This is a genomic window from Parabacteroides sp. PF5-9 (assembly GCF_029893105.1).
Classification (GTDB): Bacteria; Bacteroidota; Bacteroidia; order Bacteroidales; family Tannerellaceae; genus JARXWG01.
In genome coordinates this window covers 1-50,825 of record NZ_JARXWG010000028.1, presented here as the reverse complement: position 1 = coordinate 50,825, position 50,825 = coordinate 1, and the positions used below count along the sequence as shown (strand labels likewise).

Annotated in this window: 63 protein-coding genes; 60 read left to right on the top strand and 3 right to left on the bottom strand. The window is 34.0% G+C overall.

All coding sequences use genetic code 11. The annotated features are described in order from the left end of the window. Positions 1–458 precede the first annotated feature (458 nt). Entirely contained in the window at positions 459–1,124 is a 666-nt protein-coding gene (locus tag M2135_RS13905) for a M23 family metallopeptidase (protein WP_280749128.1), read from the bottom strand. Between the two features lie 64 nt (positions 1,125–1,188). Between M2135_RS13905 and M2135_RS13900 the strand changes: the two genes are divergently transcribed. From M2135_RS13900 to M2135_RS13755, 30 genes are all read left to right on the top strand, one after another. Further along, the gene (locus M2135_RS13900) at positions 1,189–3,567 is read left to right on the top strand and encodes a DUF4099 domain-containing protein (protein ID WP_280749127.1); all 2,379 of its coding nucleotides are present in this window, start codon (positions 1,189–1,191) and stop codon (positions 3,565–3,567) included. Next, complete coding sequence (locus M2135_RS13895; RefSeq protein ID WP_280749126.1) at positions 3,567–4,868, top strand: DUF3991 and TOPRIM domain-containing protein; 1,302 nt, start codon at positions 3,567–3,569, stop codon at positions 4,866–4,868. Before M2135_RS13900 ends, M2135_RS13895 begins: the two co-directional genes overlap by 1 nt. Next, entirely contained in the window at positions 4,865–5,359 is a 495-nt protein-coding gene (locus M2135_RS13890; protein WP_280749125.1) for a PH domain-containing protein, read from the top strand. Before M2135_RS13895 ends, M2135_RS13890 begins: the two co-directional genes overlap by 4 nt. A gap of 4 nt (positions 5,360–5,363) precedes the next feature. Beyond that, positions 5,364–6,029: a plasmid transfer protein gene (locus tag M2135_RS13885; protein WP_280749124.1), complete on the top strand. Its 666-nt coding sequence runs from the start codon at positions 5,364–5,366 to the stop codon at positions 6,027–6,029. Continuing rightward, positions 6,014–6,820, top strand: coding sequence for a topoisomerase C-terminal repeat-containing protein (locus M2135_RS13880; protein ID WP_280749123.1), 807 nt, complete (start codon positions 6,014–6,016; stop codon positions 6,818–6,820). Before M2135_RS13885 ends, M2135_RS13880 begins: the two co-directional genes overlap by 16 nt. A 448-nt stretch (positions 6,821–7,268) precedes the next feature. Continuing rightward, positions 7,269–7,691, top strand: coding sequence for a hypothetical protein (locus tag M2135_RS13875; RefSeq protein ID WP_280749122.1), 423 nt, complete (start codon positions 7,269–7,271; stop codon positions 7,689–7,691). Between the two features lie 35 nt (positions 7,692–7,726). Then, the gene (locus M2135_RS13870) at positions 7,727–7,993 is read left to right on the top strand and encodes a hypothetical protein (protein ID WP_280749121.1); all 267 of its coding nucleotides are present in this window, start codon (positions 7,727–7,729) and stop codon (positions 7,991–7,993) included. Then, entirely contained in the window at positions 7,971–8,363 is a 393-nt protein-coding gene (locus M2135_RS13865) for a hypothetical protein (protein WP_280749120.1), read from the top strand. The genes M2135_RS13870 and M2135_RS13865 overlap by 23 nt, the downstream gene beginning before the upstream one ends. A gap of 313 nt (positions 8,364–8,676) precedes the next feature. Then, positions 8,677–9,123 (top strand): JAB domain-containing protein, encoded by a 447-nt coding sequence (locus tag M2135_RS13860; RefSeq protein ID WP_280749119.1) that lies wholly within the window; start codon positions 8,677–8,679, stop codon positions 9,121–9,123. Positions 9,124–9,179: 56 nt separating this feature from the next. Continuing rightward, entirely contained in the window at positions 9,180–9,614 is a 435-nt protein-coding gene (locus M2135_RS13855) for a hypothetical protein (RefSeq protein ID WP_280749118.1), read from the top strand. Further along, positions 9,605–9,943: a hypothetical protein gene (locus M2135_RS13850; RefSeq protein ID WP_280749117.1), complete on the top strand. Its 339-nt coding sequence runs from the start codon at positions 9,605–9,607 to the stop codon at positions 9,941–9,943. Before M2135_RS13855 ends, M2135_RS13850 begins: the two co-directional genes overlap by 10 nt. Beyond that, positions 9,894–10,793, top strand: a complete 900-nt coding sequence (locus M2135_RS13845; RefSeq protein ID WP_280749116.1) for a hypothetical protein — start codon at positions 9,894–9,896, stop codon at positions 10,791–10,793. The genes M2135_RS13850 and M2135_RS13845 overlap by 50 nt, the downstream gene beginning before the upstream one ends. A 32-nt stretch (positions 10,794–10,825) precedes the next feature. Continuing rightward, positions 10,826–11,059 carry a hypothetical protein gene (locus tag M2135_RS13840; RefSeq protein ID WP_280749115.1) on the top strand — a complete coding sequence of 78 codons (234 nt, stop codon included), beginning with the start codon at positions 10,826–10,828 and terminating at the stop codon, positions 11,057–11,059. Between the two features lie 46 nt (positions 11,060–11,105). Further along, positions 11,106–11,396, top strand: coding sequence for a hypothetical protein (locus tag M2135_RS13835; protein ID WP_280749114.1), 291 nt, complete (start codon positions 11,106–11,108; stop codon positions 11,394–11,396). Between the two features lie 42 nt (positions 11,397–11,438). Continuing rightward, on the top strand, positions 11,439–11,867 hold the full coding sequence (locus M2135_RS13830) for a hypothetical protein (protein ID WP_280749113.1): 429 nt from the start codon (positions 11,439–11,441) through the stop codon (positions 11,865–11,867). A gap of 7 nt (positions 11,868–11,874) precedes the next feature. Continuing rightward, entirely contained in the window at positions 11,875–12,144 is a 270-nt protein-coding gene (locus tag M2135_RS13825) for a hypothetical protein (RefSeq protein WP_280749112.1), read from the top strand. 275 nt (positions 12,145–12,419) lie between these two features. Beyond that, positions 12,420–12,869, top strand: a complete 450-nt coding sequence (locus tag M2135_RS13820) for a hypothetical protein (RefSeq protein WP_280749111.1) — start codon at positions 12,420–12,422, stop codon at positions 12,867–12,869. A gap of 20 nt (positions 12,870–12,889) precedes the next feature. After that, complete coding sequence (locus M2135_RS13815) at positions 12,890–13,297, top strand: hypothetical protein (protein ID WP_280749110.1); 408 nt, start codon at positions 12,890–12,892, stop codon at positions 13,295–13,297. Between the two features lie 458 nt (positions 13,298–13,755). Further along, complete coding sequence (locus M2135_RS13810) at positions 13,756–14,097, top strand: hypothetical protein (protein ID WP_280749109.1); 342 nt, start codon at positions 13,756–13,758, stop codon at positions 14,095–14,097. Beyond that, positions 14,081–14,524, top strand: a complete 444-nt coding sequence (locus M2135_RS13805; protein WP_280749108.1) for a S24 family peptidase — start codon at positions 14,081–14,083, stop codon at positions 14,522–14,524. The genes M2135_RS13810 and M2135_RS13805 overlap by 17 nt, the downstream gene beginning before the upstream one ends. Positions 14,525–14,526: 2 nt before the next feature. Continuing rightward, on the top strand, positions 14,527–15,786 hold the full coding sequence (locus M2135_RS13800; protein ID WP_280749107.1) for a Y-family DNA polymerase: 1,260 nt from the start codon (positions 14,527–14,529) through the stop codon (positions 15,784–15,786). Positions 15,787–15,800: 14 nt separating this feature from the next. Further along, complete coding sequence (locus M2135_RS13795) at positions 15,801–16,283, top strand: thermonuclease family protein (protein WP_280749106.1); 483 nt, start codon at positions 15,801–15,803, stop codon at positions 16,281–16,283. Positions 16,284–16,293: 10 nt separating this feature from the next. Further along, a complete protein-coding gene (locus M2135_RS13790) occupies positions 16,294–16,887 on the top strand; it encodes a hypothetical protein (RefSeq protein ID WP_280749105.1) in 594 nt (197 codons plus the stop codon). A gap of 652 nt (positions 16,888–17,539) precedes the next feature. Then, the gene (locus M2135_RS13785; protein WP_280749104.1) at positions 17,540–17,929 is read left to right on the top strand and encodes a hypothetical protein; all 390 of its coding nucleotides are present in this window, start codon (positions 17,540–17,542) and stop codon (positions 17,927–17,929) included. Positions 17,930–17,977: 48 nt separating this feature from the next. Beyond that, the gene (locus M2135_RS13780; RefSeq protein WP_280749103.1) at positions 17,978–18,241 is read left to right on the top strand and encodes a hypothetical protein; all 264 of its coding nucleotides are present in this window, start codon (positions 17,978–17,980) and stop codon (positions 18,239–18,241) included. A gap of 211 nt (positions 18,242–18,452) precedes the next feature. Next, complete coding sequence (locus M2135_RS13775) at positions 18,453–18,752, top strand: single-stranded DNA-binding protein (protein WP_280749102.1); 300 nt, start codon at positions 18,453–18,455, stop codon at positions 18,750–18,752. 118 nt (positions 18,753–18,870) lie between these two features. Beyond that, positions 18,871–19,233 carry a hypothetical protein gene (locus tag M2135_RS13770; protein WP_280749101.1) on the top strand — a complete coding sequence of 121 codons (363 nt, stop codon included), beginning with the start codon at positions 18,871–18,873 and terminating at the stop codon, positions 19,231–19,233. A 227-nt stretch (positions 19,234–19,460) separates the two neighbouring features. After that, entirely contained in the window at positions 19,461–19,709 is a 249-nt protein-coding gene (locus M2135_RS13765) for a hypothetical protein (RefSeq protein ID WP_280749100.1), read from the top strand. A 402-nt stretch (positions 19,710–20,111) separates the two neighbouring features. Continuing rightward, on the top strand, positions 20,112–20,351 hold the full coding sequence (locus M2135_RS13760) for a hypothetical protein (RefSeq protein WP_280749099.1): 240 nt from the start codon (positions 20,112–20,114) through the stop codon (positions 20,349–20,351). A gap of 3 nt (positions 20,352–20,354) precedes the next feature. Then, a complete protein-coding gene (locus M2135_RS13755) occupies positions 20,355–21,380 on the top strand; it encodes a replication initiation protein (protein WP_280749098.1) in 1,026 nt (341 codons plus the stop codon). 354 nt (positions 21,381–21,734) lie between these two features. Here M2135_RS13755 and M2135_RS13750 read toward each other — a convergent pair whose 3' ends face one another. Then, a complete protein-coding gene (locus M2135_RS13750; RefSeq protein ID WP_280749097.1) occupies positions 21,735–21,914 on the bottom strand; it encodes a hypothetical protein in 180 nt (59 codons plus the stop codon). 966 nt (positions 21,915–22,880) lie between these two features. On the opposite strand from M2135_RS13750, the gene mobC reads away from it, so the two are divergent. The 29 genes from mobC to M2135_RS13605 all read left to right on the top strand — a co-directional run bounded on the left by mobC (position 22,881) and on the right by M2135_RS13605 (position 44,460). Then, positions 22,881–23,240 carry a plasmid mobilization relaxosome protein MobC gene (gene mobC / locus M2135_RS13745; RefSeq protein WP_280749096.1) on the top strand — a complete coding sequence of 120 codons (360 nt, stop codon included), beginning with the start codon at positions 22,881–22,883 and terminating at the stop codon, positions 23,238–23,240. A 329-nt stretch (positions 23,241–23,569) separates the two neighbouring features. Further along, positions 23,570–25,129, top strand: a complete 1,560-nt coding sequence (locus tag M2135_RS13740) for a relaxase/mobilization nuclease domain-containing protein (protein ID WP_280749095.1) — start codon at positions 23,570–23,572, stop codon at positions 25,127–25,129. Positions 25,130–25,154: 25 nt separating this feature from the next. Next, entirely contained in the window at positions 25,155–25,787 is a 633-nt protein-coding gene (locus M2135_RS13735) for a ParA family protein (RefSeq protein ID WP_280749094.1), read from the top strand. A gap of 51 nt (positions 25,788–25,838) precedes the next feature. After that, positions 25,839–26,330: a hypothetical protein gene (locus tag M2135_RS13730; protein WP_280749093.1), complete on the top strand. Its 492-nt coding sequence runs from the start codon at positions 25,839–25,841 to the stop codon at positions 26,328–26,330. 24 nt (positions 26,331–26,354) lie between these two features. Further along, positions 26,355–26,711, top strand: a complete 357-nt coding sequence (locus tag M2135_RS13725) for a hypothetical protein (protein ID WP_280749092.1) — start codon at positions 26,355–26,357, stop codon at positions 26,709–26,711. A gap of 33 nt (positions 26,712–26,744) precedes the next feature. Further along, positions 26,745–27,062, top strand: coding sequence for a DUF4134 domain-containing protein (locus M2135_RS13720; protein WP_280749091.1), 318 nt, complete (start codon positions 26,745–26,747; stop codon positions 27,060–27,062). 1 nt (position 27,063) lies between these two features. Beyond that, a complete protein-coding gene (locus tag M2135_RS13715; protein ID WP_280749090.1) occupies positions 27,064–27,351 on the top strand; it encodes a DUF4133 domain-containing protein in 288 nt (95 codons plus the stop codon). Next, positions 27,341–30,085, top strand: a complete 2,745-nt coding sequence (locus M2135_RS13710; RefSeq protein ID WP_280749089.1) for a TraG family conjugative transposon ATPase — start codon at positions 27,341–27,343, stop codon at positions 30,083–30,085. The genes M2135_RS13715 and M2135_RS13710 overlap by 11 nt, the downstream gene beginning before the upstream one ends. After that, on the top strand, positions 30,082–30,762 hold the full coding sequence (locus M2135_RS13705; protein WP_280749088.1) for a plasmid transfer protein: 681 nt from the start codon (positions 30,082–30,084) through the stop codon (positions 30,760–30,762). The genes M2135_RS13710 and M2135_RS13705 overlap by 4 nt, the downstream gene beginning before the upstream one ends. Next, entirely contained in the window at positions 30,759–31,430 is a 672-nt protein-coding gene (locus M2135_RS13700) for a plasmid transfer protein (RefSeq protein WP_280749087.1), read from the top strand. The genes M2135_RS13705 and M2135_RS13700 overlap by 4 nt, the downstream gene beginning before the upstream one ends. Then, the gene (locus M2135_RS13695) at positions 31,427–32,062 is read left to right on the top strand and encodes a DUF5045 domain-containing protein (protein WP_280749086.1); all 636 of its coding nucleotides are present in this window, start codon (positions 31,427–31,429) and stop codon (positions 32,060–32,062) included. The genes M2135_RS13700 and M2135_RS13695 overlap by 4 nt, the downstream gene beginning before the upstream one ends. Further along, complete coding sequence (locus M2135_RS13690) at positions 32,055–33,104, top strand: plasmid transfer protein (RefSeq protein WP_280749085.1); 1,050 nt, start codon at positions 32,055–32,057, stop codon at positions 33,102–33,104. The genes M2135_RS13695 and M2135_RS13690 overlap by 8 nt, the downstream gene beginning before the upstream one ends. A gap of 5 nt (positions 33,105–33,109) precedes the next feature. Next, positions 33,110–33,730 carry a conjugative transposon protein TraK gene (gene traK, locus M2135_RS13685; protein WP_280749084.1) on the top strand — a complete coding sequence of 207 codons (621 nt, stop codon included), beginning with the start codon at positions 33,110–33,112 and terminating at the stop codon, positions 33,728–33,730. Then, the gene (locus tag M2135_RS13680; RefSeq protein WP_280749083.1) at positions 33,693–34,040 is read left to right on the top strand and encodes a hypothetical protein; all 348 of its coding nucleotides are present in this window, start codon (positions 33,693–33,695) and stop codon (positions 34,038–34,040) included. Before traK ends, M2135_RS13680 begins: the two co-directional genes overlap by 38 nt. Continuing rightward, positions 34,037–35,227 carry a conjugative transposon protein TraM gene (gene traM / locus M2135_RS13675; RefSeq protein ID WP_280749082.1) on the top strand — a complete coding sequence of 397 codons (1,191 nt, stop codon included), beginning with the start codon at positions 34,037–34,039 and terminating at the stop codon, positions 35,225–35,227. The genes M2135_RS13680 and traM overlap by 4 nt, the downstream gene beginning before the upstream one ends. A 16-nt stretch (positions 35,228–35,243) precedes the next feature. Beyond that, positions 35,244–36,086: a conjugative transposon protein TraN gene (gene traN / locus M2135_RS13670; protein WP_280749081.1), complete on the top strand. Its 843-nt coding sequence runs from the start codon at positions 35,244–35,246 to the stop codon at positions 36,084–36,086. 1 nt (position 36,087) lies between these two features. Further along, the gene (locus M2135_RS13665; protein ID WP_280749080.1) at positions 36,088–36,624 is read left to right on the top strand and encodes a hypothetical protein; all 537 of its coding nucleotides are present in this window, start codon (positions 36,088–36,090) and stop codon (positions 36,622–36,624) included. Between the two features lie 18 nt (positions 36,625–36,642). After that, entirely contained in the window at positions 36,643–37,053 is a 411-nt protein-coding gene (locus tag M2135_RS13660; RefSeq protein WP_280749079.1) for a hypothetical protein, read from the top strand. A 240-nt stretch (positions 37,054–37,293) separates the two neighbouring features. Continuing rightward, positions 37,294–39,276: a type IV secretory system conjugative DNA transfer family protein gene (locus M2135_RS13655; protein WP_280749078.1), complete on the top strand. Its 1,983-nt coding sequence runs from the start codon at positions 37,294–37,296 to the stop codon at positions 39,274–39,276. A gap of 9 nt (positions 39,277–39,285) precedes the next feature. After that, positions 39,286–39,648: a helix-turn-helix transcriptional regulator gene (locus M2135_RS13650; RefSeq protein WP_280749077.1), complete on the top strand. Its 363-nt coding sequence runs from the start codon at positions 39,286–39,288 to the stop codon at positions 39,646–39,648. A 94-nt stretch (positions 39,649–39,742) separates the two neighbouring features. Continuing rightward, positions 39,743–39,988, top strand: coding sequence for a toxin-antitoxin system protein (locus M2135_RS13645; protein WP_280749076.1), 246 nt, complete (start codon positions 39,743–39,745; stop codon positions 39,986–39,988). After that, positions 39,985–40,254, top strand: a complete 270-nt coding sequence (locus M2135_RS13640) for a type II toxin-antitoxin system YafQ family toxin (protein WP_280749075.1) — start codon at positions 39,985–39,987, stop codon at positions 40,252–40,254. The genes M2135_RS13645 and M2135_RS13640 overlap by 4 nt, the downstream gene beginning before the upstream one ends. A gap of 304 nt (positions 40,255–40,558) precedes the next feature. Next, entirely contained in the window at positions 40,559–40,924 is a 366-nt protein-coding gene (locus M2135_RS13635) for a hypothetical protein (RefSeq protein ID WP_280749074.1), read from the top strand. Then, a complete protein-coding gene (locus tag M2135_RS13630; RefSeq protein WP_280749073.1) occupies positions 40,921–41,898 on the top strand; it encodes a DNA-directed RNA polymerase subunit alpha C-terminal domain-containing protein in 978 nt (325 codons plus the stop codon). Before M2135_RS13635 ends, M2135_RS13630 begins: the two co-directional genes overlap by 4 nt. Beyond that, the gene (locus tag M2135_RS13625) at positions 41,895–42,221 is read left to right on the top strand and encodes a hypothetical protein (RefSeq protein ID WP_280749072.1); all 327 of its coding nucleotides are present in this window, start codon (positions 41,895–41,897) and stop codon (positions 42,219–42,221) included. Before M2135_RS13630 ends, M2135_RS13625 begins: the two co-directional genes overlap by 4 nt. A gap of 319 nt (positions 42,222–42,540) precedes the next feature. Then, on the top strand, positions 42,541–43,122 hold the full coding sequence (locus tag M2135_RS13620) for a recombinase family protein (RefSeq protein WP_280749071.1): 582 nt from the start codon (positions 42,541–42,543) through the stop codon (positions 43,120–43,122). A 9-nt stretch (positions 43,123–43,131) separates the two neighbouring features. Continuing rightward, complete coding sequence (locus tag M2135_RS13615) at positions 43,132–43,506, top strand: hypothetical protein (RefSeq protein WP_280749070.1); 375 nt, start codon at positions 43,132–43,134, stop codon at positions 43,504–43,506. A gap of 227 nt (positions 43,507–43,733) precedes the next feature. After that, positions 43,734–44,132 (top strand): DUF1896 family protein, encoded by a 399-nt coding sequence (locus M2135_RS13610; protein ID WP_280749069.1) that lies wholly within the window; start codon positions 43,734–43,736, stop codon positions 44,130–44,132. Positions 44,133–44,145: 13 nt separating this feature from the next. Next, entirely contained in the window at positions 44,146–44,460 is a 315-nt protein-coding gene (locus tag M2135_RS13605) for a Lin1244/Lin1753 domain-containing protein (RefSeq protein ID WP_280749068.1), read from the top strand. Positions 44,461–45,011: 551 nt separating this feature from the next. Here the strand turns inward: M2135_RS13605 and M2135_RS13600 are convergent. Then, positions 45,012–45,155, bottom strand: a complete 144-nt coding sequence (locus tag M2135_RS13600; protein ID WP_280749067.1) for a hypothetical protein — start codon at positions 45,153–45,155, stop codon at positions 45,012–45,014. Between the two features lie 142 nt (positions 45,156–45,297). On the opposite strand from M2135_RS13600, the gene M2135_RS13595 reads away from it, so the two are divergent. Continuing rightward, positions 45,298–50,247, top strand: coding sequence for an SNF2-related protein (locus M2135_RS13595; protein ID WP_280749066.1), 4,950 nt, complete (start codon positions 45,298–45,300; stop codon positions 50,245–50,247). The last annotated feature ends 578 nt before the right edge of the window (positions 50,248–50,825 follow it).

Genomic DNA, 50,825 nt, shown 5'->3' with positions numbered 1-50,825 from the left:
TTATGAGAAAGAAAAAATATTATTTGCTTATTTTGGAAAAAAACATCGACCATGAGTTCTATTGATTCCATAGTTTTATCGTTATCTTCGATGATTCCCTTTGTATATGGCCTAATAGTGATTCTTGAATTTTACAAACTAAAATATATACTAAATTCAAGTTTTTATATAGCTATGAATATAGGAATGGCGTTTTTTATACTAATCTACTGGTTAATATACCAAAACAATGGAATACCCTCTTTGTTATCTATTTTCTTTTTATATATATGTACTGGCATTACCGCCATAAATTTAGCCGGTTACAATGATAATCCGCGAAAAAATAGAATCTTATTAGTTTGCTTTTCAATGACTCTTCTCTGTTATTGCGTTGTACCACTATTATATTTACGAGAAGCTTTTGCTTAAACTTTTATCCCATTGGCTAACTTGTGTACGTCATGCGTACACTGCCTTTACTGTTTTGCCTTCTTAATTTCGGAAGTAATAATATCTGAAAACTCTCCTTTTGTCCAATCTGCAATTGACTGAATAAAATTTAAAATAGGTTTTGGGTCTATAGTTTGGCCATCAAAAAGCATTTGAAAATGTAAATGCTCTCCGGTACTTCTACCGGTACTCCCTGATATGCCTATTGGCTGTCCTGCTTCAACTGCCTGTTTTATATCTACAAGGTTTTGATATAAATGCCCGTATATCGTCTTAAAGTCTCCGTGTTCAATCTCAATGAAGTTCCCCAGTAACTTGTCTTTTCCTGCATTAATAACCTTTCCTGGCATTACAGAATAAACATAGTTATAATCAGTAGCCAGGTCTATACCTTTGTGAAATTTCTCTTTGCCTGTAAATGGGTCATTTCTCCATCCGTATGATGATGTAGTTATAATTGTATCTACGGGCAAAGCAAGGTATTTTCTTAACTTTAAAAGCTTAATTTTGGCGGTTTCATCTTTTGTGCTTTCCGGAATATGCGCTATTGAAACATTATTTGATGTGTTTTCGTTTGCCGCTACCGTAGGCTGTATTTGCTTTCTTGTTGTTTCAGGTCGAATAGTATTAAACTGAGAATACCCATGAACACTATAAAGAAATGCGAAAACAACAAATAATACCCTTTTCATATACAGATTATAATTAAAAAGATTAAATTTGCTCAAAAATAATAATAATTTAATTAGCAACAGCATGAATCGTACTATTTTTACTGAACCGGAATTGCCTTATAGTGAATTTGCGCAAATTGGGCTATCAAAAGAAGACGTTCTAAGAATGAACCGGACTAATTTAGAAAATCTTATGACCGGTGCAAGAACTAACGTATTCAACCTTAATATAGAAGATTCCAAAGGGGATAAAGTTCGAATTGAAGGAAAACTGTCGCTAAGACGAAATGAGGATAACACAGTTTCACTCATAGTTCATCCAGTAAGACAGGACATAAAGAATGATATAGGACTTACTAATGCTGAAATAGACAAATTAAAAGAAGGCCTATTGGTGCAAAAAGCTATTAAAAACGAAAAGTATGTTGTACAGCTTGACCCGAAAACGAATGAATTACTGAAAACTAAAGCCAAAGATATCTATATACCCGAAGAGATAAAAAAACAAGACAGGCAGAAGCTTTTGAATGGCCAAACTATTAGTTTAACCACACCTTCCGGAACTTACGATTTTAAATTAGACCTTTTAGAGTCAAAAGGCTATAAGGTTAATGCCAGGGAAGAGGAACAGCAGCGTTCATTATTAAATAACCAGTTCCAAGGTCAGCAACAATCACAGGATATGAGAAAAACAAATAATCTCAAACTTGCGTTTTGGTCCGCTTTATTAATTAATCCCCTTGTAGGCGTTTTTTTCCTTGCCAAAGATATTCTTACTAAAGATGCAGTTAAATTTGACCTTTCGGACGGAGATATAAAACGCTTGATAGATGGGAAAAAAACTGAAGTCAAAGACCTGTCAGATATAGCACAAGACCTGAAAGGAAAACTATCAATAGAACGAAATGCAGATAATACAGCCTCTTTTGTAGTTCATCCGGTAAGACAGGATATTAAGAATGAATTTGGCCTTTTAGATGCAGAACTCCAACATCTTAAAAATGCCGGTATTCTTACACGCAATTACGAAAATGTACCTCATGTTTTCCAACTGGATAATGAGACAAATGAAGTAAATAAAGCTAAAGTGTCTGAAATTATTCCCGAAGAGGTTAAAGGTGTTAAACTGACTGAAGAGAATAAAAAAGATTTACTTGAAGGAAAGGATATTAAATTAGTAACGACAGCTGGGGAAGATATATCACTTAAAATTGATTTGAACAACCATAACGGGCTATCTTTGAATGACGACCGGCAGAAGCTTATTACAATTTCAGAAATTGGAGCAAAGGGGATAGAAGAGATTTATCCCGACAAACAATTACGTGATGCATTTTTGGAACGTAATAACCTGACTGGCTTATATGCAGAATATCAATTGACACAGGCAAATCTATTAAACCATTCAAAAGAGGACTATCTTACATTAAGCCTACTATCTAAAGATGTAATAAAAGCAGAAGAAGCAATAAAAGGTCAAGCGGAAAGCGCTGTTTACCGTTTAGAGCGATTAAATGAACCACAAATGAAAGAGAATGAAAACAGGCTCAATCAATTAGCAAATAGTAAGGATGGCCTTAACGAACTCTATACAATGTTTAAGGGAAACGAAGAAGAAATAGCTAAATTTGTTCATCATAATAACCTGGCTCCTGAATTTAATAGAGCAGTAAACTCATATCAGGAAATATATAGCCAGGATGTATATTCAGAAAAAGCAGCTTTAACCAGTTATCACAATGATTATTTACTAAGACAGGCAGCAGCCGATTCGTTGCTTAAGCAACATATACCTGAATGGAAGAATGACCTTCAAATGTTTTCTCAAACAGAATCAATGGAAAATATGAAGGCACTCATTGAGAAATATCAGAACTATCCGAAAATTACAGAAGCACAGGCTTTGATACTTGAAAATAAATTTGCAAATAATAGGGTTCTTGATTTGGCGGAAAATGGTGTCATGCAGAAACTTGAATTTACAAAATATGGTGCAGAGAAAGGCGAAGCAGTACAACTTTTAAATGAAAGAGCAATATCTTCCAATATGACTATGGAAAGAGAAAAATTGCAGATAGAACTGGAAAAGGTAAGAGAAACAAAATCTGATAATAAAGTAGAATTAAACCAGGCTGAAGCTAAACTTATGACACAAATGTCTAATTTGGATAAAGACTTGAAACTTCATGTAACTGCCGGAGAACAATTATCACATAATTTAAGTAACCGGCTATTTGACCAGGAACAAAAAATTAACTTCGATAGGTATAACCCGGGTGTAGTGAGTTTTATACAAACAGATGCTAACAGAGCAGAATATACAGCACTTATAAATGAACGCTTTGAAGGTATGAAGGAAGATATTAAAGAGAAGAAAACTATATCTATAGAACCAACTGGCGGTTTTGGTTTTGGTTTGGGAGGAAATAAAGAAACACCAACACATACGCATAGGAGATAATGAGCGATTATATTTTCATACCTAAAACAATTTCAGGTGTTGAAGTTACTCCTGAAGTACGTGAACGTATAAAAAACGGTGAAGCTGTCTTTATGCAAGGACTGTTGAATAAATCTACAAATGAAATTTACAATTCTTACGTCTATTGGAATAAAGAAAAAAACAAACTGGCATTTTCTCGACAAAATCCTTTTGAAGTTAAAGCTAATCCGTTCGATGAGTTTAAACAAAAGGTTTCGGTTCATCAAGTGGCACAGAGTATAGGATATGAAGTTGATAAAAAATCTACATCCTTGCGGCTGATGCTTTCCGACCCCTCCGGTGATAAAATCCTTTTGTCGCGTACCGGTGCAAATATTCAATTATACCGGAATTTGAAGAACGATACCGATAGAGGCACAGTTATAGATTTTGTCAGTAATAGGCTTGATAGATTTAATGTTCCACATAATACAAAAATGGAAGGTGTTATTAAGGTGCTTTCAAGCTTTGTGGGGAAAGATTTTACAATAGATAGCCCAACCTTCAAATCGCAAACGAAACCTTTTAATATCGACAGCTATGCAGTTAAAGACTCTAATGTTGCCGCTTTGCATTATCTTACCCAGGCAAGGAATATTACTTCGGAAACCGTAAACAGGTTTCTTCCATTTATAAAATTAGTAGGTGTTGGCGACCAAAAATTTAAAAATGTAGGGTTCCCTTTTATCGTTCCTGGTAATGATGAGATACGTGGATTTGAATTGCGCAATTATGGGAAAGAAAACGGATTTAAAAGCTTTTCAACCGGAGGCGATAAAGTTAATGCTGTTTGGCTTGCTAATCTTGCAGGAAGTAAGGTAGAAACCCGGGATGTCTATTTTTTTGAGAGTTCAATAGATGCTCTAAGCTTCTACGATTTGTATAATACAAGACAAAACTTCAACAATGCTGCATTTGTAAGTACAGGAGGCTCTATTTCCATAAATCAAATGCTAAACGTATTTAAAGAATACCCTGATGCTAAAATTCATGCGTGTTTTGATAATGACCGTGCCGGCCAACTTATGGATATATCTCTGTCGGTTGCTTCTCAGAATAAGCATTTGTCAAAAGTTCTTACAAAAGATGGTGTTATCTTTGATATAGATGGGAAAAACTTTCTTTTGAAGAATGATGAAATTTCCATGAAAAACTTTGAAGCAAAAGCAGGCTTTAAATCTGATATTGAAGTTCACAAAGCAAGTATAGGAAAAGATTTTAACGAGGTGTTGCAAAAAAAAAATGATATGAACCCAGTAGTAAAACCACGATTCCTATGAGCGCTTTAAAAGATATTTTAGTAAGGCCAAATATAAAGTATTGGTTTCTAATCAGTTTTCCAAAAATATTCCTTATAATTATATGCTTTATATCGGAGAGGTTCATATCACAGTTACCAAATATAGGACATTATATGAGAGTGGGCTTAGGGGTTGTGGTGTTGATTTTGCTCGTAATGGCTTTTTGGGATTTGATGATTATAAAAAATACTCGATACATCATAAAAGCAGAACAAATCGTGATTTTAACCGGTGTATTTGTGAAAACAACTAACTACATAGAAATGTACAGGATATTTGATTATTCAAGAGTACAAAATATTGGAGAGGCACTACTATCATTAATGACAGTTAAGATTCTCTCCCGCGACCCTTCCCATCCATTACTAAGCATGAAAGGAATCCCTAACGATATATCCCTGGTGCAAACCATAAGAGATAGAGTAGAATTGCAAAAAACCATTAAAGGAGTTAGAGAAATAAATTATTAAGATTATGAAGAAGTTATTTGTTATTTTGGTGTTTATCATCCCCTTTGCCCCATTATTCGGACAAATTGTTTCAGACCCAGCGTTGATAGGTGCGTTGTCAGTCCAACATTTTAATGAGAATCAGATTTACTCTGATATTAAAGACAATCAGAGTAGAATACAAAACTATCAGATAGCGATTTCAGGGACGCTTGAAAAAATTCGAGCATTAGAAAAGAAAACACAAGATTATTTAATTCAAATAAACTCCGTAGTTCAAAATGCGAAGGATATTATGTATGCAACACAAATTGCCCAAGATATTGTAGAATATCAAACCAAGGCATTCAACATAGCTTCAGGTGACCCGGAGTTAGTTCTTATTGCTATGAAAGCAGAATTACAGCTTGTGTCAAAATCTTTAGAGGTTATACAGCAAATTTATCAAATGGCTTTAGTTGATGGAGAGAAAAACATGCTTGACAATAAACAACGGCTTGATATGATTAGAGGAATAGTTGATGAACTTCGGTTAATGCGTGGATATGCTTTTACAGTTTACCGGCAGTTAAGAAGCGCAAAGACAAGTGGATTGCTTCGAACTATGTTTCCCCAAGAATTTCGGTATATGGTAAATATGGAAAGTACTACTAATAGAATTTTACGTGATTTCAAATGGATAACAAAATAACTAATCCCTGTCCTGTTTGCAAGGTGGGACAAATGATAAAAACCGCCAACGGTTGGATTTGTAATAACTTTTCAGCTACGAAATTTTGTGGGTTTACCATTTATAAAGAATACTTCGGTCAGGAGATTTCCGATGAACTGGCCAACTGCTTAATTAGTGGGAAGGAAACAAAAGAATTGGAGTTTAATCATAAAGGAAAACAATTTATAGCTTCCCTCTATCTACATAATACCAAAATAAAGCTACGGTTCAAGGCTGACCAAGCAGCTATTATGAATGATGCTTGCCCTTTCTGTGGTGGAGAGGTATTAATAACGGAGAAAGCCTACATTTGCTCAAATTTTTTTAAACAAGAGTGCCATCTATATGTGCCCAGGAAGATGGCGAACCTTATTATTGATGAAAGCATATTACATGAATTATTAAAAAACCGGATAACTAAATCATATGATTTCTTCTTTCCCGAGAAAGGTAAGTTTAGCGGGAGATTGGTTTTCAGGAACAAAAAAGTAGAGATTGATAATTCTATTTGCCAATGCCCCAAATGTGGTGTAGGCGCAGTATATGAGGGGAAGAAAGCTTTCAATTGTACTAATTGGAATAGCGAGTTAAAATGTGACTTTACCATTTGGAAAGAAATAAAAGGAAAAACTATAACAGAAAGTATAGTGAGAGAATTGTGTGAAAACGGGGAAACGGAGCAAATGACCGGTTTTTTCTCTCTTAAAGGAGAAGATTTGCAGAAAAAACTTGTACTCACACATGATAATAAAAAAGTAATTGCTATTTAGTTATTATAATATGCTATCACTTTGGTTCCGGTTCTGCCGGCCATCGGCTTCCTGAAGCTAAGAATGTGATAGCAGATTTTGAAGCTCGAGCGCGAGCGCCGGTGAATTTGTGATAGCAAAAAATGAATCCGGATGTTCTTCAGGAAACAAATAATGATAGCAAATTTCATTCCGGGATTAACCGGCCAGGACCATTTTTGATAGCAAAACCACCCCGCAGACCTGGCGCAAAATACCTAACTATGCTATCACTCCCCTACTCTAACTCAATAACCCCCTTCGGGGAATTTTTCTAAGGGGATAAAAATCAACCTCACTACAAAAAAATCCTAATAAATATTGTCCAAATATTAACACTAATTAACCTACCAAATGGTAGATAAATTGAAAGTTATTACTATCTTTATATTATCAAAATAACAGTACTAACAAACAAATTTTAATACCCATGAATGTATACGGGCTTCAAATTAGCGATGCAGAAGAAAATAAAAGGGTTAGTTCATTACTTACCCTTGAAGATAAAGAACTTTATTCCCACCTTTGTAGGAAGCTTGAAAATGAACTACGATTGTTCAAAAGTGATGTTTCAATAGATTTGTTTTTCCCTTTTCAGGTATTCTCAGAAAAGCAGGTAAAACACAATCCAGGTACTTATGCCGGTCTTATTGATATTTGTATAGTTATCGGTTGGGACTATGTACAAAATTCAACTGACGGAAAAAAATATCCGCTTAGTTCTTGTACAATTCACTTTGATTTAGAGACAGAAAAAATATTTCGATTGATTGAACAGCCCGTTTTTCTAAATGATTATTTAGAAATAATTTTGCCAAAAATCAAGAAAGGCGAGTTTGACTATAACCAGTAAAAATTGAGAAAAAATAAAATTCAAAACATAAGAATATGAAAACAGTTAAGGTTCATTTTAGAACAGGCGGGACGGAAAGAAAGGTAGTAGGAGTTCCCGGAGATTCGTTAGTTATGCCTGAAACATGGAAGACAACAACTGAAACGGTTGAAGTAAATACACCGGAAGAACTTTTTGCAAAATACCCGCCGACGGTAAAGTCCGAAAAACTTGTTTTGGCGGTTGATGAAGCCTGGAATGGATTGCGTAAATCAGTTGTTTATAATTTTGGAAAAGGAAATGCAACATTCAATTTTGAATAAAATGATAAATTGTAGAGTAGTTGTAAAAAATGATTATGGTGTAGGCGAGGGAGAAAATGACCCTTATTATTTGGAAATTCAACTCCCCGCTCTACCTTTTATTGGAATGTATCTTTTTGTAGACCTTTCCCCCTTGGAAGAAATGGTAAGACAAAATTTAGAGGTAGCTACACGATTCTTTTCTAATGACATGGATGTTTGTTACTTCTATAATAGTTATAAGGATAATTTTGATAGAAGTTCGAAGCAAAGAGAAGATATAACAGAGGATGATTTGAAACATTTATCTTTTGGGGATGTAAATTGGGTTTCAAATATTTTCATGAAGGCTAATTGCAATTATGTTTATATTGAACTTTGTGCAAGGTAAGTTTAGTAGATAGCAAATTTCATTCCCGGATTAACCGGCCAGGAACATTTTTGATAGCAAAACCACCCCGCAGGCCTGGAACAAAATACCTAACTATGCTATCACTCCCCTACTCTAACTCAATAACCCCCTTCGGGGAATTTTCAAAGGGGATAAAAATCAACCTCACTAAAAAAATCAAATAAATAATATTTAAATATTAACAATAATTAACCTACCAAATGGTAGATATTACAAATAATATTACTATCTTTATGTTATCAAAATAACAGTACTAACAAACGGTGTGCTAACCATTAAACAGCAAAATATTATGTATAATTTACAACAAATAAAATTAGTTTATTCTTTATCAAAGACTATTTTAGAGCGTCCTACCCTTAGCCATTCCAAAAATGTCTATGATTTTCTTATAGAACACGCATTTGATTCAGAAACAATAGGTTTGAAAGAATCATTCAAAGCTGTTTTCGTATCTATCAATAACAAAGTATTAGGTATCTACCCGTTAGCTGAAGGTGGGTGTTCTCATTGTCCTATTGATACAAAATTGATAATGAGTGCTGCTATCCTTTCAAATGCACAGGGCATTATTCTTGCACATAATCATCCGTCAGGTAACATTACCCCCAGTAGTCTTGATAAAGCTATTACAGAAAAGATTAAACAAGCTTCTAATCTTTTAGACATAAGATTATTAGACCATATAATTGTTACCCCATTCGATTATTATTCATTCTCAGATAATGGAATTATATAAGTATTACACCTCCTTTGGGGGTGTAAACATAATTTAACATATTAATACATATAAGCATGAAAATTCAAATTAAAAATGTTGGCAATTCCGTATTTAGTAATTCAGCTATATCTGAATTAAGTAGAAGCGGGTTCCCTGAAGGAACGATAGTAGAGAATGTAACATTTACTCCATCTAATAATGCGTGTTACTGGTCAAATGGAGATGAAGACTGTGTAGCCTATGTTGGAGAAACTTGTATCATTATAGAAGATGAAAAACCAAAAAAACTCAAAGATACATCCGATAGCATTACTGTAGGAACAGCAGCTATGTCGCACCTTTCTGATGCTCAGATGGAAATTAAGTTCGATGCAGATATGGCTTATACACGATTAAACTTCGTAAAATCTCTACTAATCAAATACACCGATACAAGCCAATTTGTAAGTAGAAATGAATTAACCGAGTTGTGGAACGAAGTGATTGAAAGACAAAAAAAATGGAATTAAAAAATAAGAAAAAAGTTGAACGCGGGCAGTGGCATTTCCATGTGTATGTATCCAAAGATAGCCCTCAAAACACGTATAGAGGCTTTTGGGGAGAGAACAAACAAGATGGGGAATACTTCAGAGGGTATAGCGCACCAGGCGCTTATACGGAAAAAGAAGCGGCAATAAAGGCATTACGGTATTATGAATCAGGATATGTTTACAAAGTGAGACATTGCCGTCAACAAACGAAGGAATGGAGAGAAACCGTTTATGTTTGTGAATTGAATTATAAAAGCGATGATTACCGGTATTGTACTTATGCACCGTCTGGAAAAAAAGAAATTTGACATGACAACAGTTAATTCATTATCCGGAGGAAAAACATCTTCATACATCGCTGTACATTATCCGGCGGACATAGAACTGTTCTCCCTGTGTTGTATAGATTGCCACAATGCAGGGAGAGCCATCGACAAGAAGATGAAACAAAAGGTTAATGACCGGTTGCAAAAATACTGTGCTCATTACCCTGAGTTTGTCGCCACGTCCGAAGACCCAAAGGTATTGAAAGTGATGTTTGACCTTGAACAAATGATAGGGAGGGAAATAATTTGGCTAAGGGGAATGGGATGGGAAAATATGGTTCGCTTTAAAAAAGCAATTCCTAATATGCAGAAACGGTTTTGTACAACCATTCTTAAGATGCAACCGATTTTTGAATATCTTTTTAAATATACTCCTTTACCCGTCAATATGCGGATTGGCTACCGTTATGATGAAATGGAAAGAGCAAATCGTTTTGACGAGTTTTATAAGTTTCCTTATATGTGTCAGTGGCAAGATAAATCTGTTCGGTGGGTACAAAGGTGGAAAACTATACATTGGAGAACTGGGAGTTTCCCTCTTGTGGAAGATAAAATAACCCATTATCATATATCTGAATACTGGAAAGATAAAGAAATAGACTTCCCTTCTGATTCGAATTGCTTGAATTGTTTTTGGAAAGCACCTGAACAACTTAGAAAAAACTTTGATACAGATAATGCTATAATGCAATGGTCTAAGATTTTGGAAGATTTGAATGGCCATACGTTTAAAGAAAAACAAAGCCTGGCACAGATTGAAGACCTACCGGTGCAACTTGACTTTATCTATGGTACTGGTGCGGGATGCCAGGCGGGGTTTTGTACAAACTAAAAATATACATGATTTATTAATATATTTACAGAATGAAATGTCGAGAAGTAACAACACAGAGAGGAGAAGATTTTACTCTTACTATTGAAGAGGAAAAGTTTTTAAGAGCCTTAGAGCGGCTTTCAAAAATGAATCCAGGAAGATTGCGGCTGTTCGCTAATGGGTTATTAGATATCCGCATTAACGACTGTTGGGCAGATGATTCATTTTACAATCATAAGGTGATATTGTCTTGCGAAGGAGGTGACGGGGGCGATAATGTATAAGTATCCCCGTTAAGACGATAAAATTATAAATACAAATAGAACGAATATGAACACAGATTATTTGCTATTAATGGTTGGAGGCTTATTCCCTGCTATTATTCTTTGGATTTTGGTTTTTTATTTTCAATTCAAATACAACTGGGATAATGATAAGCATTTCCAAAAACTAAAAACCATGCAAAAAGCGGCGATAGGCATTTCTGCTATTGGATTACTTGTTTTTTTTGGTGGACTATGGATTGACGTTAAATGTGTCTACGTATGTGGATGGGTGGTGTTTTTTACTTTTGTAACGGCATATCTGATGATTTGGTATAAAATCAAGTATGGTAAATAATTTGACAATAAGAAATTAACTAAATTACTAAAGCTTAAAGAAATGAATACAATATTAATTAACCCAGTTGTTTTTTCTTCTATCATATTTAGTTTGATAGGCCTAAATATTTATAACGAGTTGAAAATACTGATTGTAAAAAGGATGTATAAAAAAAACACAAAGGTTGATGCGGAGATTCTTGATAATATTCATACGTATATTGGATATCGACCTTATTTTGTAATTGCATTTTGTATAATAAGTATTGGTGCTGCAATACTCTATTATTTATTTCCAAGTGATGTTAGTTTTATGACTGGTGTAAAGAAGTCCTGGTCTATGATGTTTTATTGCCTATGTTGTGGGTTTGTTGTTTCAGGATTATCTTGGAGAACATTAAACAGACACATTTCAAGCATCTTCTATAAAGTTGCTTTAGCTTTTGCTGTTGTAGCTTTCGTGGTGCTTAACGTTAGTATGATTATGTAAATAAAAGATGAGTACAAGAAAGGAAACAATAAAGGTGTACGACCGGTACGGTTTTGTGTATGAAGTTGTATTGGAGCATAAACCTCACTTTGGTTTTACTTCCGCACTTTACAATGATACTGTTATTGCTCAAGTAGAGAACGGAAAGATACATGAGCCTTTGTCCGATGATGATTTGGAATGGGAAAGATACGAAGATTTATATGCTGAGTGGACAGATGTAGTAAAGGCTAATATTAGTATAGAATGTGAAGTCTATTTCAATAATCATAATTAACAAGATATGAAAAAAATAATCGATTGCATAAGAGATTTCATTGTAAAAAGGATGAGACTTATTATAAGTTCCTTCTTTTCATTGCTGATTATAAATGTGATGATATTGTATACAGCTAACTCTGTGTTCCTGGATTTACCTTCTAATGATGATTTTGCGCTTCTTTCTTTGGCTATTAAAAAAAGTGTATTGATAATATCATTTATTTCTTCATTTGGGGCATTATTCTTTTTAGGTATGTTTTTACTATTATTCTCATCTAACAATAAAGATATATGAAGATAGAACATTTATATATACATGAAGATTCACCCTCTACAATGAAGTTTATAGAATCTAAAAGAAATTGGGATGTTAAGAATCAATGCTACAGACGTCCCGAAGCAGTAAATTGTAAAGCTCCATTATCAAACTGCAAAATTTATTGGAGAGGGGAATATCTTATTTTGGAGTATGATGATATTATTCATTTTTGGGAACATGACGGTGCATATTGCTATCTTAAACAAGCTGTTGAGTTAATGCAATTAGACAATCTTCCAAAATGGAAAACTCTGGATAAACTAATATCCCTACGTGAGGGTGTCCGTCAAACAGAAGTTAATTTATGCGGATATGTTGATGATATACTTATTGGCAAAAAAATGTCTTTGAGACTGTATCGAGAATTTATGAGACTTGCTCGACAACAAGATTTAGGACATCATGGGCAATATACTTTTTAATTATTCAAATTTAATGAAATATGAAATCTTGGAAACCTAAATATTATATCGTTTATCCGATGCTTTTAGTTGACCAGATAGAATGGCCGGAAGGCTGTGCATATCGATGTGCAGCAAATTTACCTTCGATGCTTAAACAGTTACTTAACACTAAATCGATTGGTGCGGAAATAAAATTGATATGGAATGACAATCATCGCAGAATTATAATGGAAAAAAATAACGTGACCTCTGAAGATATCGACAATTATGTGAGGGCAGATTGTTGCATGCTCTCATTTTTGTCCGAGCGTACAAGAAAAAGAGCCGCTAAACTCTTAACAGAATTGGGTGGAAAGGGCTTTATATACGTGAACTCATACGGGGATTTAATTCTTCAACAAGCATACCATTATAAAAACAAACGATTCAAGAATAACGAGATATGAATGGAAAATTTGTAATTGACCCGTTTATTTTTTGCCCTTTCATGTTTATTTTGTTTGGGATAATCATTTATAACGAGTTGAAAATACTGGTTGTAAAAAGAATGTATAGGAAAAGTGCAATGGATGATGCAGATATTATTAATGCAATCGTCACTTATAATGGTTATAGACTTCATTTTATAATTGCATTTTGTTTCCTGGTCATTGGGTTTGCAGTAGTGTCCTATTTGTTTCCAAGTGATTTGCCTCTTTCTACAATATTAGTAGCATGTTGGCCTCTAATACTTTTTTCTATTTCTGGTAGTTTTCTTGTTTCAGGATATGCTTGGAGAACATTAGACAGACACATTTCAATAATCTTCTATAGATTATCTTTAGGATTTGGTATTGTAATAATCATCCTTTTAGTTATTAGTTTAATTATTAATTATTTCCAATAGGTATAAACAATTGTAGTTATGAATTTAGATAAAATAGTGATAAGGTTGGAATTTAAGGGTATTGGGTGGACTTATCCTTATATTATTGATTGGAGTTTTCCAATCTTACCTCAAGTCGGAGATGATTTTTTCAGTCTTGGGGAGTTTTTATCCCCTGAGCAATTTAGGGATATTGTGGCCGAAGCGGAGTTCCCCGTAGAATATAGAGACGATGCTTTAAAATGTAGGGATAGAGAATCAATAATTAATTTTTTAGAGAATTTTACAATGAAAGTAGATTTTATTGAGTGGAATAGAAAAAATGGTTTGACTTATCCTATTGTATATATTAAGCATGTTTGGTATGGCGAAAGAGATTAATCCGGAACTTAATAATTTAATCCCTTTAGCCGAAGAACTGACTGTAGCAAAAGTTCCATTGTTTATCTCTCCGGTATCTGCTGGCTTTCCCTTTGAAGCATCAAACGAAGCTATGGGCGTCGATTTCAATAAAATGCTTATAAAACGGAAAGAAACTACATTTTGCTTACGTGTGGGTGGAGATTCTTTGCGTGGAGATGGTATCTTTCCTAATGATTTATTAGTAGTTGATAAGTTAGAAGAACCCTATAATAACGCTCTTTTGGTGTGTTCAATTGATGGTGAGTTTACAACAAAAAGGTTAGAGTATAGGGGAGATTCAGTGGCACTCATGCCGTCAAATCCGGATTTTCCTGTTATTATAGTCCACAAAGGACAAATTGTGCAAAGGTGGGGCGTAGTGCTTCATTGTATAAAATCATTCTAAATATGTTTGCTGTAGCTGATGGTAATAACTTTTTCTGTTCCTGTGAGCGGGTATTTAACTCGGCTCTTGAAGGGAAGCCGGTAATTGTTTTGAGCAATAATGACGGATGTGTTATTGCCCGTTCTAACGAAGCAAAGCAACTGGGTATTAAAATGGGGCAGAGTTTCTTTGATATAGAACGCTTTGTTAAAACACACCAAGTAGCCGTTTTTTCTTCAAATATGGATTTGTATGTTGATATGTCCTGGCGAATGCACAGCTTGTTTAACCGGTTTTGTCCTGATACCGAATGTTACAGTATTGATGAAAGCTTTCTCCACTTTCGAGGGTTTGACCAATTTGACCTTAAAGCGCATTGCCAGGCTCTTCGGCAAACGGTGTTACAAGGAATTGGCATCCCTGTAAGTGTTGGAATAGCCCATACAAAAACACTTTCAAAATGTGCTAATAAGTTTGCTAAAAAATATCAAGCTTATAATGGAGTATGTGTTATTGATAGTGAAGATAAAAGAATAAAAGCTTTACAGTTAACTGACATTTCGGATGTGTGGGGTGTTGGTCGTAAGTTTTCTTCTCGATTGCAAAAAATTGGTGTACAAAGTGCGTATGATTTTTCTTTACTCCCGCAGCAATGGGTACGACAAAATTTGAGTGTTGTAGGAGAAAGGACATGGCTTGAACTTAACGGAAAACCATGTTTAGAGGTTGTCTTAGAACAATCCGACCGAAAAAGCGTAACTGTCTCGCGAAGCTTTGGCCAAATGGTAGGTGACTTTCAGAGTGTAAAAGATGCACTCATTAACTACGCAGTAATGGGTGCAGCTAAACTTAGAAAAGAAAAACTATTTGCTAAAAAGATGGCTATTTTTATTGATACAAATAGATTCCGTGAAGATTTACCTCAGTGGGGACAATATTTAGTTTTAACCCTTCCGGTAGCAACCAATTTCAATACGGAAATTGTTCATTCCCTTTCTCAGGGATTTGAGCAGATATTTAGAACCGGCTATTTGTATAAACGTGCGGGAGTATGTTTCTTTGATTTGTATAAATCAAATGAAATCCAAGGTAATATTTGGGATTATGTTGATAGGCGTAAACATACTCAGATTATGAAAGTGTTAGATAGTGTAAATAGTAAATATGGTAGGAATACAATTAAAATCGCTTCCCAGGGAGAAGGTAATGAGACTAAAATCAAACAAGAACGTTTATCTCCACCCTATACAACGAATCCCGAATTTTTTCCGAAAGTATTTTGAAATTAGAAAGAATTATGAGTTTTAGAACAATAGTTTGGATAGTATTTCTTTTGTTTATAATTGTTTTACCAGTACCGGCAGAAACTATTGTTTCAGGAAAAGTAGTCAGGGTGTCAGATGGTGATACGTTTACAATACTAACAGAAGAAAAAAAACAAGTAAGGATTAGAATTTATGGAATTGATGCACCTGAAATAAAGCAACCTTTTAGTGAAAAATCAAGAGAGTTCCTGGCCGATATGATTGCGGGAAAAGAGGTAGCAGTTATTTATCAGGGTACTGATAACTATGAAAGAGTAATTGGAAAGGTTAAAGTAGGTAATATCCCTGATGTTGGATTAGAGATGCTAAAAGCGGGATTTGCCTGGCATTATAGTTACTTCGACAACACCCAGTCTTATATTATGGCAGAGAGCCGAGCAAAAGCAAATAAAAGAGGACTTTGGGTTGATAAAAATCCTATTAACCCTTATTTATACAGGAAATCAAAAAAATAATAAGATAAATATGGAAAACAGAGATAAAGTAGACCGTTTAGTTCTTACTGACAAACAGGTAGAATACATTAGCAGAGGTATAGACACGATTGATAGGGTAGTTAATGGAATAGTACTCCCTTATTCAATCATGCCAAATAATAAAGTTATGTTATCATTTGCTCGTATTTTCTCCCACAAAGATGATGATTTGGTTGCCCATTACTTAGATAAATTCATTCATAATAGTAATAAAGATTGGGGACTATATATGCTTAACGCAGAGTGTCAGATAGTGAGAGAATTTTTTACTTATCATTCTATCCCTATGGAAGAGGATAAAATATCTGATGAAATAGAGATGATAGAGGCGCAGCTTTCAGGGATAAATAAATTTGACATATACCCGTTTGAATACGAAATCACAAGGAGGTTTTTTCTCTTTGCGAATAACCATTCATTGGATTCTTTAGATAAAGGAATTGAGTTTATGGGAGTTAAAGAGGATATTTTGGAGAAAAAAATAGACTTTTACGGAAACGGGCTAAATTGGTCTAAAGCATGGAACTGTTTCCATGAGTTTGCAAAAGAGGCATTTATTTTGATGGTGTTGGAATATCAATAAGAATATTAATTATTTGTAGTTGTATTTATACTGATTCAGATATGAAAATTGCCGAGAACATTATAGACGCGCGGGATAGGGAGAAAATTTTAGGGCGTTACCGGTAAACCGGTCGGGCTTTACATTTCAAGTCCTCATTCGTTGCGCTCTGGCGGTCGGGACTTCATTGTGGGCTTTACATTGCAATCCCTAACGCAAACTGCAATCACATTTCTTCCGGAACCTCCGGCCATCGGCTTCCTGAAGCTAAGAATGTGATAGCAGATTTTGAAACTCGAGCGAGAGCGCCGGTGAATTTGTGATAGCAAAAAACGAATCCGGATGTTCTTCAGGAAACAAATAATGATAGCAAATTTCATTCCCGGATTAACCGGCCAGGAACATTTTTGATAGCAAAACCACCCCGCAGGCCTGGCGCAAAATACCTAACTATGCTATCACTCCCCTACTCTAACTCAATAACCCCCTTCGGGGAATTTTCTAAGGGGATAAAAATCAACCTCACTACAAAAAAATCTAAATAAATAACATTCATATATTAACACTAATTAACCTACCAAATGGTAGATATTACAAATAATATTACTATCTTTATGTTATCAAAATAACAGTACTAACAAACGGTGTGCTGACCATTAAACAGCAAAATATTATGTTGACAAAAGCGGAATTAATGGAAAGGGCGTGTATTCATATTGACCTCTCTATATTTACAGAGGAAGCCCTACAAGAGTTAAATAAATTGTTTGACGGTAAGTATGAAGAACAGGTAAAGAAAACAACTGAAGCCATTGAAAGAGGCATTGATTTATACTTAGATTCAGTAGGTAAACAAGTCGAAGTGTGGAAGGATGGTTTTAAAACCATTAAAACCATTACAGGTATTGATTATGATGAGAAAGATAACTTTTATGTTATAGTTTATAATGACGGAGGACGCTTGCTGTTTAGAAATGGGGCATTTAGTAGTTTTGGGGTTTTTGGAGAGTATTATGGAATTTCAACTACCCCAGAGAAAAAGAGCGGAATTAAATTTTTATAAAATAACTGTTCGGGGAGAGATTCTCCCTGAACTAAAATATATATAACAATGAAAAAAGCGGAATTAGAAACATTACGGGAAGCAGCAGGTTACTGGACGTATATGGAAACTCATAATGAACATGTGGAAAGCTGCCTTATTTGTGGCCGACCAACAAAGCCTCATACACAAAAAATCATTCAAATGTCTATATCGGGATTTATAACCGATGTTGATGTTGAGTTGGGAGATGATTCACAAGGTTGTTTCCCAGTTGGAAAAACATGTTACAAAAATTATCTCAAAGCAGCTAAAGAAGATAACCAGGAATAATACCCAAAACTATCCCACCCCTACTCTAATACCCTTCGGGGAATTTTTCTAAGGGGATAAAAATCAACCTCACTAAAAAAATCCTAATAAAAAGCACTCAAACATTAACATGAATTAACCTACTAAATGGTAGATAAACCAAATATTATTACTATCTTTATAATATCAAAAAGAGATAATTACTAACAATTATTCATCAAAAAAACAATTTATGAAAACACTATTTTTTGGTAACATTGGTCAGGATGCTAAAGTTTCTGAGGGAAAAGTATCTTTCAGCGTTGCAACAGAATTAAAGAAAGATGAAACAGTTTGGATTAACTGTTTTATGAAAGTTGGAGCAGAATCCAAGTTGCCGGAGGCTCTTAAAAAAGGCACATACATTTTCGTTGATGGAAATATCACACAACTATCCTACACCAAGGAAGAGAAAGAAGTAACATCTACGACTGTGTGGGTAAACGAAATAAAACTACTCGGTGCAGCTAAAAACAAAGAAGATAATCAGTAACTTTGTAAAATTCGTAAGTTTTGATTGTGTGGGGTGTTAATACATCCCACTCTTCTAATTTTTAGTTATAATGAATAGAACGAGTTTGATATATCGAATATACCAGGTTGATGGAAGGATGGTTGCGGTTTACCCGCCAGTCAAAAATATAAAAATACCTCCTATTGAAGCGAGAAAAAAGGCAATCTATAAACTTACTGGTAAGCAGTTCCAAAATAATGCAACTTCCCAAGAAGTTAGTGATTATGTAACAGAGAATATCTATCGTTCAGAAATGTTTCAAACATACCAAGTACTCTTTTCCGAATATAGACTTATTGAACGCCCAGCCTTTAAAGAGGAAGACTATCTATTCAGTGTAGAGGTTGCAATTGATAGTAACCTTACACCTGATAACAATTACTTACGAAAAAGCATAATTCGAGTACTTGAAGGTAAACCAAGCAGTTTGATTCTTGATGTGCGAAAAATTCAGGAATAATAATAATAACGACAAAACGTAAATAAATAACATTATTTAACCTACTAAATGGTAGATGATATAGTTTAATTACTATCTTTAATAAAAAATTATCAACTTAAAAGATGTGCTAATCTTTAAATAGCAAAGAATATGAAGAAGATGATACAACAACCAACAAACAAAAGGAATTTACTCCTTCGTGTAAGAAAGCATAGTATTAACTTTTTAGCGGAAAGGGGGATGTTATGCCATTAACAATCAGATATAATGATGAAGAGGCCAAAATAATAGAAACCCTCAAAAAAATTACAGGCGAAAAAAGTGGAAGCAGTGCGCTTATAAGTGGTGCAAAATTAGCTATAAAACTGACAAGCGAAAAAGAAGCCCATGATAGGAGAATGAGAGAATTAGAGATTGAAGCAAGTAAGTGTAAACGATTGTTGAACCAACTTGTAAACATACATAAAGAGATTATGGACTTTACTGGTGGATAATTTATTCGCCAGTAACTTCCTTCATAATCCTAAATTGATAAATTTGTAAAAAATAAGTTGTTATGAAGGTTTTAAAAATAGTTTTGTTAATATCCTTTTTCCCTTTGGTTATAGGATATTATCTGTTGAAGTTCTTTTCCGCTGCTATATTGGGCGGTGTTATTGGCGGCTCCTTATGGAGATAATCTTTCTGTTATCAACAGTAAAAATCTGCTATCACATTCTTAGCTTCAGGAAGCCGATGGCCGGCAGAACCGGAACCAAAGTGATAGCAAAATTTTGTCCGGGGCAGCTCTGCCAGGAACATTTTTGATAGCATTTTTTACCGCTCGAGCAAAATTGCCGGAAGAACTTTGATAGCAATTATTAGTTATAAATGTGATTATTGAGTAGAAGAGGAATATGAAAAATACTGAAGAAGAAAAAATTCTAACATTATCAGAGGCTTTTGGGGAATTAGTTCAAAACCGAAAATGGCACAGATTTTCAACAGATATAAGTCCCCGCATGGCCTGTAAAGACAAACGAACTTTTTTAGATGGAAACCTTTCTGAAAAGCGAATGAGAAAGTATCTTAAAGATGCCGGTTATATAATTGTGCAGGAAGAAAAGTGGTTAGTCCGTAATATTAATATGAAATAAGCTATGGCTATTAAAACAGAAGTGTATGTACCGGTTAATGATAAAAAATTAATGGTACAACCTAACCAAATAACGTATATGAGGCATGACTTTAATGCAGTTCAAATACGTGCGGTCGTCAATGTTGTTGAAATGTTGCAAGACGAAATAAGAGCAGGAATCAGTAACCAGCAGTTAAGCTTATTTGAAAATGACCGTAATTTGCGCTTTGAAGTCCCTCTGAGGAAGTTTGGAGTACAACCGAGACATTATGACCGGTTAAAAGAAACTCTGCTTAAAATGGCCTCCATAGCTGTTCAAATACCCATTACTGATAAAGATGGGAAAAAGTACACAATGATTAAAGGACTTTTAACGGCGATTGTTCCGGAAGACAAATATGCTAAAAGTGTATATATTGAAATGGATAAATTTGTGGCTCATCATTTTACTACCATAAATATCGGTTATACACAATACCTGAAGGAAATTGTGATGACTAACTCTAATAAGTATGTTCAGCGGTTTTATTTGCTTGTGTCTTCTTTCAGGAAGAAACCGGCTTTTTCTCTAAACTATGATACAATCAAGAAATTACTAAAAGTTGAAGGAAAATATTCTAAGTTTAGTGACTTTGAAAGACGGGTTCTTAAAGTGGCCAAAGAGGGCTTATGGGAAAAGTCAGATATTTATTTCGATTATCAAGTCATAAGAGATTTGGATAACAAAAACGTCCAAAGGATAATATTCTTCTTATATGAAGGGATAATAGATGAAAAGGAACTTGAAAACAACAAAAATGTAAAACAGGCCGTTGGTAAGTCTTTACTGTCACATTACAATCTTAAACAAAATTATGTAGACGACATTGTGAAACTTGTCAATTGTAACAATTACCAGGCAGTTCTTGTAACTGCGAGGGATGCCTATGATGTTTCTCAGAATAAAAGAATACAAGACCCCCAGGCCTATATTTATGTATCTATAATAAATAGCTTTGCTGCTGAAGTTAAGCCTGAGGACATGGAAGTATTAAATATAGACTTTTAAATGTTCCCATTTTGTCGCTAAGGTTGATTTTCAGGCAGAAAATTGAACCACAAAGCATTTAGAATAAGGACTACAGCGGTAAGAGTCCTTATTTTTTTTATCCTTATCCTGACTGACTTTAGTTCTATCCCCTTAGAAAATTTCCCGAAGGGATATTTCTTTAAATGTTCCCATTTTGTCGTATGAGCAAATAACAGTTGATTATTAGAGGATTGAAATCGTATTGTACAGTTATAATCTTCCCATTTTGTCGCTATATATGATATATTGGGGGTTTTGAGAATGATTTTTATATAATAATTCAGAGATATTAAAAGAATTGAAGTTCCCATTTTGTCGCATAAACAGTTGCTTTTAACATAAAATGAAAAAAGAGGTTAAAACAAATGTTCCCATTTTGTCGTACCCTTGGATAAATGTTCCCATTTTGTCGCACCCTTGGATAAATGTTCCCATTTTGTCGGCCATAAGTTCCCATTTTGTCGGCCATAAGTTCCCATCCTGTCGGCCATAAGTTCCCATCCTGTCGGCCATAAGTTCCCATCCTGTCGCCTTGCATATAGCCTATAAGCCTGATATAAAGGCTTATGTATTGTCTAATTTTGGGGTGATAATTCTTATAATACTCATAAATACTAAAAATATTCTAAAACAATAAGGTTATTTCCTTCGGAAAAACATTTTAAAACGCTACTCCCGTAGCGACCATCCGGAAAACTTTCTAAAACAAAGAATACTCCCGTCTCTAAAACATAGAATACTCTTTGTCAGTAAAACAATTATCTAAGGGGATAAAAATCATGGGGATTATTTCTTCCCTTTTGCAAAATTAAATGTTCCCATTTTGTCGCGGATAATTTTACAATTGTATGTCTTTGCAATTGTATAGCTTTACAATTCTATAATTGTAAAGATTTGTGATTGATTATCTTTGCAATTGTGAGATTGTATAATTATTGGCTTTAATTGTATGATTGTATAATTGTACAATTTTTTGAATAATTCTATTTACGATTATCTCTTTGATTATTATTAGTTAAGATTCCGGGACTGGAAGAAAATACTATAGATATTGATTGTCAAATCCTGCATCATTTTTTTTTATAAGTCGATTTTGATGCAAGATTGATGCACAGGAGAAACAGTTTGATGCTTTGATGCAAGATTGATGCAGAGATAATAGGCTTATACAGAGATAAATAAAGGGCTTTTGCATCAAAGCATCAATGAGTTTGGCTTTTTAAGTACTTACATGCTTTTATAGGCTTATTTTTTATAAAGTTATTTCAAATCTTCAATTCGATTGAGAAATATAAAGGTGTTAAAAAAATCTTTATAGTTTTGAAATGGTTTTGAGAGGTATAGTTTTGTTTTTTTAAAATGCAAGATGTACATTTGTACCCCAAAAATTGTTATTTTTGTGTTTCAAATGTTTTCTTGCCTGCTTAAGCAGGAGGCAAATTCATTCGCAACTCATGAATTTTTTAACGCAACTATATCATGGCTAAGGATAATAAGAATAAATATATTCGTGTACGATGTACCGAAGAAGAGTATAAAAAGCTTCAAAGGCAAGCAAAGCACTTTGCTTCATTTTCTACCTATCTACGCACATTAATATTTTCTCAGGAAAAATCCATTGTAGACCCTAAAACAGTTCTTCAGTCTGTTAAGCTTTTAACAACTGAAATTAATAAACTCGGTACGAATGTTAATCAGATAGCAAAGTTTATGAATTATGTAGAAAAGAATAACCTAATTTCAGATGAAGTAACTGAAAATTTGGCACATGAAGTAAGAGCTACTCTCAATATATACGAACAGATATGTCATAAAATCAACTATTTAGGCATTAAGTAATTATACAATCATACGATTGTGTAATTATACAGTTGTATAATATGTATCGATTTTCACTGCAAAGTTTGTACATACAATTATATAATCAGATACGTTTAGGATTACTATATTCCACAATTATAGTTTGTTACGATTATATAAAGGTATGAGGGTATAATTATATAATGTTATAATTGCCACGTTAGATAATCCCACAATTGTACAATTAGGCAATTAAAAAGTGATATAATTATTTGTTTATATAATTATATGCTCTTATATTTGTAGCGTTAGCTAATTATTAGCATCCATACGTCTATAATTGTATAATTGTCTAATTCTATAATTGTATGATTGCAAAAGTCTTAAAACCTACTTCAACCTTTGGTGGTATAGGATATAGTGAAAAAAAAATAGATACCGGTCAAGGAGTATTCATGGGAGCGGAAAATTTTTCCGTTGCTGGTAATGTAAAAATGCCAGAATCATTTTATGTTTCTTATCTTGAGAGGTTATGTAATACAAATGATAGAATAAAAAATCGACAGTTTCATGCTGCGATTTCGTGTGAGGGAAAATCTTATTCTCCGGAAGAACTAACAGATATAGGAAAAAAGTGGATGTCTCTTATGGGGTATTCTGAACAACCTTTTTTAATTTATTATCATGGTGATACTGCTAATAGTCATATTCATATAATAAGTTCTCGTGTCCGTCCTGATGGAAGTCGGGTTAATCCAAGCTTTGAAGGTAAACGTGCAGTGACATGTATGAATCAGATTATGGGTCTTGATTTAGCACACTCTTCTAAAGAGGATATAGGTAGATTTTTTGAGTATAATTTTTCTTCTATTGCCCAGGCTAAAATGATTCTGGAATCTATGAACTGGCAAGTTAGAGAAAAAGACAATGAGTTACTCGTCATTAAGAACGGGACCGTTTGTAACCGTCTCTCAAAAGATGAAATATTAAATAAGTGTACTAATTATAATACTGATAAGAATAGGGTTAGTCAACTGAAAGCGGTATTTTCTAAATACGCACCAGGCATGGATGCTAAAGAATTTTCGGAGTTCATGAAAAAAAAGTTTGGGGTAGAAATTATTTACCATAAAGCAAAAGGACATGATAAACCTTATGGATATAGTGTTATAGACCATGCCCAAAAAAATGTTTTTAAAGGAAGCGAAATTTTTCCTCTTAAAAATCTTCTCAAACAACCAAAGGCAGATGATAAACTAAATATATTAAATGACCTTATGAATACTCTTTCGTTAGATACTACCCAAGACTTCCATAGTTTTAAAAAAGAACTAGCTAAGGTTGGCTTTAACCTTAATTGGAATGGAAAAATTTCTTTGAAGAGAAATCTTTCTTCGGTTAAACAGATTGATGAAGCATTGTTGAAACGTATTAAATATAATACAAGACTTTATGAAGCGAGTAAGTTTTCTTGTTCATCTGAAACTGATATTAAAGAATTAGCTAAACTTTTCTATGTTAAGTCAAGTGATTTGGCATTTGTGCAAATGAATAGGACTGAAGCAAAGATATATGAAGATATTATTAATTCAACTTTAAATAATCGGCTTGACCTTACAAGTACTTTGGAAGCCCAAAATTTGAAATTTTTAAAATCAGGAAATAACTCCTTTATAGTAGACAGTTCTAATAAGAGAGTCTATAACTGTACAGATATTCTAAAGAAGTACCAAGGAGAAGCAATAGGCTTAGAAAATCGAAATAATATAGATGTAAAGAAAAATATAGATAAGAGTATCTATCGTTCACCCAGGAGTAACATAGGGAATATTATAATAAGTATTTTCTCTTCATATAAAGCCGGAAACGGTGAGCAAGACAGAAGAAGAAGGAGAAGAGGCGGAGACAGTGATAGTGATAATAACTAAATATTAATCTTTAATAATTAAATGTATGGTAATATTAGTAGCAAATCAAAAAGGTGGATGCGGTAAAACTACCGTAAGTATTCAATTAGCCAATTATTTGGCTACAAAAGGGGTAGAGTTACTGGCAATTGATACTGACTTTCAGGGTTCTTTTTATGACAGGCGGGAAGACGATAAGAAAACTTTCCCTGATAACGAGATATTGTATGAAGTTATAAAGGCTGAAGCAGAAGAAATACCAAAGATAATTGAGAATGTAAGCCAGGTAGAAAATGCAATATTGTTAATTGATTTCCCAGGGAAACTGGATGATGATAATTTGATACATATTCTGATGAATGCAGATATTATAGTTATTCCTTTTGCTTATGATTATAATACGGTAGAAAGTACTATAACATTTGGAATGGTACTTCAGAAATTGAAAGTACCTGGAAAACTTTTCTTCTTACCTAATAGAATTAAATCTTCGGCAAAATATGATACCAAAGAACAAGTGAATGAGGTTTTCTCAAATTGGGGTATTGTTTTGGACGAGATACCTGATAGGGTAATTTTCGAAAGAGGAAGCACTTTGGAAATAGGCAGTGAGGCTGAAAAAGTAGTGAAATTACCTTTCGATACGTTAATAGAACAGGGAAAAATATTAACATTTTAATTAAATCATGAGTATTTATTTGGTTGTTTAATTATATAGTGTATATTTGCGATGAATAAAGATAATAAAAAAGAGACAAAGCCACAAGGTAGTCGAAGTGGTACTTTAGCTAAGCTTGCTTTGGCAGCTAAAGGAGAATTGAATGAGGAGACTAATTTAACTAATCAGAATGTAAAAGTAGAACCCGTTAATACAGGAGATGCCAATGAAGATGATACTATTACACCTGAAATTTTTCCCTCAGAAAAAGAAGAATTTGAAAGTAATGATTTTGAAACTCTTCTAAGAGGAATCCCTCTTTCAGATGAGATTACAAAAGAAGCTAAAGAAGAATTTGTGAATTGTTTGTCAGGCGCTAAGAGTGGCGATTATGATGCTAAAACATATGTGTATGTTGATAAGGAAGTAAAAGAAATATTTGCGTTAATTAAGACTGCAACCGGTGTTGATTCGATGAAGTTGATTTCTTTTATTTTGGAACAGTGGATAAATAAAAATAGTATGATTATCAAGAATCTCATGCGCTCTAACAAATATCTTTAATAACTTATAATAATAGAAGCAATTATGATGTCATTTGGAAAATTTGTTGTCGTATTATGCACGCTTTACTTTTTCTATTATGTTGGTATGGTACTTTGGGATACTATAAAAGCAAAGGCCAAATCAACCAAAAGCGGTGATGCTGTCAGTTTTGAAATGAATGGGAAAGGAGGTAGCAGTTCTTTCATTGAAGATGAAACTGTGGACGTTAACGATGAATATACAGAAGTAAAAAAAAAAACAATGACGGATAAACAGGTGGCATCATCTTCTTCTATTTCGGTAGGAAACATAGAACATCAAGGGTTTGCAGTTACCCCAGATATGTTAAGCGAAATACGTGGAGATGTTTCTGTATTAATGAGCTCAATTCACTTTTAATAACTTTTTTTCCAAACTTAATTTTTTTTTATCATGAAGGAGAAAACTTTCAGATTACAACAGAAATTCTTACTGTTGGTAGCAACTATGTTTTGTGCTACAAATGCTTTGTTCGCTCAGGGAGTAGCCGGTATTGACGCAGCTACTTCGGAAATTTCAACGTACATAGACCCAATAGGAACATTAGTTCTTGTGGTTGGTGCAGTAGTTGGATTTGTCGGAGCAATTCGTTGTTACATTAAATGGAACTCAGGTGACCAAGACGTTCAAAAGGCCGTTATGGGTTGGATGGGCTCTTGTATTTTCCTGATTGTATCAGGTGTAATAATTAAAGCATTCTTTGGCGTTTAATATGGCAGATAAAGAATTTCAAATGTACAAGGGGTTGCAAAGACCCCTTGTATTTAGAGGCTTCAAAGGGAAATATATATATTTTGGTTTTGGCAGTATGGTAGGAGGCCTTTTAGCTTGTGTTATTGTTTCCACTACCGTAAATTTTTTAATGGGGGGATTTACCTTGGTTCTTGTTGTGTTCGGTGGCCTTTTTGTTTCTGCAATGTTGCAGAAAGGCGGTATCTACAAAAAAGACAAGAAGGAATGTATTTATATAGTAAAAAATTTGTTTGATAATGGCAAGTAAGAAAAAAGTATTTGAACCACCTTATATAGGCATTGATGAAACAAACGGCTTTTGTTTGTTATATGACAAATTGGGAAACTATTCAGTTGTATTACAAATAGAGAATCCTATTCAACAATATTGTGCTGATAAGGACGAATACTATAATTTTCATTTTGTATTTACAAATATCATAAAAATTTTAGGGGCAGGCTATAGTTTACAGAAGCAGGATATTTTCTGTAACAAGTCTTTTAAAAAAGATACCCGGTCGGCCAGTTTCTTAACAAAATCTTATTTCAACCATTTCAATGGAAGAAACTACGTTGATTTGAAAACTTATTTGATTATTACTTGTGAAGTTAATAAATCTCGTCTGTTTTCATTTGATAAGACAAAGTTTAAAGCCTTTATTACTAATGTAAATAAGGTAATAGATTTTCTCAAAAATAAGGATATAAGTGTACGGGCTCTGAAGAAAAAACAGATTTATAACTATGTTTATAAATATTGTGGCCTATCTTTTTCTTCCGATTCCATTGAGATTGACAATTTCGATTCGGCAAAAGACCATCTAATGATAGGGGATAGATATGTCAAGTGCATATCTCTTGTTGATATAGAATTGGTGGAAGTGCCAAATACTATAAAGCCATTGAAGGAAATAAACATAAATGGGAGTATGTTTCCAGTAGATATTTTCGATTTTATGTTAAAGGTTCCGGAGGCTGATACAGTTGTTTATAACCAAATGATTTTAATACCCAATCAAAGAAGCACTCTAAACAATCTTACTGCAAAAAGAAAGAAACATACAAGTATGCCTGACCCTGATAATGACATGTCAGTTGAAGATATAGATTCTGTTATGGTTGATACTGCAAGAGAGGGGCAAATGTTTGTTTATTCTCATTTCGATATAATTATAGCCGGTAGACAAAATTTGGATAAAGCCTACAATTATGTTGAAAGTTCTCTTTTTGAAAGTAATATTATAGTATCAAAACAGGCTTACAACCAATATGAATTATTTCGTGCTGCTTTTCCTGGAAATACATATGAACTTAAGGATTATGATAAGTTCCTTCTTACTTCTGATGCGGCCGTGTGCCTTTTGTTTAAAGAACGGATGCCAAAAGATGAGATTTCCCAATTCCAAATGAACTTTACTGACCGTAGAGGTGTGCCGATTGCAATTGACCCAAGTGACCTTATGGTCGCTACTGGTAAATGTAATAACAGGAATAAATTTATTCTTGGCCCGAGTGGTTCAGGAAAAAGTTTTACAACCAACCATATGGTAAGAGGGTATATTGAAAATGGTTCTGATGTTGTTATCGTTGATACTGGTAATTCGTATAGTGGTCTGAGTGATTATTATAAGGCAACCTATATAACTTATACAGAGGAAAAACCAATAACTATGAATCCATTCCTTATAAGTAGGAATGAATATAATTTAGAAAAAGTAGATTTTCTGAAAAACCTTATAATACTTCTTTGGAAAGGAGCAGGAGGGGAGGCTTCTCAAGTAGAATTACGGTTTATTACCATAGTTATCAAAGAGTATTATTCTAATTATTTTGCCGGACAAGGCGGTTATGGATTGTCTGAACTTGAAAAAAATCAAATCAGACAAAGAATGATAAACGACTGGGAAGCAGAAGAATTTCATGATGAAGAAACTCCTACCCTTGAAGTTTTAGAGACACAAATTGACGAGTTTATACGTGAACAAGATGAATTACTTAAAAAGCATTACGGAACGTCAATAGTTAAGAAGCTAAGTTTTAATACATTCTTTGAGTTCGCTAAAGAAAGAATACCGGTTATAAGTGCAGAAAAGAAAGTATCATTTGATATAGACCAGTTCTGCTTCTTGCTTGAAAGCTATTATGTTGGAGGGGAGTTTGAGCATACGTTAAATAACCAAATGGAAAAATCACTTTTTGAAGAACAGTTTATTGTCTTTGAAATTGATGCCATAAAAGAACATCCGCAACTGTTTCCAATTGTAACATTAGTTATAATGGATGTATTTCTTCAAAAAATGCGCTTGAAAAAAAATCGTAAGGTTCTTATAATTGAAGAAGCCTGGAAAGCAATTGCTTCTCCATTGATGGCCGGATATATTCTTTACCTATATAAAACTGTTCGTAAATTTTATGGTGAAGCAATAGTTGTTACACAGGAACTCGAAGATATTATTCAAAACGACGTGGTTAAGAAATCTATTATTAATAATTCCGACTGTGTTATTTTACTCGACCAGGCAAAATTCAAAGATAATTATCAAGAAATAGCTGAACTTTTATCCCTTTCTCCTGTCGAACAGAGAAAGATTTTTACCATCAATCAGTTAGATAATAAAAACGGTAGAAGCAAGTTCAAAGAGGGATATATGAGAAGAGGAACACAAGGGGAAATATTTGGGTTTGAAGTAAGTTTAGAGGAATATATGGTTTATACAACAGAACGGAAAGAAAAAGATGCCTTAAATACATTCAAAGCCCAATACCCTGCATATGACAAGACAATAGAAAGGTTTTTAGCTTTATACAGAGAATCAAAATTGTTACTTAATGAATTTTGCGATTTGATTAATAGTGATTTATTTAAGTTTTATGTGTCTCATCAAATATCTGTCAATCAAATTGAAGGTTTTGAGGCTGCTGTCAGAAGAATAGTTTATGATTATACGGATTCAGGTATAAGTTTAATGGAATTTGTTAATAGCAAAAGAAAAGTGTCATGAAAAAAGTTTTCCTTTTGATGTTATTATTAATTCCTTGCGGTATATCTGCACAATGGAGGGTTTGGGATATTGGTGCTATGGAGGCTTTTATGGCACAACACAAAACCCAATATAGCGGTTTCAAATCAATTAAAGAGAATGAAGGAGCGCTTTATGCCATAAATATACAGATAGAAAATAGGCTTGAACAGTTAAGGGAAATAGAAGAAAAGGGATATAAAGCACTCAAAAGCGTGGAACTCATTCTGAGTAATGCGAAAGATTTAATATATATAACCGAAGTCTCAGAAGATGTAATTACCTATCAAAGAAAAATGCTACAGTTAGCTTTTGAAGACCCACGTCTGACTTTGATAGCTGCTCAAACCGAACTTGAATTAATTAAACGAACTACAAAGCTATTTGAGTATTTGGTAGTAGCAACAACAGGTACGGACATTAATCTCATGAACAATAAGTTTAGAACTGATTTGATAAAGTATATACTCAGTGAATTAAAAGTAATGAGAGGTTTGGCTTTTTCTGTTTGGAGACAATTGCGTTCTGCTATCCGGTTTGGTGTTGCAAAAAGTATTGGAAACATAAATTGGGATAAATTTAATTATGTAGAAAGCCAAGAAACAGAAACAATAGTAGAAGAAATTCTTAACAACTATAAAACAGGAATACAAAGATGAAACGAACATTTATCCTTATTGTTACTCTGTTTTGCTCCTGTCATTGTTTTAGTCAGTTTTACTATGTAGTAATGGACTTAAAGGGGATAGAAGCGGTAGTAAGTAATCATGGGGTACAAGCAGGGTATTTAAAATCCATCGAAAGAGATTATGCCGGTATCAGGGATTACAATAAGCTTATCTCCGAAAAAGTGGCTCAGGTATATTTGTCCAGGAATAAATTGTTTGATTCTCTTATGGACGTAGAAGCTTTAAGGAGTAACGGAAGAGATGTTATGAGAATTAATAGTCTTTGCCAGGATGTTGTGAAGTACCAACAGGAAATGGTAGATATAGCTTCTGCTGACCCCGAATTATTGATGGTTGCTGTTAAGACTGAGTTGGAGTTAATAAATATGACTCTTAATCTGATGGATAATGTTATGACGGCCACAACTGGAAGTGAAAACAATCTTTTAGATAAGGCACAGAGAATGGACTTATTACGTGGTGTAATAAGAGATTTAAGAGGTATGAAAACTTTAGCTTTTTCTGTATGCCGTCAAATGCGGACAGCCAGGAGAGATGGAATACTAAAAACTCTCGCACCCGGTGTATTTGGCTATCCAGTGGATAACGGCCAAATTACACAAGATGTATTAGATAATTATAAAGGAATAAGACGATGAGACGAGTACTAACTTTTTTGATTTTTGGATTGCTTATTACAGTCCATATTCAAGGACAAGGTTTCATGATGACCGAGGATGTCAATAGAAACCATCAAATTAAATCTATGGTATGGCAACAATGGAAACTTCGCCCACGTTGGTATTACACCTTTTTGCACAATAGCTATAAAGGAACTGATAGGCGTACTTCCTTTCAATTATCTCCGACTGTAGCTTCAACTACATTGTCAGAGAAAAAATGGGAAGAATCACATGATTCTGAAAGTATCATGTATGAACAAGAAATGAAGAAACTGGCCGACCGTACCATTGATACCGAATACCTGTTGAAAAAGGAAGATTTGGATTTTCTTAAAAGTGAAGCGCAGAAGAATATTATAAAAATGTGTGAGTATGCGGATAGTGAAATAACAGATACCTTTTATGATGAATACGACCGCATAGATAAAAATATAGAGATTATAAAAGACTCACATATGGAAAATGCAAAAAGGCGGAAAGCATATCAGAAGCTTGAAGACGATTTGCGCAAACTTATATCTTCAACTCATTCTGTGAATGTTATATATGCCAATTCACAGAAGGAAATAAGCAGACCGGCAAATTTAGAAACTTTCTATTATGAATGAACTATTTGACAGACAGATTTTAAACCTATTCAATGGTTTATGGAATAAGACAATGCAAGATATGGGGGTTTTCGTTTTAGATGCCCAGGCCTTAGCATGTATCTTCATGTTGCTTTATTTTGCTATTAAAGCGTACCCTATGATGACTGGGGATAAGAAATTAGAAATTATGCCTTTATTGCGACCTTTTGCTTTGACATTAGTAATCGTTTTTTGGGGTGGAGTTACTTCTAATGGAACAAAAGTAGACGGGGTAGTGACTATTATAAATTACCCTTTTAATGTAATTACCAACACAGCAAGAGGTAATTTTTACGATAAACTCGATAAAGTTGATAACCTTAGTCGTAAACGTTATGCAATGATTGATAGTGTGGCGATTAAACTTACAGAAACATCTTTAGAAATTGAAAGAGCCGAAGATGAAAACAGGAATATTTCAGATAAAATACTTTCCTGGATTGGAATAGATTTAGAAGCGGTTGGGAAAAAAATTGCCGGTGTTTGGTTGTTAGTTCAATCAAAGCTTAAATTTTTACTCGTCCAACTGATAGAAAGGACAGTTATAATCTTCTTCCAGTTTTGCGTTTATGTGGTTTTTTTCCTTCAAATTGTTTTTGCATCCGTCATGGTTATACTCGGGCCGCTGGCTTTTGCTATGAGCGTTCTACCCGCCTTTCGAGATGCTTGGATACACTGGGTAAGTAGGTATATAAGTGTATGTTTATATTCAGCAATCGGATATATTATTTTAGGTGTAGCTTGTGCTATGCTTGAATGGGGATTGGAAAAGGAAATAATGGTATTAGAAAAAGTACTCGGAAATGAAGCGTTCTTTATGATGTATGTCGGCTTTAGTTCCGGAGATGTAGCAATTTTTACAGTAACAGCTTTAGTAGGAGGTTTTGCTATGCTTACAACACCAGTTGTTTCTACATGGATTGTTCAAACGTCAGGAGTTAACCAGGCAGTAGCTACTATGGTCGGTGCAGCAGCCATGACTGTCGGAAAAGTTGGAGGTGCAGCAGCTAAAAAAGGATAAATATTATGTTGATAGAAAAATTAGAAAATAAGATTAAGCTTGCATTAACTGTCTCAGTAGGCAGTTTCTTAACAAGTATAGTAATTATTGGCTTTGCATTGTTCTTTACATTCAAACTGATAATAAACGAACGAAAACATGTATATGTGTTAGATGCCGGGGTTCCAATCTTAGTGCAAAGAACTAACGTAGAAGAAAATGCTGAAGTTGAAGCAAAATCACACGTTTCATTGTTTCATTCTCTGTTTTTCACTTTACCTCCGGATGATGAATACATAAACGAAAATATGAGAAAAGCTATGTATTTGATTGATGAAAGCGGTCTTAAGCAATATAATAATCTTAAAGAGCAAGGTTATTACCGTTCAATACTGGCCAACTCAATGCTTTGTAATATTAAGACGGATTCCGTTCTACTTGATATTTCTAATGAGGCAACGCAATTTACGTTCTATGGGACGCAAAGGATTGAAAGAGCAACTTCCATTCTAAAACGAAAAGTTGTAACAACGGGATTTCTTCGGTCAGTAAACCGGTCAGATAATAACCCGCATGGTTTAATAATTACTAATTGGAAAACATTACTCAATGAAGATATTGACATTACTCCAAAGAAAATTTTCTGAAGCAGTTGCAACAAGACCAAAAGTGGTTATAAAGGTCATGTTTTGCTTTTTGATGCTTTGTACTGGTATTGTAATATATAGAACTGTAAATATTCATAAAAACGGATATACAAGCACTCCTGTTGAGTTAGAACCTTCTTTATATGATGTGCCAACTGAAATTAAGTCGAGAAATAGTATTGCTTCAGATATTGTAGATATAATTGAACTGACAAACATCAAGAGAGAACTTGACAATTTTGCGGAAGGAACAATAGACTCATTGAGATTAGAAGAAATTAATAATCAACTTGATATGAAACGAAAATGAAAACAGCAATAGACATAAAAAAACCGAAGTACATTTTACCGTTGCTCGGTTTGCCGTTCATACTTATGATTTATTATTTTGTTTACAGCGAATTTGGAGGTACAAATACGGTTGAATCTTCTTTACAAGTTACTGAAGAATTAAATCCTAATTTACCTGAACCGGATTTAGCAAGGACAAAGGAGTTAGATAAATTCGGTGCATACCAGGATGAGTTTAAGAAACAAAAGGATTATTCAGGGATTCAAGGTTTTGATGTAAAAGATGATGATTTACACGTTGAAAGCCTTTATACCGATGAAGAACTTGAAGCCATTGCTAAGCAACATCAAGAAACGGCAGAGAAAGCAAACCATGTAAAAGAAATGCAACGGAGGTTTTTTGAGAGGAATGGGCAGAGAGAGGATGATGAAAGCTTAGAAGGCTCATATGGAAACAATGGAAGAAGTAATTTATCTCAGAATAACAGACAACCTCGAGGACAACAATTACAGGATATTCAGGATTATGATGCCTTACTACGCCAAATTGAAGTAATGGATTCTTTGAAAAATGTTTTGGAAGGAAAAATACCATCTGAAAAAAACCAAAAAGGAGAAGATTCTAAAAAGATTGCGGAAGAAGAAGATGAAGAAGAAATTTTAGAAGCAACTAAAGCTACTTCTGCTACTGCAAAACATTTTAATACCATTACTTCGGACAAAGGCTCTTCGTTTATCACAGCGATATTAGACGAGGTACAAACAGTAGTTGATGGGAGCCGTATAAGAGTAAGGTTATTAGATGATATTTATATAGGTGAGATTCTTTTTAAAAAAGGCTCTTATTTGTATGGCCTTGTTTCAGGATTTACTTCGCAAAGAGTAATGGTTGATATAAACTCAATTAAACATGGGCAAGGTATAATTAAAACAAAGCTTACTATATATGATGATGATGGTATCAAAGGCCTTTATGTTCCCAATTCGGACTTTAGGGAGATTTTGAAAGGGGCAGGAGGACAATTAGCTAATCAACAAATCTCTATAAGTAACAATTCAAATGATTTCGAGCAATTTGCTTATGGGGCTTTACAGGATATATATCGCTCGACAACTCAAGCTGTTTCGAGGAAAATCAAGCAAAATAAAGCAAAACTCAAATATAATACTGTCGTGTACCTTATAAATGAGAAAGATGATAAATAATTTAACTAACAATATTATGGATAAAGGATTAGTGTTTATTTTGTTAGCTGTTTTTATTTCCGCTAACACCTATGCTCAAAATTACAATAGTGATTATGACATTAACGTAAATAATAAAGTTTCAACACATATAACTTGTGGAGAAGATATTCAATATGTAGATATCTCAACTGATTTATTAGTTGGTGATATTCCAGTTTCTAACATATTGCGCTTAAAACCGGTAATAGCAGATTCAGTAGTTAACACTTTAGTACCTGGTACACAACTGGCAATTATAACTATTGTTACGGAAAGATATAAACGGCAGATTGTGGCCAAATGGACGGCAGATGCAACGCTTGCTACCTCTGATGTTAATTTACCAACTTCTGATATGCAAAGTTATTTGAACCCCATGATAACAATGCCAAAGAATGAGATATATGCATATGGTTGGAGAATCTGGAATTGCGGGAAAAAATTCTATGATGTTTCAAGGGAAGCTTACAAATTAAGAATCACATTGAACAGTATTTTTACAGTTGGAGATTATTTCTTCATTGACTTAGGTGTAACAAACCGAACTAAGATAAAGTACGATATTGACCAAATACGGTTCAAAATAGAAGATAAAAAACAAACAAAAGCTACAAACTTCCAACAGATTGAAGTTCAACCCGAGTATATTTTGGTTAATCAAAAATCGTTTTTGAAGAATTACAGAAATATTTATGTGTTTAAGAAATTCACTTTTCCGGATGAAAAGGTCTTTACTGTGGAAATTGCAGAAAATCAAATCTCGGGCAGAACTGTTATTCTAAGAGTTGATTATGCAGACGTTCTAAATGCTGACAGTACTAATAAAGACATATTTTGATATGAAAAAGCTATCAATTATTTTTGTGTGTCTGCTAATGGCAACAACGATTATGGCAGGAGATGGCGACACATATTTTTCTTTCTCCGGAGGTGCATTATACAAAAATGCTATTACAGCAGAATTTACATTTGAGAAGCACTTAAAATATCATAGTGCATGGGAGGTTGGTCTTGATTATTATAATCAAATTTTTAACAGAGATGTTTACCCACCGATATTAGGAGAATCGGGAGAAGTGACTAACGATAATGCAGGAAAGGAAATAAACCGGTATTCAATACTTTTCCAAGGAGCATATAAAAAAGTTCTTATCCGAGGCAAAAACTATAATATCAGAGGTCGGCTTGCAGCAGGAATTGGAGTTAATGACCGTGAACGGTTTACATGCTCTATTACACCTGGTTTCGAGTATAGTTATACATTCCCTAACGGTGTGCAATTTTTTGTTCTTCAAAAGAATCAATTTAGTTTTTGGGCTTCTAATAAATCTTGGTTTAGAGTCGGAGGGACAATGGGTATAAAAATTCCATTTTAACACTATAAAAATTAAGTCATGAAAAAGTTAAACATTTTATTGTTAGTTTTTGCGAGTTTCTGTTTATTTTCCTGTGGTGATGATGATAAAGAAATTCTTGGAGATAAAGAGTATAAGGTAAAGTATGAAGCATCAATAGATAAACCGGACTTATATGATGTGAAGGTTGTCTATACTGTTGGAAATGCTACTTCGGCAGATGATAAGAAGAACATCAAAGAGGAAACAGTCTCTTCGCCTTTCTCCTATGAAATAACCTTAAAATCCGGAACGTATCTTTCGCTTTCCGTTTATCCTGTTTATAAAGGTGAAGGAGTTGATAAACGAGTAGGTAAAGCTACCGGTAGCATCACGGTAGACGGAAGAAAAGAAGTTGAGAAATCTGATAATACATTGGTCACTTTAGGACTTGTATTAGGTGTTCAATAATATTTTAGCGGGTTCACTATTTTGAATCCGCTAAAAAAATTTCTTTTCCTGATAGCAAAAATTTCATCCGGACGAACTTCAGGAAGTAGAATGTGATAGCAAAATTTCGTCCGGGGCAGCTCGGCCAGGAACATTTTTGATAGCATTTATTACCGCTCGAGCGAAGTTGCCGGAAGAATTTAGATAGCAAATTCAGTTATACTTATATTCTAATCATAACATACATAATTTAATAGTAAAATGGAAGAATCAAAAGAGTTACAAAAAATGTATGGTTTTTTTCAAGCGTTAGTTTACTTCCTGATAGTTTTAGAAATCTTAGCGTTTGTACCCCTTCCGCTTTTACCCAAACAGTTTGGCGTTTTTTTAGAGAGATTATATAAAATCCCAATGTACCAAAATATTTTCTATGTAAAGCTTGGTACGCTCACCGCCATGATAATAACATGTGTTGGTACTAAAGCAAAAAAGGATTTAGACCTTGACCCAGTAAAGCATATAGTTATGCCAATATTTATAGGGTTTATGCTGTTTTTTGGCTCTGCATTTTTGAATATGTCTAAGAGTGTGGCAAATATTTCGGGAATAATACGAATAGTAGATGTATTCTATATAATTGGAACGTTGATAGGGGCTATTATGATGCACATAGGACTTGATAATATTTCAAAGCAAATAAAATCGGGGCTGATGAAAGACCGGTTCAATATAGATAATGAAAGCTTTGAACAGACTACAAAGTGTATCAATACCAAATATTCTGTAAATATTCCTATGAAATTTTACTTCAATAAAAGATGGAATAAGGGTTGGATTAATATTGTTAATCCTTTCAGAGGACTGCTTTTAATTGGAACACCAGGGAGTGGTAAAACCTACTCAGTAATAAATTCCTACATACGTCAGCTGTCAATGAAGGGCTTTGCTCTTGTTGTTTATGATTATAAATTTCCTGACCTTGCCAAACTGACCTATCATTATTTCAAAAAAGCCGTCAATAGTGGCGTTTTCCCTTCTAATGCAAAATTCCATATTATAGATTTTAATAAAATCGAATTTTCTAAGCGAATTAACCCGCTTAAAACAGAATATATTAAAAGTTTGGCTGATGCATTAGAGACAGCAGAAGCACTTGTTGAATCATTAAAAAAAGGCAATTCTGAAAGCGGCGGAGGTGCAGAGGTTTTCTTTGACCAATCTGCTATAAACTTCCTTGCTGCATGTATATATTTCTTTTCCAAACATGAGGGTGGTATGTATAGTGATTTACCTCATATACTTGCTTTCATGAATAGAAGCTACGAAGAAATATTTACGGTTCTATATACAAACAGGGAACTACATTCTCTACTATCGCCTTTTCAAAGTGCTTTTGAAAAGAAGGCCTGGGACCAGTTGGAAGGCCAGATAGGTACGTTAAAAATTCAAACATCCCGTTTAGCAACAAAAGAATCTTTTTGGGTATTTACAGAAGACCCGAAAAAGCAACCAATAAATTTAAAAGTTAGTGATAGCGAAGAACCGGCTTACTTAATAATTGCTAATAACCCTGATACGCAGAATATGAACTCTGCTTTGAATGCTCTTATCTTAAATCGTCTTGTAAGACTTATTAATTCAAAAGGTAATTTGCCATCGGCAATAATCATAGACGAGTTGCCAACCATTTTTTTCCATAAACTCGCTAACCTGATGGCTACCGCAAGAAGTAATAAAGTTGCTGTCGCATTAGGTTTACAAGAATTGCCACAACTAAGGGTTGCTTATGGTAAAAATGGGGCAGATGAAATTTGCTCTATCTGTGGTAATATTCTTTCAGGTTCGGCAAGGCAAAAAGAAACCCTCGATTGGCTTGAAAAACTTTTTGGGAAAGTTAAACAAGTTAAGCAGAATATATCTATAGACCGGAATCGTACTACCGTTTCCATGAATGAAAACATGGACTTGTTAATTCCTGGTTCAAAAATTGCTAATCTTCAAACAGGGCAGCTTGTTGGTCAGGTTGCTAAAGATTTTGATACAGACGATAGTAATTTTGTATCAACCGCGTACCATTGTGAAACAACGCTCGATGTGAAAAATATAGAAAAAGAAGAAAATACTTTCAGTGATTGCAAAAAAATATATAACTTTGGTACCACAGGAAAGAAGGAAGAAATATTGCTATCAAACTATGACCGAGTTACAGACGAGGTTGAGAATATGATTGCAGAGATTTTGTAATTACAATACATGGATGTTTTTACATTTGGGGAACGCCTCAAAAAGGTACGAATGTACTTAGGTCTTACCCAGGAACAGCTTGCGAATAAACTTACTGAAGAAGAGCAAATCAAATTAGCGCATGCGCAAAATGCGATTTCTCGGTTAGAAACTGGCAAAGGTGGGGATGTAGGGTTTTTAATGAACCTTTTAAATTTCTATTCAAAATTTATATACATAGATTCTTTGTTTATAAATGATTTTGAAATTGTCGGCAAGGAAAGCAATACCTTAAAGTCAGGTTATATAGGTGGAATCGCAAAAGCTAAAATAGAAATGATGAAGAACATGCTGGATATTCATATTAAAGAGATTATAGATATTTTAGAATAGCGTCAAAGGGAGGGGATATAAAAATTTCCCTTTTTTTTTGCTTATGTGTTACAAATGCGATACATTTGTATTATATAATAATATTTTGTATCACATGGAAAGAATTGTAGAAAGAAAACAAACATCGTTCAGGCTCCGAACAGACTTGCTTGAACGCTTACAGGTTGTAGCGAAGAATGAAAACAGAAGTCTTAATAACTTTGTAGAAAGTGCGCTAATGGATATTATCTATCGTAAACCTAATGCAACGACCTTGGAGGCTATGAAAGAAGCTGAAAGCGGTAAAGAACTTGATACTCTTCCTTTGAATAACTTCAAAGATTATGTAGAAGGATTATGAAACAGCTAAAGCAAACAAGCCAGTTTAAGAAAGACCTGAAACGAATACAAAACAATCCTAAGAAAATTGCCAGTTTACAAACCGTACTGGCCTTATTACAGAAATGCGGTTCTCTTCCGCAGGAATATAGGCCTCATTTCTTAATTGGCGAATACAGGGGCTATATGGAGTGTCATGTAGAAAACGATTTACTTCTTATTTGGTTTGATGAAGAGGAAGATATAATAAAGTTGATTAGATTAGGAAGCCATTCGGAACTCTTCTAATATCTTCCCTATATATATTTTGCTATCTCACTATTTCCGGTTCTGCCGGCCATCGGCTTCCTGAAGATAAGAATGTGATAGCAAAATTTCGTCCGGGGCAGCTCGGCCAGGAACATTTTTGATAGCATTTTTTTACGCTCGAGCGGATATCCTGGTTTAACACTGATAGCAAAGGCAAATATAACCCGAGTTTAGTTAAACGTTCGTTTTTTTAAACTTTGAAAATTGTTGAAAAAAACTTGAAATTACGGTTTAAAAAACCAGTTTATTTTATTATATTTGTACAGACACTAAAAACAACGATATGGTAAAGGATATAAATGATAAAGAATTAACAACAGAACATATAGAATTAGAAGTAACCGATATTCATACAGATTGCATCTATAATCTGAATATGGCACTTGGTAACCATAATATCATAAATATAGAGTTTTGTTATTATAATCATTCTTCTGTAGGTCAGTCACCCTTTTTAACATTTTCTGTCGTTTGCTTAGAGAATACGTTCTTTACACCAGTAGGGTTTCAAATTAGTCAAGTATTATTTGAGCATAAAATTGTGCACCTGGCTACTGACCAAGCAATAGGTTCTTTATCTTCAAAAGGAAAAGAAAAAATTCGAGAAACTTTAGGGAAAGAATTTTATTTAACACTTTTACAGTCATGAAAAACTTGTATTTGATTCTTATTTTATTTCTAATCTCCACTTATTCATTATCTGCACAAGGTAAACATATATCGTTTGATAAAAATGGCGATATACTGGACGATAACTCTGTAAAGGTTGATACAGTACTCCTTATTAACCAGGAGAAAGGGATGATTAGTGATACTGTATTTGTTGTAACCATTGAAAACAACACTTCATTTTTTGTAAGTAAGACAGGAAGTACCCGCTATTCGTTTTTCCCATACATGAACGCTGTCGCAAGAAAAACAGATTCAGAAGAAGTAAGAAGCGTGATTTTATTTGATAAAAATATTTTTATATTTTTAGGAATAATAATTTTGGTATTATTAGTTTTTCAGTTCACACAGAATAGAATCTATTTGAAAAAACTTCATAATATGGCTCTTAAATACAACGAAATAGGAGAACCATTAATATCTTTAGGTTTAAAGGTGAATAAGATAGAAGAAAATATAAATAAGTATATTTTGCCGAGTTTCGTCGGTGAAAGTACTCTCCCTAATAATGCAGAGTTTTGTGCTGATAGTATCAGTTTTATTGAGAGAAAGGTCGGTTATATCTCTCAAAAAGCAGATAATATAGAAAATTTGATAAAGACAAATAATCAGGATGTTTCCGCATTTTCTGAAAATGAAGAGTTGACAGATGAAGAAAAAGAAAGCTTAAATACATTACTATCAGAACTGGGGGATATTCCATTACGTGTTTTGAATGGACTCAAGGAGGTAAATGTACATACCGTCTTAGATTTATTGCAATTTATTTTAGGGCAGAAACGCAAAATCTATCTTGTTATTCGGAATTTTGGAAAAAAATCTATCTATCAGTTAGAAGAAGTTTTAATAGAGAAAGGTTTTATAAACAAGTTTGATAACGATGATTTGAATAGTATATACAAATCAAAGTATTACTCCTTTGTAAAACAATCAAATAAAACAAACAAATTATGAAAGTTGAGTTGCTTATTACTCATGATTGGTTCAGGGATAGTATAAATGTTATGCTTGACTGGGATTTGTCTCATTTTCCACTGCCTCGTATCGGAGAAAGAATTCATCCTTCCATTTGGATAGATTCTTTGGATTATGTTTTGTGTGAAAAAGATTTGTCCAGTGATGCGTTAGAATCTTACAATGGGCAAAGAAAGATAATCCCAAATCTTAGCTATGAAGATTGGATATATGATATTTGTCATGACTTTGACCTGGTGTCCTCTATTAGTTACAAAAGAGGTGTAAACAAGCAAATATATGTATCTATAATTCTTGAATAATAACTAAATACAAAGTTCTTATATATAAAAAAAGCTGTTTATGTACTTTAATTAATTAATACTTACGAATATGAGAAATCTAATTAGTTTAATTTTAATGATAATAATTGTTATCATTTCTTCTGTATCTTTTGGTTATTCCTGGGGAATAGGAAAACTAAGTAAGGTAGATGCTTATGTATTCTTTGGTTTAATAGGTCTTGTGCTTATAGTCGGTTTTTTTATTGCGCTATACAGACGCAGAAAGGAACTCAAAACGGAGAATAATGAGTGATAATCTGAGTTTTAAATTACTATCATTCTGTTTTCTTGTAAAAAAATGGTAATCGGATATGCAAGAGTAAGCACGCACGAACAGGAACTTTCTTTACAATTGGATGCTTTAAATAAATTCGGTGTAGATAAGATATATACTGAAAAAGCATCCGGAGGAAAGAAAAGACCTATTCTCGAATCACTACTTAGTGAGTTAGTTGAAGGAGATACGCTTGTGATTTGGAAACTTGATAGACTTGGACGAGTTGCTTCCGAACTTATGGTTTTGCATACTGATTTAGCAAATAGAGGAATCAACCTGGTAAGTTTAACAGAAGATTTTAACACTTCTACACCTGTGGGAAAATTTGTAGTGAATATCTTTTGCTGTATTAATGAAATGGAGAGAAACATCTTAATAGAAAGAACTAATGCAGGATTAGAATCAGCGAGGAAGAAAGGAAAAGTAGGAGGAAGGAAAAAAGGATTGACTAATGAAGCAAAGAAAAAAGCCAAGTTAGCAGCAGCACTTTATAGTGAATACTTACGGAACCCAACATCGAGCATTAATGAATTGTGTGAAATAGTTGGTGTTTCTAAAGCTACATTTTACAAGTATTTGAGATTGGAAGGGGTATTTAAATAATTAATAATCATGAAAGTAGCGATTTTTTTAAATTTTGATATTGATAAAAGACAACTTATACGGGAAATAGAAAAAGATAGTTGTCCCCATATAATTGAATGGAATTATCCAGTACTCCCATCAACCGGTGACTATATTTGCCAACCGGCACGGTTTTTAAGTCCCAAAATGACTGAGGATTTTAAAAGACTAAAAGTTAAGGACATATTCAATTTAAGTGATGTCCCTTTAGATATGATGGATATGGAAGCCCGCGAAGAGAATTTATATGATTTTTATAATTATGCTAACGGTGACAGATTCCAAGTATCATCAATTGAATGGCTCTATGACCCTGATTATGGCGGGGACTATCCTTTAATTAACATAGATTCTCCCATGTAAAAAAATGAGTATAAACTTATAAAAGCTAACATTATGAACATTACATTTTTATTAATCGGATTCGGTGTAGTTTTAGTAATAGTTTTCGGAGTGTGGATTTGGAAAAGTATAACTAAAATATTGGAAAACAAGAAGAAAGTAAATACTTCAGTGTATTTTCTATTATTTGCATTTTTTGTTTCGAGCGCAATTTTAGGTGGTGGTTTATTTTCTTTAATTTATTAATTATGGAAGGACTTGACAAAGCAAATGTTTTTCAACAGGAAATATATTCATACTTAAAGGATTATTTTCCTAATCTCTTTGAAGATATAGACGAAGTGAATGAAATCATTGTTACCCGCGCCAAGGCCGCTAAAGCTGCTTTTGAAAAAGCGGATAATGAGGGATACAGCACTTTAGAAGCATTGGAGAAGGCGAATGAAGCACTTCATCAAGGATTTGAGTTTTCGCCTATCGCTTACATCAAAACCTTTTACGAAGAAGTGAAAGACGAAATAATTGATAACGACGAAGCTTGTAAAATCCTTAAAAAGGCAGGCGACCTTTTTTGGCGGTATGGAGCAGATTTTGAAGGGACTGAGGAAGAATATGAGTTACGCAATGAATTAATGGCTTTTATTTAAAAAATAAAGGAATATGGAGAATTTCAGAAATAATATATGCTTCCCTCATGATAGCAATGCAAATAATGACCCAAAGTGTATGTTATTAGTAGACCAATGGGGACTTGAAGGTTATGGAATATTTTGGGTTTTAATGGAAGTTTTAGGTAATCAGCCTGATTTTAAGTACCCATTAAAATTAGTTCCGTCTTTAGCAAGAAAATACAATACCACAGAGACAAAAATATTAACGGTAATCAAGAAATATGATTTATTTAAAATTGATGAAAATGGTTTTTTCTATTCCGAGAGTCTAAACCGGCATATGCAACAGAAAATAGAGTACTGAAAAAATGATAATTATTTCGCTTTGATAATTGTGTCCGAAATTATCGGTTTTTTTAGGACAAAATCAGGAGACGTTATTATATTTTGTTTTTCCAAAGTCACAGAAGCATAGAAAGTCAGAGTTCTATGCTTCTGCTTTTATAGAAAGGTTTCATATCGAATATACACGCATCAGATTTAATGCCATGTTTTTATCCACCAAAAATGAATTCCCAGTTTGAATGCATGCATCATCTATGATACCACTTACACGTATCCTCATAGCTTTAGACTTTGAACATTGAAAAATGTCCATTATCCCTCTTACTCCTTTATAAGAATAACTTGGAGATTCGTTCTCGACTTTAAGAACTTCTCTCAATTCTATAGTTAGGACTTTTACCAATTCTCCTACTGTGCAGTCAACGACTCTTTTCTGATATAATTCTTCGTGGTTCATATTTTACTATTTTAAAAATATTACAACTGCAAAAGAATATAAAAAAATTTTCAATTCCAATAAGCGAAAGGCGAATAAAGGCGTTTTTTTGATTATTCGCCTTTATTTTTGTATTAGTGCTCTTTAGTTTTATTTACCTGGCCTTGTTCTTTTCTTTTTTTGATGAAAGCACTTATCTGTAATTCCTCTTCTTTTGTCAATGGGCGGTTAGGTTCGCCTATGGTATCGACTTCTAATTCTTTAATTCTTGGTTTCATCCGGATATACTTAAAATATGATACACTTACATATCTAAATTATTGAAAATAGGTAAATCTACTCATAAAGACCGTATGTTCTATTGATATATTGTATATTTTTAGGACATTTTTCATATATCAATAAAATTGGACACAAGAAATGACACAAACAGAAAAGCTAACACTTAATATAGCTGCAATACAAATTGCTCTACAATTAAACAAAACGAACCAAAAAGCTAATCAGAGTCAGATTGATGCCCTTAAAGGATATTCGGGTTTTGGTAGTCTGAAATGTGTACTTCTGAATCCTGATGCCCCTTCACAATTTCCGCAGAGCGAACAACATCTTATACCCCTTGTCAGAGAACTACACAATACCATAAGAGAGAACAGCCGGAGCGAACAAGAATATACGAAATACTTTGATTCTTTGAAGACAAGCGTTCTTACTTCTTTTTATACAGACAATGAATTAATTAGCGCACTTTCTAATTCATTCACCAGGAACAACTTATCTTTTGATAATGTTTTAGACCCTTCGGCCGGCCTGGGGGCTTTCCTTTCCATAAAAGGAAACAATTACACGGCCATCGAAAAAGACCTGCTTACAGGTCAGATATTAAAAGCTATTCATCCTGATAAAAATATAAGAATTTCCGGCTTTGAAAATGTTCCTTCAAATTATAACCAATCTTACAATCTTGTAACATCTAATATCCCATTTGGAGATTTTAGAGTTTTTGACCCTCAAATATCAAATAGTAAGGTTTTAGAGAGACGAAATTCTACCCATGCAATTCATAACTACTTTTTTGAAAAAGGCCTGGATACGCTTAAAGAAGGTGGAATACTTGCTTTTATTACATCTACCGGTGTTATGGATGCACAGGCGAATGAAAATTTCAGAAAACACCTTGTTGGTCGATCAGACCTTCTTTCTGCTATCCGGTTACCTCAAAATACTTTTGATAATGCAGGAACAAAAGTACAATCAGACCTCATTGTCTTACAAAAACATACGTCAAAAAGAAAACTGTCTGAAGCAGAACAAAGGTTTATTAAATCAGCGTCTTCAGAGATTTTAGAAAACTATAATTACAATACTTATTATCATAACTCAAACAGGATAGTACATACCAGTCAATCAACCGGAACAGATTTATATGGAAAACCGGCAATTAACTACATACATGAAGGAGGTATAAAGGGTATTGCTAAAGATGTTGAGTCAATGTTAGTATCTGATATCCGATTAAATCTGAATAGAAAACTTTTTAACTCACAAAACGAAGCTATCAAAAAGGCTGCTCCTTTACAATTGTCATTATTTGAAGAATTTGAAGGTCATTATAATAAAGCAGCAAAAGTATCAACCCCCAAAAAAGAAACTAAATTTGAATATGATAACCCCTATTTTAATTCAGAAGGAAGTTTCCAATATAAAGACGGAGTTATAGGGGTTGCTGAAGATAATAAAATTGCTAAAATAGTAGAATTTGATAGAGAGAAGTCAGAACTCATTACAAAATTCGTAGATTTAAGAGACAGCTATTATGCACTAAAGAACTATGAAAATAACGTTCGGGAAGAATCCCCTGCATTAAGAGCCGACCTGAATAAGAAGTATGACGATTTCAGAACTACTCTATCCCCTTTGTCACATTATGCAGAGTTCTTCAAAAACGAACCGTCATTTGTCGAACTCAAAGGCCTTGAAATAAACATAAACGGAAAAATCGAAAAAGCCGATATTTTTAGAGAACCAGTAGCTTTTTCAAGAGATAAGGGACATTTGACAGCTCAGGAGGCCTTATCGGTTTGTCTCAATAACTTTAATAGAGTTGATTTAGATTTTATAAGTCAAAGAGCGGGTATAACTGAATTTGAAGCCATACAGAAATTAGAAGGTCTGATATTTAAAAATCCTATTACCTACCAATTTGAAACAGCCGACAATTTTCTATCAGGTAACGTTATTAACAAATTAGAAAGCGCTTATATTGAGTATCAAAAGAACCCGCAGGACGCTCAAATTTTCAAATCGGTTGAAGCACTTAGAAATGCTGTTCCCGATAAAGTTTCTCTTGAAGATATAGACGTGAATTTAGGGGAAAGGTGGGTTCCTGAGCAATACTATTCAGCTTTCGCTTCACATATATTTGAAAAAGATTCTAAAGTAAAATATGATGGTGTGCTTGATAATTTTGATATTTCAGGAAGCTTTTCTTTCAAAGCATCCGAAAAATATACTGTCCGGTCTGTAAACCGTACATATTACCCTCTCGATATCTTACGGTTCTCTATGATTGACAACGTTCCGGAAATGACCAAAAAAGTAGGATATGGGAATGATGTTAAAACCGTTCCTGATTCAGAAGGCATACAAAAAATGAATGCTTCTGTTTCTCTTATGCAGAAAGAGTTTAAAGACTGGATAACAACGCTACCTGAAAAGAATAAAGAATATCTTGAAAACTTATATAACCGTAAATTTAACTGTTATGTAAAACCTAACTATGATGGAAGCTTTCAAACCTTTCCAGGCTTAGATAAAAAGGCTCTCAATATTCAAGACTTATACGGCAGCCAAAAAAACGCTGTTCTTATGATTAAGAACCAGGGAGGTGGTATTATCGACCATGAAGTGGGCGGTGGTAAAACTCTTATAATGTGTTGTGCGGCAGCCGAAATGAAAAGACTTGGTTTGGCCAACAAACCTTGTATCCTGGGATTAAAAGCAAATATTAAACAAATTGCTGATACTTTCACAAAGGCCTATCCGGATGCAAAGATTCTGTATGCAACAGAAAAAGAATTTGTTAAGGAAAATAGGGAAGATTTCTTTAATAAGATTCAGAATAATAACTGGGATTGTGTGATAATGACGCATGACCAGTTTAAGGCTATACCTCAATCATATGACATACAAAGACAAATAATTGGAGAAGAACTTGATAAAGTTGAAGAAGCTTTGCGCAGCTTAAAATCTGACGACCAAGGCAATTTTAAGCTTATGGAGAAAGGCCTAATAAAACAGAAAGAGAATCTTCAGGCCAAATTGCAAAATGTCATGTTTAAGATTAACGAAAAACGTGATAATGTTGTAGACTTTAAAACGATGGGAATTGACCATTTGCTAATTGATGAATCGCATAAATTCAAAAATCTGCAATTCCAAACCCGTCACCAACGAGTTGCCGGGTTAGGTAATGTTTCCGGAGCGGAAAAATCATTGAATATGCTTTTTGCTATCCGTACCATACAAGAAAAAAGAGGAAAAGACTTAGGAGCAACTTTTCTTTCAGGTACTCCCATAAGTAACTCCCTTACGGAACTATACAGTATTTTTAATTATTTGCGACCTGATGCCCTGAAACAACAGGGTATATTTTGTTTCGATGCCTGGGCAAGTGTATATACGCTCAAAAGCAAAGACTTTGAGTTTAATGTTACCAATGACATCGTACAAAAAGAAAGGCTTCGAAAATTCGTTAAAGTGCCTGAACTTGCAATGTTCTATGGCCAAATAACTGATTATAAAACCGCAGAAGATATTGGGGTAGACAGACCCAGTAAAAATGAAATCCTGGTTGCTATCCAGCAAACGGAACAACAACGGGATATGTTTGAAAGACTAAAGGTGTTTGCTCAGACCGCAGACGGAACAGTTATCTATCGTGGCCCTCTCTCCGAATCGGAAGAAAAAGCTAAAATGCTTATTGCTACCAATACAGCAAAAAAAGCCTCCCTTGATATGAGACTAATTTCTGACCGGTTTACGGATGAACCAGGAAATAAAACAAGCGTAGTCGCTGATAAAATTGTGGATTATTATAAAAAATATGATGAACACAAGGGTACTCAATTCGTCTTTTCCGACTTAGGGACATATAAACCAGGGGCAGGATTTAATATTTATACAGACCTTAAAAACAAACTTATTGAAAGAGGAATACCAGCAAACGAAATTCAATTTATACAGAACTTCAAAACAGATAAAAAACGAACTGCACTCTTTGATGATATGAATAACGGCAAAGTGAGAGTATTGTTAGGGAGTACGGAAATGCTCGGCACGGGAGTAAACGCACAGAAAAGGTGCGTAGCAATACATCATTTTGATATTCCCTGGACTCCGAAAGATTTTGACCAACGTAATGGGCGGGGAGTACGTGCCGGTAATGAAGTGGCTAAAAACTTTGCAGATAATAAAGTAGACGTTTTAATTTATGCCACTAAAGAAACGCTTGATACTTATAAATTTAATCTAAATGCAAATAAAGCCCTTTTTATCTCACAGATAAAAAACAATTCGATATCCGTCCGGTCGATTGACGAGGGAGGAATGGATAAACACTCTGGTATGTCCTTTTCCGAATATATCGCTGTTCTTTCAGGAAATCCAACTCTGTTGGAAAAAGCTAAACTTGAAAAACAAATTTCCCAACTCAAAGCAGAAGAAGGAATTTACCTTAAACAAATACGAGACAAAGACTATAAGATAGACTACTTCGGGACGCAAAAAGAAAGTAATACAAAAATATTAGAGAGACTGAACAAAGATTTAGAAGATTTTAAAAGGTTGCCCCGTAACGAGAATGGAGAAGTAATACATAAAGTACAAATTGGAGATAAGGTTCTAACTGACGAAAAAGCGATTGGAGAAGCATTGTATAAAGCTTTTAAACAAGACAATAGAGATACGGTAAACTATCAAAAAATCGGTAAGATAGGAACGTTTGATTTAATGATTTTGGGAGAGCGGGCGATTTTGGAAAATGGAACAGAAAGATTTAAGAACAAATTAATAGTAGGTGGAGAGTTAAAGTACTCATATAACAACGGAGACGTAGCTTCAACGCCTAAATTAGCAGCAGCATATCCGGAAAAAGCATTGCAAAGGATTGAAGGGCTGATAAGTCAATACGAGGAAAAAAACAGAGTAATTGATTCGAATGTAAAGACTTTGAAAGAGTTGGATTTGAAGTTTCTCAATAAAGACAAATTAGAAGAGGCAGAGTTGAAACTTGAAAATATCAATAAGGAATTAAATAAGTCATTAGTGCAGAAAAACGATATAGTGGAAGGGATAGGGAGAAAATTTTAGGGCGTTACCGGTAAACCGGTCGGGCTTTACATTTCAAGTCCTCATTCGTTGCGCCCTGGCGGTCGGGACTTCATTGTGGGCTTTACATTGCAATCCCTAACGCAAACTGCAATCACATTTCTTCCGGAACTTCCGGCCATCGGCTTCCTGAAGCTAAGAATGTGATAGCAGATTTTGAAGCTCGAGCGAGAGCGCCGGTGAATTTGTGATAGCAAAAAACGAATCAGGATGTTCTTCAGGAAACAAATAATGATAGCAAATTTAATTCCCGGATTAACCGGCCAGGAACATTTTTGATAGCAAAACCACCCCGCAGGCCTGGCACAAAATACCTAACTATGCTATCACTCCCCTACTCTAACTCAATAACCCCCTTCGGGGAATATTCTAAGGGGATAAAAATCAACCTCTCTAAAAAAAAGAGGATTTTTTTACAAAGTCTCCAAATACTTTTACCCAGTCAGGTTTCCGTTTTACCCGTTCTTATGAGAAAGAAAAAATATTATTTGCTTATTTTGGAAAAAAACATCGACCATGAGTTCTATTGATTCCATAGTTTTATCGTTATCTTCGATGAT

Excerpts from the sequence above, each read along its gene's own strand:
- M2135_RS13905 (WP_280749128.1), bottom strand. The coding sequence starts at position 1,124 with ATGAAAAGGGTATTATTTGTTGTTTTCGCATTTCTTTATAGTGTTCAT.
- M2135_RS13635 (WP_280749074.1), top strand. The coding sequence starts at position 40,559 with ATGGTAAAGGATATAAATGATAAAGAATTAACAACAGAACATATAGAA.
- mobC (WP_280749096.1), top strand. The coding sequence starts at position 22,881 with ATGGCTAAGGATAATAAGAATAAATATATTCGTGTACGATGTACCGAA.
- M2135_RS13595 (WP_280749066.1), top strand. The coding sequence starts at position 45,298 with ATGACACAAACAGAAAAGCTAACACTTAATATAGCTGCAATACAAATT.
- M2135_RS13875 (WP_280749122.1), top strand. The coding sequence starts at position 7,269 with ATGAATGTATACGGGCTTCAAATTAGCGATGCAGAAGAAAATAAAAGG.
- M2135_RS13725 (WP_280749092.1), top strand. The coding sequence starts at position 26,355 with ATGATGTCATTTGGAAAATTTGTTGTCGTATTATGCACGCTTTACTTT.
- M2135_RS13795 (WP_280749106.1), top strand. The coding sequence starts at position 15,801 with ATGAGTTTTAGAACAATAGTTTGGATAGTATTTCTTTTGTTTATAATT.
- M2135_RS13880 (WP_280749123.1), top strand. The coding sequence starts at position 6,014 with ATGGATAACAAAATAACTAATCCCTGTCCTGTTTGCAAGGTGGGACAA.
- M2135_RS13870 (WP_280749121.1), top strand. The coding sequence starts at position 7,727 with ATGAAAACAGTTAAGGTTCATTTTAGAACAGGCGGGACGGAAAGAAAG.
- M2135_RS13890 (WP_280749125.1), top strand. The coding sequence starts at position 4,865 with ATGAGCGCTTTAAAAGATATTTTAGTAAGGCCAAATATAAAGTATTGG.
- M2135_RS13735 (WP_280749094.1), top strand. The coding sequence starts at position 25,155 with ATGGTAATATTAGTAGCAAATCAAAAAGGTGGATGCGGTAAAACTACC.
- M2135_RS13810 (WP_280749109.1), top strand. The coding sequence starts at position 13,756 with ATGAATTTAGATAAAATAGTGATAAGGTTGGAATTTAAGGGTATTGGG.
- M2135_RS13665 (WP_280749080.1), top strand. The coding sequence starts at position 36,088 with ATGAAAAAGCTATCAATTATTTTTGTGTGTCTGCTAATGGCAACAACG.
- M2135_RS13695 (WP_280749086.1), top strand. The coding sequence starts at position 31,427 with ATGAGACGAGTACTAACTTTTTTGATTTTTGGATTGCTTATTACAGTC.
- M2135_RS13820 (WP_280749111.1), top strand. The coding sequence starts at position 12,420 with ATGAAGATAGAACATTTATATATACATGAAGATTCACCCTCTACAATG.
- M2135_RS13830 (WP_280749113.1), top strand. The coding sequence starts at position 11,439 with ATGAATACAATATTAATTAACCCAGTTGTTTTTTCTTCTATCATATTT.
- M2135_RS13630 (WP_280749073.1), top strand. The coding sequence starts at position 40,921 with ATGAAAAACTTGTATTTGATTCTTATTTTATTTCTAATCTCCACTTAT.
- M2135_RS13865 (WP_280749120.1), top strand. The coding sequence starts at position 7,971 with ATGCAACATTCAATTTTGAATAAAATGATAAATTGTAGAGTAGTTGTA.
- M2135_RS13800 (WP_280749107.1), top strand. The coding sequence starts at position 14,527 with ATGTTTGCTGTAGCTGATGGTAATAACTTTTTCTGTTCCTGTGAGCGG.
- M2135_RS13700 (WP_280749087.1), top strand. The coding sequence starts at position 30,759 with ATGAAACGAACATTTATCCTTATTGTTACTCTGTTTTGCTCCTGTCAT.
- M2135_RS13755 (WP_280749098.1), top strand. The coding sequence starts at position 20,355 with ATGGCTATTAAAACAGAAGTGTATGTACCGGTTAATGATAAAAAATTA.
- M2135_RS13760 (WP_280749099.1), top strand. The coding sequence starts at position 20,112 with ATGAAAAATACTGAAGAAGAAAAAATTCTAACATTATCAGAGGCTTTT.
- M2135_RS13655 (WP_280749078.1), top strand. The coding sequence starts at position 37,294 with ATGGAAGAATCAAAAGAGTTACAAAAAATGTATGGTTTTTTTCAAGCG.
- M2135_RS13835 (WP_280749114.1), top strand. The coding sequence starts at position 11,106 with ATGAACACAGATTATTTGCTATTAATGGTTGGAGGCTTATTCCCTGCT.
- M2135_RS13780 (WP_280749103.1), top strand. The coding sequence starts at position 17,978 with ATGAAAAAAGCGGAATTAGAAACATTACGGGAAGCAGCAGGTTACTGG.
- M2135_RS13720 (WP_280749091.1), top strand. The coding sequence starts at position 26,745 with ATGAAGGAGAAAACTTTCAGATTACAACAGAAATTCTTACTGTTGGTA.
- M2135_RS13785 (WP_280749104.1), top strand. The coding sequence starts at position 17,540 with ATGTTGACAAAAGCGGAATTAATGGAAAGGGCGTGTATTCATATTGAC.
- M2135_RS13775 (WP_280749102.1), top strand. The coding sequence starts at position 18,453 with ATGAAAACACTATTTTTTGGTAACATTGGTCAGGATGCTAAAGTTTCT.
- M2135_RS13615 (WP_280749070.1), top strand. The coding sequence starts at position 43,132 with ATGAAAGTAGCGATTTTTTTAAATTTTGATATTGATAAAAGACAACTT.
- M2135_RS13840 (WP_280749115.1), top strand. The coding sequence starts at position 10,826 with ATGAAATGTCGAGAAGTAACAACACAGAGAGGAGAAGATTTTACTCTT.
- M2135_RS13600 (WP_280749067.1), bottom strand. The coding sequence starts at position 45,155 with ATGAAACCAAGAATTAAAGAATTAGAAGTCGATACCATAGGCGAACCT.
- M2135_RS13805 (WP_280749108.1), top strand. The coding sequence starts at position 14,081 with ATGGCGAAAGAGATTAATCCGGAACTTAATAATTTAATCCCTTTAGCC.
- M2135_RS13885 (WP_280749124.1), top strand. The coding sequence starts at position 5,364 with ATGAAGAAGTTATTTGTTATTTTGGTGTTTATCATCCCCTTTGCCCCA.
- M2135_RS13640 (WP_280749075.1), top strand. The coding sequence starts at position 39,985 with ATGAAACAGCTAAAGCAAACAAGCCAGTTTAAGAAAGACCTGAAACGA.
- M2135_RS13740 (WP_280749095.1), top strand. The coding sequence starts at position 23,570 with ATGATTGCAAAAGTCTTAAAACCTACTTCAACCTTTGGTGGTATAGGA.
- M2135_RS13625 (WP_280749072.1), top strand. The coding sequence starts at position 41,895 with ATGAAAGTTGAGTTGCTTATTACTCATGATTGGTTCAGGGATAGTATA.
- M2135_RS13620 (WP_280749071.1), top strand. The coding sequence starts at position 42,541 with ATGGTAATCGGATATGCAAGAGTAAGCACGCACGAACAGGAACTTTCT.
- M2135_RS13690 (WP_280749085.1), top strand. The coding sequence starts at position 32,055 with ATGAATGAACTATTTGACAGACAGATTTTAAACCTATTCAATGGTTTA.
- M2135_RS13855 (WP_280749118.1), top strand. The coding sequence starts at position 9,180 with ATGAAAATTCAAATTAAAAATGTTGGCAATTCCGTATTTAGTAATTCA.
- M2135_RS13705 (WP_280749088.1), top strand. The coding sequence starts at position 30,082 with ATGAAAAAAGTTTTCCTTTTGATGTTATTATTAATTCCTTGCGGTATA.
- M2135_RS13825 (WP_280749112.1), top strand. The coding sequence starts at position 11,875 with ATGAGTACAAGAAAGGAAACAATAAAGGTGTACGACCGGTACGGTTTT.
- M2135_RS13730 (WP_280749093.1), top strand. The coding sequence starts at position 25,839 with ATGAATAAAGATAATAAAAAAGAGACAAAGCCACAAGGTAGTCGAAGT.
- M2135_RS13860 (WP_280749119.1), top strand. The coding sequence starts at position 8,677 with ATGTATAATTTACAACAAATAAAATTAGTTTATTCTTTATCAAAGACT.
- M2135_RS13895 (WP_280749126.1), top strand. The coding sequence starts at position 3,567 with ATGAGCGATTATATTTTCATACCTAAAACAATTTCAGGTGTTGAAGTT.
- M2135_RS13750 (WP_280749097.1), bottom strand. The coding sequence starts at position 21,914 with ATGGCCGACAGGATGGGAACTTATGGCCGACAGGATGGGAACTTATGG.
- M2135_RS13645 (WP_280749076.1), top strand. The coding sequence starts at position 39,743 with ATGGAAAGAATTGTAGAAAGAAAACAAACATCGTTCAGGCTCCGAACA.
- M2135_RS13815 (WP_280749110.1), top strand. The coding sequence starts at position 12,890 with ATGAAATCTTGGAAACCTAAATATTATATCGTTTATCCGATGCTTTTA.
- M2135_RS13610 (WP_280749069.1), top strand. The coding sequence starts at position 43,734 with ATGGAAGGACTTGACAAAGCAAATGTTTTTCAACAGGAAATATATTCA.
- traK (WP_280749084.1), top strand. The coding sequence starts at position 33,110 with ATGTTGATAGAAAAATTAGAAAATAAGATTAAGCTTGCATTAACTGTC.
- M2135_RS13680 (WP_280749083.1), top strand. The coding sequence starts at position 33,693 with ATGAAGATATTGACATTACTCCAAAGAAAATTTTCTGAAGCAGTTGCA.
- M2135_RS13850 (WP_280749117.1), top strand. The coding sequence starts at position 9,605 with ATGGAATTAAAAAATAAGAAAAAAGTTGAACGCGGGCAGTGGCATTTC.
- M2135_RS13650 (WP_280749077.1), top strand. The coding sequence starts at position 39,286 with ATGGATGTTTTTACATTTGGGGAACGCCTCAAAAAGGTACGAATGTAC.
- M2135_RS13710 (WP_280749089.1), top strand. The coding sequence starts at position 27,341 with ATGGCAAGTAAGAAAAAAGTATTTGAACCACCTTATATAGGCATTGAT.
- M2135_RS13900 (WP_280749127.1), top strand. The coding sequence starts at position 1,189 with ATGAATCGTACTATTTTTACTGAACCGGAATTGCCTTATAGTGAATTT.
- M2135_RS13770 (WP_280749101.1), top strand. The coding sequence starts at position 18,871 with ATGGTTGCGGTTTACCCGCCAGTCAAAAATATAAAAATACCTCCTATT.
- traM (WP_280749082.1), top strand. The coding sequence starts at position 34,037 with ATGAAAACAGCAATAGACATAAAAAAACCGAAGTACATTTTACCGTTG.
- M2135_RS13790 (WP_280749105.1), top strand. The coding sequence starts at position 16,294 with ATGGAAAACAGAGATAAAGTAGACCGTTTAGTTCTTACTGACAAACAG.
- M2135_RS13765 (WP_280749100.1), top strand. The coding sequence starts at position 19,461 with ATGCCATTAACAATCAGATATAATGATGAAGAGGCCAAAATAATAGAA.
- M2135_RS13605 (WP_280749068.1), top strand. The coding sequence starts at position 44,146 with ATGGAGAATTTCAGAAATAATATATGCTTCCCTCATGATAGCAATGCA.
- M2135_RS13660 (WP_280749079.1), top strand. The coding sequence starts at position 36,643 with ATGAAAAAGTTAAACATTTTATTGTTAGTTTTTGCGAGTTTCTGTTTA.
- M2135_RS13715 (WP_280749090.1), top strand. The coding sequence starts at position 27,064 with ATGGCAGATAAAGAATTTCAAATGTACAAGGGGTTGCAAAGACCCCTT.
- traN (WP_280749081.1), top strand. The coding sequence starts at position 35,244 with ATGGATAAAGGATTAGTGTTTATTTTGTTAGCTGTTTTTATTTCCGCT.
- M2135_RS13845 (WP_280749116.1), top strand. The coding sequence starts at position 9,894 with ATGATTACCGGTATTGTACTTATGCACCGTCTGGAAAAAAAGAAATTT.